Origin of the sequence: endosymbiont of unidentified scaly snail isolate Monju (genome assembly GCF_000801295.1) — a bacterium.
Lineage (GTDB): Bacteria > Pseudomonadota > Gammaproteobacteria > Chromatiales > Chromatiaceae > MONJU.
Genome location: NZ_AP012978.1, coordinates 2493963 through 2550916 on the forward strand (window position 1 = coordinate 2493963; position 56954 = coordinate 2550916).

A 56954-nucleotide genomic window follows, 5' to 3' on the forward strand; every position below is an offset into this window, starting at 1 on the left:
CAAGTCAACAGTTCAACGATCCTGATTTTGCCAGGCAACTCTTCTTGATGCTGACCGAACACAACCTCTCCGGAGACCGTATAGAAATCGAGCTGACCGAAAGTACGCTCTTGGAGCGGACCAGCGTCACCATCGAAAACCTGAATGCCGTCGCAAACATGGGTATCAGTATCGCTATCGACGACTTCGGCACTGGATATTCTTCGCTCAGTTACCTGAAGAGGTTTCCGATTCGCAGGATAAAGATCGACAAATCATTCGTCCACGATATCACAAGTTCGGAAGAATCGGCCTCTCTGACACGAGCGATCGTGGGACTGGGGAAGACCCTTAATATGGAAATAACCGCCGAGGGGATCGAAACCGATGAACAGCTAGATCTCTTGAGGCACTGGGGGTGCGATGCCGGCCAGGGATATTACTTCAGCAAGCCCATTGGACCAGACAAGATAGGTAAAATGAAAATATGAAACAGTCCCACCGGACTCAGACCGGGGGCCATAACACAGCACACCTGTACATCACGCTGCCGCTTGCATCAGGAAGTGCTTTTTGAGTCCTTACGACGCTTTACTGCACAATGTTCTTTGATGCAGCCAAGCAGCCGATGGGCCCTGTTATGTCCTTCAACTATCTCTTGGCATAATGTCGCCAATCTCATCCTCTGGGATCTCGCATAGGCCCTGATTTCCTCAAACGCCTGGTCTTCGCTCAGATGGTACTGAGCCATGTAAATCCCTATAGCCAAGCTGATCTTCTGATTCAACTTCTGGGCAGCGCTCAACCGCTCTCGACTAATCTCCAGATCTCGTAATTCATTAGCGAGATCGAGCGCAACGTGCACGGCTGCCACCAAGGCGAAAGGCTTCACGGGCTTAACCAAATAACCCAGCGCCCCCTCGTACCTGGCCTGATCAACCATCTCCTTGTGCGCCACACGCGACAGAAATATACTTGAAACGCCTAACGATTGTAGTTCCTGAGCCACATGAAGACCGGAGACATCAGGAAGATCGACAAATATAACCGCAAGGTCCGGGAGCGGCCCGAGAGCTGCCAACTCGAGGGCCTGCCTGCCACTCCTGACAGTGACTACATCAAACTCTTCCTCCTCAAAGGCCTCCTTATAGCCCTGCAAATCGTTCTCATCGATATCCGCAATCAGAATTTTCTTTGCCATGGAAATTTATAATAATATATCTGTCGACACCGACTCCATGTGCCGAACACCGAGATCAATCCGGCAACTTGGGTCTTGAGATGTGTTGGACGGGTCCTCCAGAGGCCGGGCATGCCTTACAATAAACGCAAAGCACTTGATCCTCCGGAACGTCAGAACGAAATTCCGGGCGGGGGTGAGGACCGGAAGAGTTAAGGTTGGCCCATGCTTTCTCGGGCCGTGCGTACCGGCACCTGTTCCAACGGGACCATTCTCAAGGGTACCTGAAACCCCATTTACCAGCAACCGCAAAGAAACACAAGCCTTCTGTCGCCCCTCTTCCGCCGCTCTGGCAACTCCAGATAGTGCTGTCCCCTTCCCCTCCGACCCAGCCAATTCGTCACCCTACGAGCTGGCTTCACTGACTCGAAAGCGCCCGACCTCTCCTTGAAGCTCGGCCGCGAGGAGGGCGAGCTGTTCGGCCGCACTCGTGAGCTCCGTTGTTGCACTTGCCGCATGACCGGTTTGGTCTTTGAGGTTCACGACATTTCGGGCAATCTCCCCTGCCACGGCACTTTGTTCTTCCGTTGCCGTAGCGATCTGTGCAGCCTGCTCATCCATCCTCTGTACTTGCCCGGCGATCTCTCCCAACACTTCATCCACCTGGCGAGCTTGAGCAACCACCTTCTCTGCTTGATCACGGCTCGCGTGCATGCGCTGCATCGCGGTCCCCACGCTATTACTGAGTTGTTCCACGGTCGAACGAATCTCTTCGGTGGACTCCCGGGTCCTTGCGGCCAAGGTCCGTACCTCATCAGCTACCACAGCGAAACCTCTTCCCTGCTCACCGGCCCTGGCGGCTTCGATCGCTGCATTCAAGGCCAACAGATTGGTCTGTTCTGCCAACCCATTTATGACGTCCACGACGGTGTCCACCGTCTCACTAGCCTTTCCAACGATATTCATGACCTCTTCGCTCTTAGCGATTTCCTCTCCCAACGAAGAAATCGCGCCAAGTGCCTCAGCCTCTACCGCCCTTCCCTGATCTGCGTCGGATCGGGCCCTGTCGGCCGCCAGAGCAGTCTGATGAACGTTCCGCGACACCTCGCCGAGCGTCACGGACATTTCCTCGATAGCGGTCGCCACCTGATCGGTCTCTTGCAACTGCTGTTGTACGATCTTGCTACTTTCGGCACTTACCAGACTCAGTTCTTCCGCCGAAGCGGCCAGTTGATGCGTAGTCGCCTGCACCGTTGAGATTATGTGACACAACTTCCTCACAAACCGATTGAAGGCATTCGCTACCTCGGCCAACTCGTCGCGCCCTTCAATATCCAATTGGTACGTGAGATCACCTTCCCCCTCTGCAATCTCACTCAACGCATTGCGCATAACTCCAAGTCGACTCACCACGCAATGCACAATGACATAGGCAATGGATACACTAAGCAGAACGCTAACGATCGAGACCATCAGAAACGTCATCATCTGCGAACGAGCCTCGTTCTGTAGAACTCGCGGCTCATTCATAAGCCTCGAGCTCACAAAATCTTCTATTTCCTTAAGGATCTCGATCCGGTCCGTCAATATGGAGAAAACCTTCTTAGACGCAATGCCGTCGAACGAACCAGCCTTGCCTCCGAACGCAAGCGCTCGCAAACAATCAACCTCCGCCTCTACTTTTGAGGATCTGGCGCGGCGATACAAATCCAATGCACCGCCTTCCGCGAGTGAATCAAATACATCCAGATAGGAGCTCTGCTCGGCAATGACTTCGGCGAGATGCTTTCTCTGACCGGGAGCCAACCCCCCTCTCGAGAACGCACTCGTAAGGATCGCCCTCTCCACGCCGGCCCGATCCTTCGCCTTCAGGAAGTTACTGTATGCAATCAACGCCCTAGAAACCTTACCTGTATCCGGGGTTCTGGCCATTGCCAAAACAAACTCCATGATCACGTCATCCACACCGGAATAGTAAGCTATTACATCCGATACACTCACGTTCTTGGAGTCGACCTTCGCACGAAACTCCTCGATATCACCTATCGCAGATTTTATATCGGAGTACATGCGAGACAACTCCTCTGTCAATCCGCTAAGCGAGGATTGATTTCTTATTTTTTCCAGCTTCTGGTCCGTCCTGGATCGTTGCATCAACAGATCTTCCAAGAATTCTCGTCCCGCGCTACCAAGATACCCAGCACTCAAACCACGCTCTTTCTGCAGTTCGTGTACCGCCGACGCCAGCTCCACGCTCAAACCGCTCAGGACCTGCAATTCGTCTGTACTTTTCGTCTGCTCAAGATGTTGCAGTATTCCGCCCGTCGAGAAATACGCCAGACCGATCATCGGGAACACCAACATGAGGATCAACTTATTTCTAATGGACATATTCATTATCAATTTCGACAGCATCATCATCGCACTCCAGACCGAATTTTCATGCCACTCGCGTGGTTACGCTCGTTGGGGTTACGCGCAGGACAAGGGGAGGCGCGAAAAGAGACTACGCTTGCGGAGGGAAGGCAAGAAGGAAGCTATATCCGAGATGAAGCAACGTTCGGCTTCGCTTCACGGGTTCTTTCGACCGCCAAGGGGAGAGCTTTAGGCTGTGGATGCACCCCGAGGAATCGACTCCACTCACGGCCCCGTCTGCTTGGTGCGCCAATGTACGTGCCAAGCGATAATTCAGGCGGATTCAGGCGAGGATGCAATGAAGCACGCCTTCCGTCGGTCTGGTATCACATGGGACAGCTCAGCCAACATTTCGATGCCCTGGTCGGAGCCCTGACACCGGAACTCTACCGCTACGCGTTGGGGCTGTGTCGCAACCCCGACGTGGCACAGGACCTGGTGCAGGAGACCTTTCTGCGGGCCTGGCGCTCGCAGCAGACGCTGCGCGACGTGCAGAGCGCGCGCGCCTGGCTCTACACCATCCTGCGCAACGAACACGCCCGATTGTACGAACGCCAGCGCCCCGACGTGCGCGACCCATACGAACTGCCCGAGGTTTCCGTCAGGGGTTACGACACCAGCACCGAGGCCTTCAGCCTGCGTCGCGCACTGGCCCGCCTGGCGCCGGAGTATCGCGAACCCCTGTTGTTGCAGATCATCGGAGGCTTCAGCTGCAAGGAGATCGGCCAGATGCTGGAGCTCAAGCCCAACACGGTACTCACCCGCCTGTTTCGCGCACGCAAGCAGTTGGCGGGCATGCTGAAGAACGAGGTGCAGGAGAAGTCACATGAACTGCCTTGAGTTCCGCCGCGAACTGCTGCAAGACCCTCATGCCGCGAGCGAGGCCCAGCTCGAGCACGAAGCAGCCTGCGAGGAATGCGCCCGTTTCTCACGGCGCACGCGCGCGCGCGAGGCTGCGCTGCGTGAACTGCTGAACAGCCCCGCTCCGCCTCCGGAGCTGGCCGAACGCATTCCTCTGGCCGCGCGCATGCAGCAACGCGCCGACCGCCGCCGCCCCTTGTGGCTGGCGGCAGCTGCCAGCGTCATGCTGGCGGTCACCCTGAGCATGGTCTCGCTGTACGCCAACCGGGTGGATCGCAGCCACATGGCGCTGACGCAGAGCGTGATCGACCACATCGAAGACGAGGCAAATCACCTGCGCATGGTGGCTGCAGCCCCGCAGGCCCGGGTACAGGAAGTGTTCTCGCGCTTCGGCGCCACGCTGAACGAGCGCATCGGCGAAGTGGTGTTCGTCGCCGAGTGCCTGATGCGCAACCGCACCGGTATCCACCTGATCCTCAAGGGCCAGCAGGGACCCGTCACGGTGTTCCTGATGCCAGAGGAACGTCCTGGCAGGGTGCTGCCGGTGCGCAATGCCCGCTTCGACGGCGAGATCCTGCCCACCGACTGGGGCGCCGTGGCGGTCGTCGGCGAGCCGGGAGAACGCATCGCACCGCTGGCCCTGCGCGTCACCCGGGCCGTGCGCTGGGGCAGCAACGCCCCGGCTTCCCGCCTGGAGCGCTCCGCACCGCTCCTGGCCAGCCGGATCGCGCTCTGATCACGGTTCGGCCCGGGGACGGGCCTCCTACAGGCAGGAGCAACATCCTCGCCGCGAAAGTTCGACCCGGGGACGAGCCGCCTGCATGTGGGAGCGGCGTCCCCACCGCGAACATTCAGAGATCGAAACCGAAGCTCTCGCGGAAACGCGCCGCGAACTCCTCGCCACTGAAGCCGTGGTTCTGCGGCCCACGCGACTCGATCTTGATCGCCCCCATCAGCGAAGCAACCCGCCCGGTCAGCTCCCAGTCCAGGCCATTCATCAAGCCATACAGCAGCCCTCCCCGGTAGGCATCGCCACAACCGGTGGGATCGACCACCTCGCGCGCCACGGCCAGTGGGATCTCGATGACACGCCCGCCAGTGTGGATCACAGAACCCTTGCCCCCCAGAGTGACGATCACCGCCTCGACCCGCTCGGCCAGGCGCTCGATCGACAACCCGGTGCGCTGTTCCATCAGGCGCGCCTCGTAATCATTTAAGGCCAGCCAGGTGGCCTGCTCGACGAAACGCAGCAGATCGTCGCCGTCGAACATCGGCATGCCCTGCCCCGGATCGAAGATGAAGGGGATACCGGCCTCAGCAAACTGCTCGGCGTGCTCGATCATGCCCTGGCGCCCGTTCGGCGAGACGATGCCGATGCTGACACCGGAGTGATCGCTCACTTTGCTGAGATGGGAATGATTCATTGCCCCGGGGTGGAAGGCGGTGATCTGGTTGTCGTCCTGGTCGGTGGTGATGAAGGCCTGGGCGGTGAACTCGCCCGGCACCTCGCGCAGACCGGCACGCGACAGGCCCTGCTCATCCATCCAGCGCGCATAGGGTGCGAAATCCTCGCCGACGGTGGCCATCGCCAGGCCCTCGCCGCCCAGCAGCTTGAGGTTGTAGGCGATGTTGCCGGCGCAACCACCGAAATTGCGGCGCATCTCCGGCACCAGGAAAGAGACATTCAGGATGTGCACCTGCTCGGGCAGGATGTGATTCTTGAAACGGTCATGGAACACCATGATGGTGTCGTAGGCCATGGAACCGCAGATCAGTGCCGACATGCTTTGACTCCCCGGGGAATGGTGAAAACAACGGCACGGGATGGTACCTTATAAGAACAACACCTGCCGATGCGGGTAGAAGAACAAACGGGCGCCTCAGCGCCCACGTGACCACCGGCCCTCCGGGCCATGCTCAACAGAGGAGCAAAGGAGAAGATGATGATGAAGACCCTCACCGCCGCCGCCATGGCTTTGATGCTGGCCGGCACCAGCTTCGCTGCTTCCCAGGCCGACTTCGACAAGGCCTATGCCGCCGCCGAGGCAGCACGCCAGGAGGCCGCCAAGATAAGGAACGAGTGGCGCGACACCGCCAAGATGCTCAAGAAGGCAAAGGAACTGGCCAAGGCCGGCAAGCTGGATGCCGCCATCAAGATGGCCAAGGCTGCCGAGTTCCAGGGCAAGATGGCCGTGGAGCAGGCCAGGGCCCAGGCCAATGCCGGCAACCCCGGCTACCTGTACAACTGACCCACACCCCGGTTGTCACCAGAACCCGCGACTGCCGTCGCGGGTTTTTTTGTGCCTTTGTGAGAACAGGGTTACCGAGGAAAACCGCATAGGACGCGAAGAACGCCAAGATTTTCGTGGCAAGGATATCTCGATGCCGTGCGCGGGTGATTCACCACAAAGAACGCAAAGGGCACAAAGATGTACTGAGGCAAGGATGTTTCAAACCTGGGCTCGGGGGGGCATCTAGTAGAACACGGAGGTGCGAGGTTGAACCGCAAAGAACACAAAGAACACGAAGCATTCGTGTTCTTTGTGGTCCCCCTTCAAACCGGCAGCAGGATCAGACCCCAGGTCAATATCGCAAGCAGGATGGTCAACAGCACAGCGGCCGACCCCTGGTCCTTGGCGCGCCCGGCCAGCTTGTGGTGCTCCGCTCCGATGCGGTCGACCACCGCTTCGATGGCCGAGTTGAGTAGCTCGACGATCAGCACCAATACCCAACTGCCGGCGAGCAGCGCCTTCTCCACCCAGCCCGACCCCAGCCACAGGCCCAGCGGGATCACGATCAGCGCAACAAACAGTTCCTGACGAAAGGCCGACTCATGCCGCCAGGCCGCACGCAGCCCGGCCAACGAATAGCTCAGGGCACGCCAGGCGCGCAGCAGGCCACGGTTGTCGAAGTATTCAGACATCCTCCCCTGCCGGGGTCCATTTCAGGTCCAGCTCGCGTGCCGCGCGCACGTCGTCGAGCCGGCGCACCGGCAAGGTGTGCGGCGCGCCCTTGACGGTATCCGGCTCGTTCTCGGCCTCCTGCTGGATGGCCTGCATGGCGGCGATGAAGCCGTCGAGTTCCTCGCGCGCCTCGGTCTCGGTCGGTTCGATCAGGAAACACTCGGGCACCAGCAGCGGGAAGTAGGTGGTGGGTGCGTGATAGCCGTAGTCGAGCAGGCGCTTGGCGAAGTCCATGGCATTCACCTTCAGTTCCTTGGCCTGGCGCCTGAAGGTAACGATGAACTCGTGGGTGGCGCGGCGCTCGGGATAGGCCAGCTCGAAGCCGGCCTCGCGCAGGCGCGTGGCCATGTAATTGGCATTGAGCGTCGCGTATTCGGCCACGCGGATCAGCCCGGCGCGCCCCAGCAGGCGGGCATAGACCCAGGCACGCAGCAGGACCCCCGCGTTGCCGGCGAAGGTCATCAGCTTGCCGATGCTCTGCGGGCGCTCCTTCTCGGTCAGCCAGTAGTAGTCGCCATAGCCGTCCTTCGCCACCATGGGCACCGGCAGGAAGGGCTGGAGTCGCTCGGACACGCCCACCGGGCCCGCGCCCGGCCCGCCACCGCCGTGCGGGGTGGAAAAGGTCTTGTGCAGGTTCATGTGGATGACATCGAAGCCCATGTCGCCCGGCCGGCACTTGCCGAGGATGGCATTGAGGTTGGCGCCATCGTAATAGAGCAGGCCACCGCCCTCGTGAACGATGCGCGCGATCTGCTCGATGTTGCGCTCGAACACGCCCACGGTGGACGGATTGGTGAGCATGATGCCCGCGGTCTGCGGACCGACGGCCGCGCGCAAGGCCTCGATGTCCACGTCGCCGTTGGCGTCGGTGGGGATCTCGCGCACCTTGTAGCCACACATCACCGCGGTAGCGGGGTTGGTGCCGTGCGCCGCGTCGGGCACCAGAATCTCGTTACGCGCGGTATCGCCTTGCGCATCGTGGTAGGCGCGGATCATGGCCACGCCGGCAAACTCGCCCTGGGCGCCGGCTGCCGGCACCAGCGAGACCGCGCTCATGCCGGTGACCTCGCGCAGGATCTCCTGCAGCTCGAACATGCAGGCCATGAAGCCCTGGCTGTGGCTCTCCGGCGCCAGGGGGTGGCGGCCGAGGAAGCCGGGCAGCATGGCCAGGCTGTTACAGGCGCGCGGGTTGTACTTCATGGTGCACGAACCCAGCGGATAGAAATGGGTGTCGATGGAGAAGTTCTTCTGTGACAGCCGGGTGTAGTGGCGCACCACCTGCATCTCCGAGACCTCGGGCAGCAGCGGCGGGTCCTTGCGCTGGAACTCCGGCGGGATGTCGTCGAGGGCGACGGTAGCGGCCGGCGCCTGGGAAAAGGCCCGGCGACCTGCGCGCGAGTGTTCGAATATCAGCATCGGTGGCGTCTCGTCTGTCATCGTCTGTCGCTTGATCGTTTCGCGCTCCCTCCCGGCCTCCCCCGCGGGCGGGGGAGGAGTGGGTTCGAGGAGGCTTGTTCCCCCTCCCCGCTCGCGGGGAGGGCCGGGGTGGGGCCCCTCAGCCCAGAGCGGCGATGGCCGCGTCGTAATCCGGCTCCTGCGCGATCTCGGGCACCAGCTGGGCGTGCAGTACACGGTCGTTCTCGTCGAGCACCAGCACCGCACGGGCGGTGATGCCGGCCAGCGGGCCGTCGCTGATGAGCACCCCGTAGTCCTTGGCAAAGTGCTTGTCGCGCATCATCGACAGGGTCTTCACCCGGTCGGTGCCCTCGGCCGAGCAGAAGCGCGCCTGGGCGAACGGCAGGTCGGCCGAGATGACCAGCACCACGACGTCGTCACGGCCGCCGAGGCGCTCGTTGAACACCTTGGTCGAGGTGGCGCACACCCCAGTGTCCAGGCTGGGCACGATACTCAGCACTTTCTTCTTGCCGGCAAAGTCTTTCAGGCTCACGTCGTTGAGCTCGCCATCCGTCAGCGAGAAGTCGGGCGCGGTGCTGCCGATCGCCGGCAGTTCGCCGCTGGTGTGGATGGGGTTGCCCTGCAGGGTGATCTCGGCCATGGCGCTCTCTCCTTTCCTATTTTGTTATCGAACTTCGGTTCGATCGGGCACTTCGCCCGACCCTGGGTGGTGACCACCCGCTCCAGGCGGGTGGCGTAGTGCTCGATGTCCTCGGCGGTACGCTGCTCAGTGGCGCACACCAGGATGGCATCGCCCAGCTCGGGGTAGTCCTCGGTGAGGTCGAAACCTCCGAGTACGTTGTGCGCGGCCAGGGTCTTGAGGGCATCCTGTGCCGGCAGCGGCAGACGCAGCACCCGCTCGTGAAAGAAAGGACCATCGAAGACCGGCTCGACCCCGGCGATGCTGCCCAGGCGCTCGACCAGGCTGCGGGTGTTGGCGTGGCTGGCTGCGGCCACCCGGCGCAGTCCCTCGGCACCGAGCAGGGCCATGTGGATGGTCGCGGCGGTCACCAGCAGGCCCTGGTTGGTGCAGATGTTGGAGGTCGCCTTGGAGCGACGGATGTGCTGCTCCCGGGCCTGCAGGGTGAGCGCGAAGCCGGGTTTGCCGTCGAGGTCCACGGTGCGACCGATCAGACGCCCGGGCATCTGGCGCACCAGTGCCTGGCGACAGCACAGGATGCCGAAATAGGGGCCGCCCGAGGACAGCGGTGCGCCCAGCGGCTGGCCCTCGCCGGTGACGATGTCCACGCCCTTCTCCCCCCAGCGACCGGGCGGCTCGAGCAGGGCCATGGCCAGCGGGTTAACCACCGCCACGGCGAGCATGCCGTTGGCGTGAGCAAAGTCGGTCAGCGCATCGACCGGCTCGAGCATGCCGAAGAAGTTGGGTTGGGGAATCAGCAGCGCGGCGAAGTCCTCCCCGGCATATGCCTCCAGCGCGCCCAGGTCGGTGGTGCCGGTGGCCGCGTCGAAGGGCAGCTCCACCAGCTCGATGCCCTGGTTGCGCACGATGCTGTGCGCCACCTTGCGATAGGCCGGATGCAGGCTGCGCGGTACCAGGATGCGCTTCGACTTCGACTTGCGGTTGGCGCGTACCGCCATCAGCACCGCCTCGGCCACCGCCGAGGCGCCGTCGTAGAGCGAGGTGTTGGACACGTCCATGGCCATCAGCGAGGCCATCATGCTCTGGTATTCGTAGAGCAGTTGCAGGGTGCCCTGACTGGCCTCGGCCTGATAGGGGGTGTAGGCGGTGTAGAACTCGCCGCGGGTGGCGATCTGCCACACCACTGCCGGCACATGGTGGTCGTAGGCACCGGCACCGATGAAGCACAGGGCCTGGCCATCGCGGCGCGCGCGCGAAGCGGCCAGCGCGGCCACTTTCATCTCGCTCATCCCCTCGGGGATGCCCGGCAGGTCGCCGGCGCGCAGGTGTTCGGGAATCTCGTCGAACAGCGCGTCGATGCTGTCCACGCCAATGGCCTGGAGCATCTGGCGCACGTCGTCCTCGGTGTGCGGTATGAAGGGCATGGCGCTACCTCGGCCGGTGCGGCAACCGGTCAGTGTTCCTCGTTCTCACAATGCTCGGCATAGGCCGAGGCATCCATCAGGCCTTCGGCCTCGCCCTGGTCGACCACCTTGAGCTTGAACATCCAGCCAGCGTCGTAAGGATCGCTGTTGATGGTCTCGGGGGCATCGACCAGCGCCTCGTTGATCTCCACCACCTCGCCGGAGACCGGGCAATAGACGTCGGAGGCGGCCTTCACCGACTCGACCACGGCGCACTCGTCACCGGCAGCCAGGTTGGCACCCACCTCAGGCAGCTCGACGAACACCAGGTCGCCCAGCAACTCCTGGGCATGATCCGAGATGCCCACGGCCACCACGCCGTCGCCCTCGTCGCGCAGCCATTCGTGGGTCTTGGTGTAACGGTAATCGCTGGGGATGTTGCTCATTTCTCGGTCCTCTGGTTGTCCCGCGCCCGGCGGGGTCAAATCTCGATCTGCGCCTGGCCATGGCGCACAAAGGGCAGCTTTACCACCCGCAAGGGTAGCCGTTTTCCGCGAATCTCGACGGTCAATGCCTCACCGGCGTCGCGCGCGATTCGCGCAAAGCCGATGGAGCGCTCCAGGGTGGGCGAGAAGCCACCGGAGGTGATCTCGCCGACCTCGCGCTCACCGTCGAACAGCTTCTGGTGGCCGCGCAGGACACCGCGTCCCTCCAGCAGCACGCCAACGAAGCGCGGGATGCCGCCGGCGGCCTTCTGCGCCTCCAGCGCGGAGCGACCGATGAAGTCACGATCGTCATCCATCGCCACCGTCCAGCCCAGGCCGGCGGCCAGCGGGCTGACGCTCTCGTCCATGTCCTGTCCGTAGAGGTTCATGCCCGCTTCCAGGCGCAAGGTGTCGCGCGCGCCCAGTCCGCAGGGCCGCACCCCGGCCTGGGCCAGCGCCCGCCACAGCGCCTCGGTCTGCGCCTCGGGCAGCACGATCTCGTAGCCGTCCTCGCCGGTGTAGCCTGTGCGCCCCACGAACCATTCGCCATCGATGGCGGCATGGAAAGGCTTGAGCGCGGCAGCGGCCTCGCGCAATCCCTCGGGCAACAGGGGGCCGGCCTTCTCGCGTGCGTTCGGGCCCTGCACCGCAATCATGCCCAGATCGAAACGCGGCTCGACCCGCACCCCGAAGGCCGGGGCTTGTTCGCGCAGCCAGGCGATATCCTTCTCGGTGGTGCCGGCATTGATCACCATGCGGAACCAGTCATCGGCCAGATAATAGGTGATCAGGTCGTCGATCACCCCGCCCTCGGGATTGAGCATGCAGGAATACAGCGCACGCCCGGGGGTCTTCAGCTTGTTCACATCGTTGGCCAGCAGGTAGCGCAGGAAATCGCGGACCCGCTCGCCGTGCAGGTCCACCACCGTCATGTGGCAAACGTCGAACATGCCCGCGTCGCGGCGCACCGCGTGGTGCTCCTCGATCTGCGAACCGTAGTGCACGGGCATGTCCCAGCCACCGAAGGGCACCATGCGCGCCCCCATTTCACGGTGCACGGCATTCAGCACGGTCTTCTTGTCAGCACCCATCGTTCTCTCCGGTCAACAAAAAAGGCGGATGGCCGTCACTACGACATCGGTAGTCACTGCCATCCGCCCCTCTGTCCGGTCACCTGAGAGTTTACCCCGTCGGTGGGCGCCGCTTGCGCGCGCCGCTCTCCAGAGCCCGGCCCGAGCACGTGGCTCCGCCTGTCGTGGTCCTTTTGCCTGAGCGATTCCGGGCGGAACTTGCGCCTTCGGCGCCGCCTTGCGGCGGTCTCTCCCACGCGACTTGAGGCCGGGAGCGGGACTATAGCAGCCGCGATACCGCCGTATCAATGCGGCACTGCGAACCTCACCGCCCCGACCGCCGCACCAGGAGGATCACCGGCACCAGGCCGGCGGCCACCAACGCCACCGCTGGGGCCGCAGCACGTTCCCATTCCCCTTCGGAGGTCAATTCGTAGATGCGCACCGCCAGGGTGTCCCAGCCGAAGGGGCGCAGCAGCAGGGTAGCGGGCATCTCCTTCATCACGTCCACCAGCACCAGCAGGGCGGCCGTCAACAAGCCGGGACGCAGCAACGGCACATAGATCCGTCGCACCACCTCGCGCGGGGTGGCGCCCAGGCAGCGCGCGGCCTCGCGCAGGCTGGGGCGGATGCGCGCCAGAGCGGCATTCACCGGGCCGAAGGCGACCGCCTGGAAACGCACGAAATAGGCGAGCAGCAGGCCGGGCAGCCCACCGGCAAGTACCCATTGCAGATTGCCGCCGGACAGCAGCGTCCACAGCCCGGCCAGGCGGTCGTCGATCCAGCTGAGCGACAACATCACCCCAACCGCCAGCACCGACCCCGGCAGGGCATAGCCCAGTGTCGCAATGCGTACGCCGATACGCGTGAAGCCATCGCCATGATGCCGCCGCGCATAGGCCAGGACGAAGGCCCCGGCCACGGTACACAGGGCTGCCAGCCCGCCCAGTATCAGGGTGTGCCGCAACAGGTCCAGATAGCGGCCGTCGAGCTGGGTCCGGGTCTCCCAGGCCCAGGCCGCCAACTGTGCCACGGGCATCGCAAAGGCCAGGGCGAACACACTGCCCGCAAACAGCGCCGCCGCCACGCCCCGCGCGCCACGCAGAGGGATACGGAGGCTGGCCGAACGGCTGCTTTCGACATGGCGCGCCCGCGAGCGCACCCGCTGTTCGGCCAGCAGGGCGGCGAACACCAGCAGCAACAGGACGGACGCCAGCTGTGCCGCACCGTGCAGGTCGAAGAAGCCGAACCAGGCCTTGTAGATGGCGGTGGTGAAGGTGTCGTAATTGAATACCGCGACCGCACCGAAATCCGCCAGGGTCTCCATCAATGCCAGACTCAGGCCGGCGACGATACCGGGGCGCGCCATCGGCAGCGACACTCGCCAGAAGGCCCGCCAGGGCCCCAGGCCCAGCACGCGGGCCGCCTCGTAGGCGCTGGCACCCTGCCCCAGGAAGGACACCCGCGCCAACATGTATACGTAGGGATAGAAGACCAGGGTCATCACCACCGCCACGCCAAAGCCGTTGCGCAGCTCGAGTGCCCAGGCCGGAGGGAGATCGAACAGCGCGCGCAGCGCCCCCTGCACCGGGCCAGCAAAATCGAGCAGGCCCAGGAACACGAAGGCCAGCACATAGGGCGGCAAGGCGAAGGGCAGCATCAGCGCCCAGTCCAGCCAGCGCCGCCCGGGAAACTCGCAGCGCGCAACCAGCCAGGCCAGGGGCACACCCAGCAGCAGGGTGCCGGCACTCACGCCCAGCACCAGCACTGCGGTATTGACAAGCAGCGCCGGCAGCACCGTCTGCCAGAGGTGGCGCCACAGGCGCCGGCTCCAGTTGCATCCAGCTGGAGAAGATCACCGCCAGCGGCACCAGCACCAGCAAGGCCAGCAAGCGCGCAGCCCAGCGCCAGGCTGCGCCTTCGCGGGCGTGCTCACCCGCGATCGGGGAAGTGGCGATGCGCTTCATGAGCAGCGGAGTCTCCGGTTTTCCCTGTCTCGTTTACCCCACCCCGGCCCTCCCCGCAAGCGGGGAGAGGCCAGGCGGGGAAGTCCAGGCAGGAGATCAGCGGTAGCCGGCCCGATCCATCAGGCGGATCGCCGCGGCCTGCAGGCGACCGTACTCAGCCACATCCAGACTGTCTTCCTTGAACGTCCCCCAGGCCTTCACCGCGTCGGCCGCTTCCACCCGGGGGTTGACCGGGTATTCGAGGTTGATGGCGGCAAAGTCGTGCTGCGCGGCCTCGGAGGCGAGCCATTCGAGCAGGCGCTGCGCGGCCTCGGGATGTTTGGCATGCGCCGTCACCCCTCCGCCAGAGACATTGACGTGCACCCCATTGCCCTGCTGGTTGGGCCAGGCCGGTGCCAGGGCGATATCCGGGTTCTTCTTTTGCAGGCGACCAAAGTAATAGGTGTTGACAATGGCCAGGTCACAACGCTCGGCGAGGATGGCCTGCATGGTCTTGGTGTCGTTGGAGAAGGGTGGCTGCCGCCAGATTGGCCACCCAGCCACGCACGATACGCTCCGCCTCGGCCTCGCCATGGTGCGCGATCAGGCTCGCGACCAGCGACTGGTTGTAGACCTTCTTGGATGTACGCAGGCACAGACGGCCTTTCCACTTGGGATCGGCCAGATCCTCGTAGGTGGTGATCTCCGAGGGCCGCACCCGCTCGGTGCTGTAAACGATGGTACGCGCACGCTTCGACAGCCCGAACCAGCGACCTTCCGGGTCGCGCAGGTGTGCCGGCACGTCACGTTCGAGCACCGGCGAGTCGATGGCGCGCAGCACACCCTGTTCGGCGGCGGCCCACAGATTACCGGCATCGACGGTGAGCAGCAGATCCGCGGGTGTACGCCGGCCTTCGGCCTTGAGACGCTGGATCAGGGGACCTGCCTTGTCAGTAAGCCAGGTGATCTTCACCCCGGTTTCACGCATGTAGCGGTCGAACAGGGGCTTGATCAGATGTTCCTTGCGAGACGAATAGACGACCACCTCGTCGGCTGGAGCCACCACCGGCGCCAGAAGAGAACAGTACGCTCAGAAGCAACTTGCGCATGACATACCTCGTGCTGATTGGTTATGGAAACTCGTGCTGATTGGTTATGGAAATAAGAATAAGTCGCAATTGTATTACCGTTCGCGGGCATGTCAAGCGATTCGAGAATGATTCTCGATAACCCCCTTCGGCCCGAGGACGGGCCTCTTACCAATTAGTAGCAGCGTCCCCGCCGCGAACCCGCCTCGTTACGGTCGAAAAAAGAATATTGACAGTTAAGAAAATGCTTATATACTGTTTCACATCGACAGCAGCACCGTCGAATCAGAACCCCGCTAAATCGATACGTTCAGGAGAACAACACCATGAAAAAGATCATCGCTATCGCTGCCATCATCGCTTCCGCCCAAGCTGCTGCCTTCTGGGATTCCAACAACGGTTCCACCAACGGTGCCTACAACGGTAACGGCGACTTCGTCGGCAACGGCAACGCCGAAGGCGAAGCCACCTTCTCCATGACCTTCAAGGGCCGTGGCAAGACCGCCGGCGACTTCAAGGGCAACGGCGACACCAACGGCAACTGGGCCGGCTACGGCTACGACCAGCCCTACTACGCCCCCTACGGCTACGGTGCTCCGGCTGCCCCGGTGGCTCCCGCCGCCCCCGCTGCTCCGGCCGCTCCCGCTGCCAAGTAATTCGGCTTCGGCCTGAATTCGCAGCAAAAGGCCCCGCCTCCGTGCGGGGCCTTTTGCCGTCTGGGCCAGGCTCCCGCTACACTGCGCCGATGCCCGACCTGATCCGCAAGTTCATTGGCTTTGCCGGCACCGGCGCCATCGCCACCGGCATCCAGTACCTCATCCTGATCAGCCTGCGCGAACTGGGCGGCCTGTCGCCGGTCCTCGCTTCGGCCATCGGCTACGGCCTGGCGGCGATCGCCAACTATCTGATGAAATACCACTGGGTGTTCGCCAGCGACCAGCGGCACCGTCACGCGGCACCAAAATACGCTCTGGTTTCGCTCTCGGGACTGGCACTGAACACCGCATTGATGCACCTGGGCACCAGCATCCTCGGGCTGTACTATCTTTTCTCCCAGGTGATCACCACCGGCCTGGTGCTGGTGTGGAATTTCACCGCCAACCACCTCTGGACCTTTCGCACCACCGGCCAACGCTGAGGAAGCCTCCCATGCAACTGTCGCGCGCCCGCGAGCTGATCGAACAGCAGATGGTCTTCACCAGCGGCTACAACCGCAACGCGGTACGTCTGATCCTCGGCGAGGTCGCCCGCGTGCATGGCGCGGAGGCCGTGGCACAGCTGTTCCGCGAATTCGACCTGGAAGGCCATTTCGAGCTCGACCCTGCCGCCGATTACAGCCGGGTCGGCCGCTGAAACCCGTCACTGCCCCTTGACAAATTCGCCAAGATCAGCAAATCACCTGATACCGGCATTCGAAACTTTTTCACATTTGAAGCAGGGTAATTCCTAAAATCGGGTGACCCTTCTACCGCTTTGCCCGTTGTACATGGCCACAACAAGACCATAAGCCCAGTCCGAGGAGACCCGATAATGAATACAGCCCTGCTCTTTGCACTCGTCAGCGCGGCGGTCGCCATCGCCTACGGGATGATGTCGGTCAAGTGGATCCTGTCACGGCCGGAAGGCAACGACCGCATGCGCGAGATCGCCCTGGCCGTCCAGGAAGGCGCCGCCGCCTACCTCAACCGCCAGTACACCACCATCGGCATCGTCGGCGTGGTGCTCGCCATCGTGCTGTTCGCCACCCTGGGAGCGCCCACCGCCATTGGATTCGTGATCGGTGCCACCCTCTCGGGCGCAGCCGGTTACATCGGCATGAACATCTCGGTGCGCGCCAACTCACGCACCGCCGAAGCCGCCAACCAGGGACTCAACGCCGCCTTGCAGGTCGCCTTCCGCGGCGGCGCCATCACCGGCCTGCTGGTCGTCGGCCTGGGCCTGCTGGGCGTGGCCGGCTACTACGCCATTCTCAGGGTCAGCGGGGTCGAGGACCCTCTGCACCCGCTGATCGGCCTGGCCTTCGGCGGCTCGCTGATCTCCATCTTCGCCCGTCTCGGCGGCGGCATCTTCACCAAAGGCGCCGACGTGGGTGCGGACATCGTGGGCAAGGTCGAGGCCGGCATCCCCGAGGACGACCCGCGCAACCCGGCGGTGATCGCCGACAACGTGGGCGACAACGTCGGCGACTGCGCCGGCATGGCCGCCGACCTGTTCGAGACCTACGCGGTGACCGTGGTCGCCACCATGCTGCTCGGGGGCCTGCTGATCGGCACCGACAGCGCCGTGCTCTACCCGCTGGTGCTCGGCGGCGTGTCCATCATCGCCTCGGTGATCGGCACCTTCTTCGTCAAGGCGAAAGCAGGCGACACCAAGATCATGTCCGCCCTCTACAAGGGCCTGATCGTCTCCGGCGTGATCGCCGCCATCGGCTTCTTCTTCGTCACCCGTTCCATGATGGGCGACATCGAGGGCATCTCGGCGATGAACCTCTACTACGCGACACTGATCGGCCTGGCGCTGACCGCCGCCATGGTGGTGATCACCGAGTACTACACCGGCACCGAGTTCAGCCCGGTGCGCCACATCGCCGAGGCCTCGACCACCGGCGACGGCACCAACGTGATCGCCGGCCTGGGCGTGTCCATGAAGTCCACCGCCCTGCCGGTGCTGGCAGTGTGTGCTTCCATCTGGGGTGCCTACGAGCTCGGCGGCCTGTACGGCATCGCCATCGCCGCCACCGCCATGCTGTCGATGACCGGCATCATCGTGGCCCTGGACGCCTACGGCCCCATCACCGACAACGCTGGCGGCATCGCCGAGATGGCCGAGCTGGACGAGAAGATCCGCAACATCACCGACCCGCTGGACGCGGTAGGCAACACCACCAAGGCGGTGACCAAGGGCTATGCCATCGGTTCGGCCGGCCTGGCGGCCCTGGTGCTGTTCGCCGACTACACCCACACCCTCGAGACCGCCGGCATGGACCTGCGTTTCGACCTGTCCGATCACATGGTGATCATCGGCCTGTTCATCGGTGGCCTGGTGCCCTACCTGTTCGCCTCCATGGCCATGGAGGCGGTGGGCCGTGCCGCCGGCGGCATCGTCAACGAGGTGCGCCGCCAGTTCCGCGAGATGCCCGGCATCATGGATTACACCCAGAAGCCGGACTATTCACGTGCAGTGGACATGCTCACCAAGGCCGCCATCAAGGAGATGATGATCCCCTCGCTGCTGCCCATCGCAGTGCCGGTGGCAGTCGGCCTGCTGCTCGGACCCAAGGCGCTGGGCGGCCTGCTGATCGGCACCATCATCACCGGCCTGTTCGTGGCCATCTCCATGACCACCGGCGGCGGCGCCTGGGACAACGCCAAGAAGTACATCGAGGACGGCCACTTCGGCGGCAAGGGCTCGGATGCACACAAGGCGGCGGTCACCGGCGATACCGTGGGCGACCCCTACAAGGACACCGCCGGTCCCGCGGTCAACCCGCTGATCAAGATCATCAACATCGTGGCGCTGCTGATCGTCCCCCTGCTCTGATCCGCGCCCGCCCGACACAACCCCGCCCCCGTGGCGGGGTTTTTTGTGCCGCCGGAGGTATACTGTCGCTCTTCGTCAACGCTCATTCGGCAAGAGGCCCCTCATGAACCTCGATCGCGTGCAACCCGGCGACAACGTTCCCAGCGAGATCAACGTCATCATCGAAATCCCGGCGCACCGGGACCCGGTCAAGTACGAACTGGACAAGGACACCGGCGCCATGTTCGTGGACCGCTTCCTCGGCACCGCCATGTTCTACCCCTGCAACTACGGCTACGTCCCGCACACCCTGTCACAAGACGGCGACCCGGTGGACGTGATGGTGGTCTCACCCCTGCCGATCCAGAGCGGCGCGGTGATCCGCTGTCGCCCCATCGGCATGCTGCGCATGGAAGACGACGGCGGCATCGACGCCAAGATCCTCGCGGTGCCCGTGGACAAACTCACCCCGCTGTACCGCAGCGTGCACTCCTACCGCGACATGCCGGAAGAAACGCTCGACCGCCTGGCGCACTTCTTCGCCCATTACAAGGACCTGGAAAAAGGCAAGTGGGTGAGAATCGACGGCTGGGTGGGCGTCGAGGAAGCCAAGCAGGAAATCCTCGACAGCGTCGAGCGTTACCGGAACTCACCGGATAGACCGGCCTTCTGAACATGAAGGTCTGCATCCTGTCCGACAGCCACGACCACATTCCGCTGCTCGACGCCGCGGTGGCCGATGCGCGCGCGGCCGGTGCCGAGGCGGTGCTGCACGCCGGCGACCTGGTCGCCCCCAGTACCCTGCGCTGCCTCGAGAAGCACGAACTGCCGGTGCACGTCATCCACGGCAATAACACCGGCGACCTGCACGCACTCACGCGGCTGGCGCACAAGCCCGGCAGTCTGGTGCGCTATCACGGCATGGACGCCGGCATCGAACTGGGCGGGCGCAGCGTCTTCATCGTCCACTATCCGCACTACGCCTACGCCATGGCCGCTACCGGCGACTGGGACCTGGTATGCTGTGGCCACAGCCACAAGGTTGAAATTCGTGACATCGTCAACTGCCAGGGCGGTGTCACCTGGGTAGTCAACCCCGGCACCATCGGTGGCGTGGGCACCGCGCCAGCCATCTGGGTGCTGGGCGATCTGGACACAATGACCTTCGAACCGCGCGAGGTACCCAAGAGCCTGGAGTACCGTGACCGCGTAACCGTTAACGCATGACTGACGAACTGACGCATTTCAACGCCCGCGGCCAGGCCCACATGGTGGATGTGGGCGACAAGGCCGAGACCCACCGCGTGGCCATCGCCTCGGGGCTGATCCGCATGCAGCCGACCACCCTGCGCCTGATCCTCGAGGGCGGGCACAAGAAGGGCGACGTACTCGGCATCGCGCGCATTGCCGGCATCATGGCCGCCAAAAAGACCGCCGAACTGATCCCCTTGTGCCACCCCCTGCCGCTCACCCACCTGAGCGTCGACTTCACCCCCGACGAGGCCGCGTCACTGATCCGCGCCGAGGCACGCGCCGAGACCCGCGGCCAGACCGGTGTCGAGATGGAGGCGCTGTGCGCGGTGCAGACCGCCCTGCTCACCATCTACGACATGTGCAAGGCGGTCGATCGCGGCATGCAGATCGATCAGGTACGGCTGGAACAGAAGTCCGGCGGCAAGTCGGGAGAGTGGAACCGGGCGTGAACCCCCGCTATCGCCAGACCCACTTCCTGACCAGCGCCGCGAAGCTGGCCCAGGCTCCGGCCGACGAGGGCTTCGAGGTCGCCTTCGCCGGCCGCTCCAACGCTGGCAAATCCAGCGCCATCAATACCCTGTGCGACCATCGCGGCCTGGCACGCACCAGCCGCACCCCGGGGCGCACCCAGTTGCTCAACTTCTTCGAGGTGCTGCCCGAACGTCGCCTGGTCGACCTGCCGGGCTATGGCTATGCCAAGGTCGCGCAGGATCTCAAGCACGACTGGCAGGGTGCACTGGCCGACTACCTGGAGCGACGCGCCTGCCTGCGCGGCCTGATGCTGGTGATGGACGCCCGCCACCCGCTCAAGCCCTACGACCTGCAGATGCTGGCCTGGGCCAATGCCATCCCGCTGCCGGTACACGTCCTGCTCACCAAGTGCGACAAGCTCAACCGGCAGCAGTCCGATGCCGCACTGGCGCAGGTGCGCGAGGCCCTGCGCGAGTTCGGCACCGACTTCAGCGTGCAGACCTTCTCCTCGCTCAAGCGCTGGGGTATCGACGAGGCCCACCAGCGTCTCGACGACTGGCTGGCCATGCCCTGCCGCTGAACGCCAGGACAGGCGCCTTCCAAACACGCCCGTGGCTAGCCCGAATATTTCACCGGCCGAACAACGCTCTCGCCCCAAAAGGCGGAATGATCGAACAAAAACGGCAAAAAGGGAGGCCAGTCGCCGGTTACAGTTTGTCCCCCGCGTTGTTCTATCCCGATTCTGGCGGTTTCTCGCTCGCTGTGGCTTGGTTTTCACTCAAGCGATAGCCGTGCTATCGCTTGAGTGAAAACCAAGCCACAGCGAGCGAGAAACCGCCGGAATCGGGATGCCGGTGAAAATCCGGGCTAGCGGCAAGTATCGCTCTCGTCGCGCGCCAGGCTGGGCAGTTCGATACCCTGACCCAGGGCGATGCGCTCGAACTGGCGACGCAGGGGCGGAATGCGATCGGCCAGGCCCAGACCGAGGTTGCGTGCCAGGTACAGGGCCGGGTTACGATTGGAGAACAGGTGCTTGAAAGCATCCATGGTCATCTGCACGGCCAGGTTGTGGCCCCTGCGCGCCCGCTCGTAACGGCGCAGCACACCCAAGGCCCCGAGCGGCTCCCCGCGCGAGCGCGCATCGCCCAGCACGTCGAGCAGGGCGCCGGCATCCAGCAGGCCGAGGTTCACACCCTGTCCCGCCGCCAGCGGGTGGATGACGTGTGCGGCGTCGCCGACCAGAGCGATGCCGGGGCGCACATAGGTGGTCGCTCGTTGCAGGCGCAGCGGAAAGGCCGCGCGCTGCGGATCGACCAGCGCCAGTTCGCCACAGCAGCGCTCCGAGGCCAGGGTGAGGCGCTGCGCGAAGTCCTCCGGCGTCGCTTCGACCAGTGCTGCCGCCTCGGCCGGGGTGATGGACCAGACGATGGAGAACAGGTCATCCCGCAACGGCAGTAGCACCAGCGGGCCCTCGGGCAGAAAGCGCTGCCAGGCGGTGGCTCGGTTGCCCGCCTCGGGGCGCACCGTGGCCACCACGGCATACTGATCGTAGTCACGGGCGCTCAAACCGATGCCGGCCAGCTCGCGCAGTTGCGCGCGCAACACCCGACCGTCGCCCAGGCGCAGGGCCGGGCCGTCTTCTTCCAGCGCCGCGATCTCCTGCCCGGTCACGACCTCGATCTCCGGCCGCTGCCTGATAGCGCGCCACAGGGCGGCGACGATCTCGCGGTTCTCGACGATGTGCCCCAGATTCGGCTCGCCGATATCCGCGGCATCGAAGGCGATCTCGCCGAAGCCGCGCGCATCCCAGACACGCATGCGTTCGTAGGCACAGACACGCATGCCAGCCCAGGCCCCCAGGTTGCGGAGCATCGTCTCCGAGGCGCGGGTGAGCGCGGAGACACGCAGGTCGTAGCTGTCGGCCGGCCAGTCGAGCGCCGGTTCGGTGCGCTCGAGCAGGGCCAGGCGTGGCAGCCGGCCGTGCAGACCCATGGCGGTGCGCGCCAGCGCATGGCGGGCGGGCGCGAACAGGTCCAGCGCCAGCATGCCGAGATTGCGCGCCAGGCGCAGCGGCGGCAGCGGGTTGGCGAACAGCCGCGCCAGGCCGTCTGTGGCCTGCCCCATCTTGCGCTGCTCGTCCAGCCGCCAGGCCTCGTAGCCGGCGAGCACGGCATTGCCGACCAGCGCCACGCGCCCGCGCACCGCCTCACGCACGCGCAGCAGTTTCAGCGGGTAGGCATCGCGCCGACCAACGCGCAGGAAACGCCCCAGGCGATGACCGAAACGTTCCTGGAAGGCGGCAAGGAACGCCGCGTCGTCCAGCGCCAGCACCGACTCCACTCGCTCGTCGGGCACCGTCCAGACCACCGCACAGCGCCCCCCGGTCATCGGCAGCAGGGCGATGGGGCCCTCCTCGGTGAAGCGCTCGAAGGCGACGTTGCGATGCGGCCGCTCCGGGGTGACATTGGTAACCACGGCCGACTGGCCGTAGTCACGTTTCACCACCGGCAGGCCCAGTGCCTCACGCACGAAGGAGCGCCCGCCGTCGGCAGCCACCAGCAGGGCGGCCTCGAGTTCGGTGCGCTTGCCGTCCTGTTCGACAGTGATGCACGCGCGATCGACATCGGCGCGCACCGCGACCACCTGCGCCGGGGCGATCCAGTCCACGCCCTCGGCCACGCGCAAGGCACCGAGCAGATCGTGGGCCGGGGTGTCGCTCATGCCATCAGCGCCTCGATCTCGTCTATGGTCTTGGGCGCATCGCGGCTGAGCACGTCCGGCCCGTCACGCGTCACCAGCACGTCGTCCTCGATGCGGATGCCGATACCCTGCCATTTCTTGGCCACGCCCTTCATACCCCTCGGGATATACAACCCGGGCTCCACGGTGAGCACCATGCCGGGCTCGAGCACCCGCCAGTGGCCATCCACCTTGTAGTCGCCCACGTCGTGCACATCAAGCCCCAGCCAGTGACCGGTGCGGTGCATGTAGAACTTGCGGTAGCTCTCCTTCTTGAGGTTCTGCGCCAGCGACCCCTTGAGCAACCCCAGGCGGATCAGCCCGCGGGTGAGCACACGTATCGCGGCGCGATGGGGGTCGCCCCAGTGGTTGCCGGGGCGTACCTTGTCGATGGCCGCAAGCTGAGCGTCGAGCACCAGCTGGTAGAGCTGACGCTGCGGCTCGCTGAAGCGGCCGTTGACCGGGAAGGTACGGGTGATGTCCGAGGCATAGCATTCCAGCTCGCAGCCAGCGTCGATGAGTACCAGGTCGCCGTCGTTCAGCGGGTCGGCGTTCTCCACGTAGTGCAGGATGCAACCGTTATCGCCGCCACCGACGATGCTGGGGTAGGCCAGCTCGGTGGCACCACGCTGCGCGCACTGGTAGGCAAACTCGGCGGCCAGGCGGTACTCGGGCAGGCCCGGGCGACAGGTCTTCATGAGCTGCCGGTGAGCAGCCGCCGAGATCTTTGCCGCGCGGCGCATCACCGCGATCTCGCTGCGGCTCTTGTACAGCCGCATGTCATGCAGGTAGTGATCCAGGGCGATGAATTCGGTCGGCACCCCCACCCCGGCACGCGAGCGCTCGCGCAACTGCTTGAGCCAGCCGGAGACGCGCTGATCGAAGTCACTGCTGGTACCCATGGCGTAGTACACCCGCTCGCGACCCTCGAGCAGGCCAGGGAGGATGTCATCCAGGTCGTCGATGGGAAAGGCGTCGTCGGCGCCATAGTCTGCCACTGCACCTTCGAGCCCGGCACGCCGTCCGTCCCATTGTTCACGCTCGGGATCGCGTTCGCGACAGAACAGCAGGTACTCGCCCTGGGGGCGGCCTGGCATCAGCACCGCCACCGCCTCGGGCTCGGAGAAGCCAGTCAGGTAGTAGAAGTCGCTGTCCGGGCGGAAGGGATAGTACACGTCACGGTTGCGCACCTGCTCGTGATTGGTGGGCAGGATGGCAATGGCATCCCTGCCGATCATGCGCATCAGCTGACGCCGGCGGCGTGCAAACTCAGTGGATCTCATGCGACACCTCAGCGGTGGGCTCGCGGCGATGCATGTCCGAGTGCAGGGTCATCACCGCCACACGGATGTATTCCTCGAGTTCAGCCAGCGCCTGCTGTTCTTCCTCATCGAGCGCGCCCTCGGGTACCGCCAGGCGACCGATCTCGTACAGGTCGTGCAGGGCCTCTCGCCCCTCGTCGCTCAGGCGCTCGCGGCTGGCCTGCTCGCCGGCCAGACCGAAGCCGTAGAGAAAACCCTGCACCCAGTCGCGCAGACCCTCGGTCACGTTGTAGCCCTCGGCCTCCACCGCCTCGCCGGGCAGCCACAGATCCAGCGCGAAACCGGCATCGGCCAGCTGCGCCTCGGTGGCCTGGTAGAGGCGATCGAGCAAGGCGCGCGCTTCCGCGGCCAGGGCGTCACCCTCGGTGAAATCGGCGTACAGGGCCTCGGCCCAGTGGCGTTCCGGCTCGCGCACGTCGCCGGCGAGCAAACCGGCGGCGATACCCTGCGCCTCGCTGGGCGAAAAGCTCAGACCCACGCGACGCATGGCATCGAAGGTGGCCAGGTAATCGGGGAGTTCAGTGGCTGACACGCTGCGACCCTGTTGCTTGCATCGAGGAAATGAATGTTAGCATGGGGCCAGTGCGAACCCCGGCAAGAACCCGCAAGCCGCAGGATGCGACCAGGCGCAAAGCCGTCTAGAATCGGGACCATGAGCGACAGCCCCATCCAGGAACAAGACCTGCGCGCCCTCGAGATACGGGTCGAGGAACTGATCCGTGCCTGCGCACACCTGAAGGACGAGAACAAGACCCTGCGCGCCGAGCTGGAACAGCTCTCCGCCGAGCGGGACCGGCTGATGCGCAATCATGCCGCGGCACGGGTGCGCGTCGAATCCCTGATCGAACGCCTGAAGACCATCGAGGCCACCTCATGAGCAGCAAGCGCAACGCCGTGGCCGTCACCATCCTTGGCAAGGAATACCGCATCGGCTGCGAACCCGAGGACGAAGAGGCCCTGCTCAAGGCGGCGCGCTTTCTCGACGCGAGCATGAAGGAGATCCGCGGCACCGGCAAGGTGATCGGCACCGACCGCATTGCGGTGATGGCCGCGCTGAACATCGCCCACGAACTGCTGGCGCGCGAACACAATGCCGACACCGCGGCCAGCACCGCCAACAAGCGCATCCGCGCCCTGCGTGAACGCATCGAGGTGGCGCTCAACGACAGCGCCCAGCTCGAGCTTTGATTCTTCGCCCCGCGCAGCGGGATGTTCGGGGCGGGGAGGCCGCCTACCCTGCCGGAGGCCCGGCCGAATATTCGCGACGAGGACGTCGTTCCTACCCGTAGGAGGTCCGTCCTCGGGCCGAACCGTTCGCCGCAGGGGCGCCGCTCCTGCGGGCAGGTGGTCCGCCCCCGGGCCGAATTCGTTCCCAGGCCGCAACGCACCCGGTCACCCCTTGTACTTTTACCGGGTCAGGTTTAGTCTGATCTATAGGCATCCCCTGCAGTGTACGACAGCAGGCCAGTTATTCCTTTGAGCCTATGCTTACGCACTTCGGGATCGTTGCACGGCGGCTGGTGTGTATGTCCGCCACCGAGCGGAAAGCCTGAGGCCCCGTTTCGGTCCCTCTTGAACCTCTCGGTTCAAGGATCACGGCCGGCATCGGCACAGGTGGGGGATGCCCCTCTTTCAACACGCCCGATCATGTCTCCATCCAGCCCTTCCAGCGAACTCCAGGAACTGCGCCGCCAGCTGAGGCTATGGCGCATCGGTTTGGACCCGGTTACCCGGCAACGTGCCTCGCTTGCCGTCAACTCCCGCGTCAGTCGTCTTGCCGCCTTTCGACGCGCCCGCCATGTCGCGGCCTATGTCGGCAGCAAGGGCGAGATCGACCCCATGCCGCTGTTGTACATGGCGCACCTGATGGGCAAGGCCTGTTACCTGCCCGTGCTGCATCCCTTTCTGCCTAGCCGCCTGTGGTTCATGCGCTGGACACCCGACATGCCCATGGTGGCGAATCGTTTTGGCATCCCCGAACCGCCTTGTGACATCGCACTGCGGCGCGGTGCACAATGGATGGACCTGATATTGATGCCGCTGCTCGGCTTCGATCGCCATTGCCATCGGCTCGGCATGGGCGGCGGATTCTACGATCGCACCCTGGCCTTCACCCGCGGGCGTCGGCTACTGCGCCGCCCCTTGCTGATCGGGCTGGCGCACGATGCTCAACGCTGCGAAGACCTGCCGGTTGCGCCCTGGGACGTATCACCACACATGATCGTGACACCGACAGCTTGTGTCGCTTGTCACACCTGATCCGATAGAAATCAAACCACTTTTGCTCGTTGGAGAATGCGGCGATCGCACGCCTGCACACACCAGGCGCCGACGGCGTCTGTCGTAAACGTCACTTGACAAGACGAGAAGTCTGGCATTTTCACTTTCGTTGTTTATACTCTTGCCAAGATCGAATCCAACTGTACCGCTGGAGGGGAGTGATGGCAGTCAAGAAAGTCGCCAAGAAGAAGGTTGCAAAGAAAACGGCAAAGAAGAAGGTCGCCAAGAAGACCACAAAGAAAAAGGTCAGCAAGAAGGTGACGCCCCGCCCGCGCAAGGTGACTCCACGCAAGAAGCGTTGACAGGCAGGCGCTGTCGCTCAAACCCCAAAGGCCCGGCCATGATGCCGGGCCTTTTTCGTGGATGGCTGCGACTCAACCGCCCGAGGCAAACAACCGGTAGGCGGGGTTGTCAGTCTCTTCCGTGTAGTCGTAGCCCAGTTCCTTCATGTACGACTCGAAGGCCTTGCGCTCGCCGACTGCCAGCTGGATACCAACCAGTACGCGACCATAGGCGGCTCCGTGGTTCCGATAGTGGAACAGACTGATGTTCCAGCCGCGCGACAAGCCCGACAGGAAGTCCAGCAGGGCGCCGGGACGTTCGGGAAACATGAAACGGTACACCCGTTCATCGACCGCCTGGGGCGCGTGCCCGCCCACCATGTAGCGGATATGCAGTTTGGCCGTCTCGTTGTCGGTCATGTCCACCACCGAGTACCCCTTGTCGCGCAGTTGGGCGAGCAGGCGCTCCTTTTCCTGCGCACCTTCGCGCAACTCCACACCGCAGAACACTTGCGCATCGTGGTCGTCGGCGTAGCGGTAGTTGAACTCGGTGATGGCACGCTTGCCGAGCACGCGGCAGAAACGCAGGAAGGCGCCGGGCTTCTCGGGAATCTGTACTGCCAGCAGGGCCTCGCGCTGCTCACCGATCTCGGTACGCTCGGCGACATGACGCAGCCGGTCGAAATTGATGTTCGCTCCGCTGAGCAGGGCCACCAGGGTCCGGTCCTTCATGCCGCTGTCGGCCACGTATTGCTTGATACCCGCCACCGCGAGCGCCCCGGCCGGCTCGGCCACTGAACGGGTGTCGTCGAAGATATCCTTGATCGCCGCGCAGATCTGGTCGGTACTCACCAGCACCACCTCGTCCACCAGCTTGCGCGCCACACGGAAGGTCTCCTTGCCGATCTGGCGTACGGCCACGCCATCGGCAAACAGGCCGACCTGCTTCAGGCTCACACGCCGACCGGCACGCATCGCCGCATGCAGGGTGGGGGCGTCCTCGGGCTCCACGCCGATGATGCGGATCTCGGGGCGCACATGCTTCACATAGGCCGCAATGCCGGCGATGAGACCACCACCACCGACCGGCACGAAGATCGCCTCGATGGGATCGGCATGCTGACGCAGGATCTCCATGCCGATGGTGCCTTGGCCAGCGATCACCTTGGGATCGTCGAAGGGATGAATGAAGCTCAACCCCTTCTCCTCGGCCAGCTTCAAGGCATGCGCATTGGCCTCGTCGTAGGAATCGCCATACAGTATCGCCTTGCCCCCCAGGCGGCGCACCGTATCGACCTTGATACCCGGCGTGGTGGTGGGCATGACGATGGTGGTCGGCACACCCAATTCGCGTCCCGCCAGCGCCACCCCCTGTGCATGATTACCGGCCGAGGCCGCGATCACTCCCTTGGCACGCGCCGCCTCGTCCAGGCTGTAGATCTTGTTGTAGGCGCCGCGCAGCTTGAACGAGAACACCTGTTGTGCATCCTCGCGCTTGAGCAGGATGTTGCAACCCAGGCGGTCACTCAGGCGACGCACCGGCTCCAGGGGGGTCTCACACGCCACGTCATAGACACGAGCGCGCAGGATCTCTTCGATGTAACAGCGGGGCATGAACAGTCTCTGTATTCTTTACGATCGAACGCCCATGATACGGCATAACCGCTTGTCGGAGTTCACCGACCGGGCCAACATGGCAGGTCGCCCCGTATAATGGTAAGTTTCCAGCCATCCCTTTCAGGCAGGACAAACACCATGAACCAGGACGAAATGAAGAAGCTTGCGGCGCAGGCCGCGCTGGAGTATCTGCCGGACGGCGGCATCATCGGCATCGGCACCGGCTCGACCGTGAACCACTTCATTGACGCGCTGGCACCCATCAAGGGCCGCTTCGAGGGCGCAGTATCCAGTTCCGAGGCCTCAACCGAACGGCTCAAGGCCATCGGCATCCCGGTGCTGGACCTCAACGCCGTCGGCGACCTGGAGATCTATGTCGATGGCGCCGACGAATCCAACCGCCACCTGCAACTGATCAAGGGCGGAGGTGGCGCACTCACCCGCGAGAAGATCATCGCCGCGGCCAGCAAGCGCTTCGTGTGCATCGCCGACGAGACCAAGCTGGTAGACGTGCTGGGCACCTTCCCGCTGCCGGTCGAGGTCATCCCCATGGCGCGCAGCTACGTGGCGCGCGAGCTGGTCAAGCTGGGCGGCGCCCCGGTGTGGCGCGAGAACTTCGTCACCGACAACGGCAACCTGATCCTCGACGTGCACAACCTCGAGATCATGGAGCCTGCCCACCTCGAGACCACCATCAACCAGATCGCGGGCGTGGTCACCGTGGGCCTGTTCGCCCATCGCGGCGCCGACGTGCTCATTCTCGGTACCCCGGAAGGCCCGAAGGTCATCGAGCCCTGACTACGGAAGGTTTTTCTTCACGACGAGGAAAACCCGCCCCCATCCCTGGGGGCGGGTATTACCGCCGGGAAACTCTCCGATCCCTGGAGACAGCCTCCTTGCCTCAGGCCTCCCTGCCCGAGCCACTCATCCCTGACGGCGCGACCATTGTCGTCCCGACATCTCCCGCAGTCATCGGAAAATTGCTGCTGCGCTTGTAGGAAAAATCTGATTTTCTTGCGGGCAGCATTCAGCGAAGACTCGGCCCGGGGATGGACCCCTGCGGCTGGAGCGGTGTTCTCGCCGCGAAGAATTCACCGGTAGGCGGCTGAACGACATCCCCAACAAAAAACGGGGCCCGAAGGCCCCGTCGAGAGTCACAGATTCCGATCGGATGATCAGAAGGTGTGGATCATGCCCAGTGCAAAGTTGCTGGTGTCCGGAGTCGCAACCGGATTGTTCTGGTTGGCGTAGGCAGCGTACACCTGGGTGCGCTTGCTGAACTTGTGGCCCACACCAATGCCGAAGCGCTTAACCTTGTTGGCAGCGCCACTGGGATCTTTTTCACCATAGTTAATCACGACAAAGTTGTTGCCGAAGTTGGCCTTACCGGCCAGGCCCCAGACAGTACGGTCGTCACCGGCAACACCGATGTCGCTCTTGTCTTCGTAGTTGGCACCGACAGTGAAGTCACCGAAGGTATAGCTTGCGCCAACCTGCCACATGGTCTGGTCTTTTGCCGCACCGCCTCCGTTGAAGTCGCCGGTAAAGACCTCATAACCAATACCGACCTTCAGGCCGCCGCCGCCATAAATCAGGGCGAGAGAGTAGGCATCGGCCAGATTGTTGGCGGAGTTGAAGTTGGTGTTGCGGTGGCGCGCGTTGGTGGTAGTCCCAATCGGGGAAAAGACGGTGGTGGTTGTCCGCACGCCGCTCTGCTCACCCGGCACGATGGCCGCGGCCACGGTGAAGCCGCTCATGTTGGGCGAGATGTAGGCGATGGCATTGTCGGCACGCACTTCGGTGAAGCCGATCTTGTTCATATCGATGACAGAGTCGCCCAGGAAATCGGTGCCCGAGGCATAGAAGGCCACCTTGGCCGGGGTGTCGTGACGGCCAGCCAGGAAGGTACCCCAGCTGCCGGACAGACCGACATAGGCACTACGCGCGCTGATCGGGGTGCTTGCAGCGCCACCGTCGGAGATGTTGTAGCCCATTTCGTACTTGAAGATGGCCTTCAGGCCGTCGCCCAGATCCTCGGAACCCTTAATGCCAACGCGCGAGGCGTTGCTGTTGACAGTGTAGTTGTCGCTCGGACTGTTGTCGTTGGACTGAATGGAGACGTGCGCCTTGCCGTACAGGGTGGTGTCAGCGGCGACAGCAGCCGGCGCGGCCACGACGGCGGCGATGGCAGCAGCGATAAGCTTCTTGTTCATTTCAGAACTCCCGCAAATGGTTGATGGGTTGATTTGCACGGGCAATGGTAGTGTGACGAGCCACACATTGCAAGCCCTTCTTTGCAAAAAAAACACGCCACCATACGAGCTGTGGCTTTTTTGCAACATCACGGGAATTCAAGGGCTTGGGACACATTGGCGATGCAGATAGCGAAGAATGCTGGGGCTTCGGGGCTCTTTCACGACGAGGCGACCTGCAATTCACCACAGAGAACAGAGCACACAGAGAGATTCTCTGCAGGGTGCCTCGCTTGCCCAAAGCTTGTGACAGCAAGCGCTCATGGCCGCCCGCTTCCGGTCCGGTGCTGACCGTTCCACATCGGGCCTTGACCATGGTTTCCACGTGACGCCGAGAATTGTGCTTCTGCCACCCTATGATCTCTGTGTGCTCTGTATCCTCTGTGGTGAGCCGCCCAAAATGCAAAAGGCCCCTCCACAAGGGGGGCCTTCTCTGCTCGGGCGATCGCGTGGCAGCGGATCAGCGCTTGGAGTACTGCGGACGCTTGCGCGCCTTGTGCAGACCCACCTTCTTGCGCTCGACCATGCGGGCATCGCGGGTCAGCAGACCGGCCTGACGCAGCGGGGCGCGCAGCGACTCGTCGTATTCCAGCAGGGCGCGGGCGATGCCGTGACGGATGGCACCGGCCTGACCGGTGTTGCCACCACCCTTGACGGTGACCTTGACGTCGAGCTTGTTGAGGTTGTCGGTGAGCACCAGCGGCTGGCGCACCACCATGCGCGCGGTCTCGCGGCCGAAAAACTCGTCGAGCGCGCGGCCGTTGACAGTGATCTTGCCGCTACCGGGCGACAGGAAGACGCGGGCAGTGGAGGTCTTGCGACGACCGGTTCTGTAGTTCGCTTGCATTGCCATGACGACTCTCTCAGATATCCAGCGGCTTGGGCTGTTGGGCCTGGTGGGGGTGCTCGGGGCCGGCGAAGATGCGCAGCTTCTTCATCATGGCGCGGCCCAGCGGGGTGCGCGGCAGCATACCGCGGACGGCGGTCTCGAGCACGCGCTCGGGCGCCTTCTGCAGGAGCTTTTCCAGGCTGATCGACTTGAGGTTGCCGATGTAACCGGTGTGATGATAGTACATCTTGTCCTTCATCTTGTTGCCGGTGACCCGGATCTTCTCGGCATTGACCACGACGATGTAGTCGCCGGTGTCCACGTGCGGCGTGAAGATGGGCTTGTGCTTGCCTTTCAGACGACGCGCGATCTCGGAGGCGAGACGGCCGAGGGTCTTGCCTTCGGCGTCCACGACGTACCAGTCGCGGCGGACTTCTGCGGGTTTGGCGCTGACCGTGGTTTTCATTTTCCTGCTCCAGCGGGGCCTGCACGCAGGCCACCAGGACTCGGGTTCAAGTGGTTTCACGAAAGGGCGCGAATATTAGCGTCCCCGGCGGCGCTTGACAAGCACTTTCGACCGCCTCGGCACTCTTCGGCCCGAGAACGTATCTCCGGCGTCCAGCAGCGGCACCCCCGCCGCGAACATGCCGCCAAAGGACCAGCCCCTCGCAGGAATGGCGTCCTCGCGGTGAACCCCCGCACAGGGATGTACGACGCAGGCAAAAAAAACGCGTGGCGGGGGGCGCCACGCGAAATGTAACCGCCAAAGGAGGATGGAGGAGTACTGACTCGATGAATCAGTATGTGAGAAGTTTCTGATATTCCTGTGCAGCTGTCAAGTGCACCAGTTCACATTGCGTGTTGGTCTTCAGCGACGTCCAGCAACCCGGAGGGGTGTCTCAGATGGCGTCTTCGCGGTTGATGAGCAGGCGCTCCACCCGCCGGCCGTGGCGTAGATGCTCCTCGATGATCTCGTCCAGGTCGCTCTGGTCGACGTAGGTGTACCAGGTCTCCTCGGGATAGATTACGATCACCGGCCCCTGCTCGCAGCGATCCAGGCAACCGGCGGTGTTGATGCGCACACGGCCCGCCCCGTGGATGCCCAGCGCCTTGCAGCGCTGCTTGACGTAGTCGCGCGCCTCGCGCGCACCACAGTCATTGCACGAGGGCCGGCCATCGTCACGCTGGTTGGTGCAGAAGAAAACATGGTACTGGTAGCGACCCATCGGCTGCCTCACTCTCGCTGTGGGATGACAGCCATTATACTGGTGCGCCCTGCAACCATCCCAGCACTATGAACGACCGCGACAACGCCCTGCAGGCCGCCGATCACTGCGTGAAATGCGGTCTCTGCCTGCCGCACTGCCCCACCTATCGGCTGTATGCCGACGAAGCCGATTCGCCGCGCGGCCGCATTGCCCTCGCCGAGGGCCTGCTGCGCGGCATGCTGGCACCCGACGCCACGCTGCGCGAACACCTGGACCGCTGCCTGTTATGCCGCGCCTGCGAGGTCCATTGCCCATCTGGCGTGAGATTCGGTCGCATCATGGATGCCGCACGCAACGAACTCGGGCCAGGCGAGGCTGCTCCCTCACTCGACCGCCCGCTGGCGCGCCTGGGGCTCGCCCTGGCCCGCCACCTGCCACTGCCTGGGCGTCGGGCCCGACTGGCGCGCGCCCTGCCGGGCAGCGGTTCGGCGCCTGCACCCGGCCACTATGCCCCGTCCGGGACCCCGCGCAGCCGCCTGGGCCTGCTCACCGGCTGCGTGACCGGGACCCAGCAGGCCGGCGCGCTGCATGCGGCGATCCGCCTGCTCAACGCCCTGGGCCACGAGGTGGTGATCCCGCCCGCGGCGGCCTGTTGCGGCGCCCTGGCCGCACACCACGGCGACCCGGCAACCGCCGTGCGCCAGACCGACGCACTGCACGGGGCCTTCACCGGACTCGACGGCGTGGTCGCCATCGCCAGCGGCTGCGCCCTGCAACTGCACGAAACCCTGCCCGAGCTCGGCCCCGAAGACATCGTCACACGCCTGGCCCGGGAGCTGCCGGACTCAGGCCTGCGCTTTGCCCCCGTGAACACCCGAGTGGCCCTGCACGTCCCCTGCACCCTGGCCAACGGCCTGCGCCGGGGAGACGATCTGCCGCGCCTGATCGATTGCCTGCCGGAGACCGACTGGCCCCCCCTGGGGCGGCCTGGCGGCTGCTGTGGCGCAGCCGGCATGCACCTGCTGACCCGGCACGCACAGGCCGAACGACTGCGCCAGCCGCTACTCGACCAGCTGCTGCGCGAACGCCCCGCGCTGCTGCTCACCAGTAACATCGGTTGTGCCCTGCACCTGGCCGAGGGCGCACGGGCGCACGGGCTGTCGATCGAGGTCTTGCACCCGGTGGAACTGCTGGCACGGCAACTCGAGGAGGCCTGAGCACGCGCCATTGCCCAGCCCGGATGCTTCACCGATTCTCGGGATACCGGCAAAAGATCCGGGTCAACCACCATTTCCGCTACAATCACCCGTATGAGCAATCGACACTACAGCACCGCCGACACCCTGCTGCTGGGCTTCGACCAGGCCCTGCGCACCCTGTTCGGCCAGCCGAAAGTCACCGGCCGCCCCAATCCGGCCGACAGCATCGAAGAGACCGAGCTGGACGAGCGCCAGCGCGACCACATCGCCCGCCTGCTGCGCATCGACCATACCGGCGAGGTGTGCGCCCAGGGGCTGTCCCAGGGACAGGCACTCACCGCGCGTGATCCAGAAGTGCGCGACGCCATGGAGCAGTCTGCCGACGAGGAGAACGACCATCTCGCCTGGTGCCAGCAACGCATCGAGGAACTGGGTGGACGCACCAGCCTGCTCAACCCCCTGTGGTATGCGGGCTCACTGGCCATCGGCGCGACGGCCGGGCTGGCCGGCGACCGCTGGAGCCTGGGCTTCGTCGGCGAGACCGAACGCCAGGTCGAGGCCCATCTGCGGTCTCACCTCGACGAGATCCCCCCCGAAGACCGCCGCTCGCGCGCCATCCTCGAGCAGATGAAGACCGACGAGATCGAACACGGCGAGAAGGCCATGCGCCATGGTGGCGCCGAGTTGCCCGCACCGGTGAAGCTGGCGATGAAGCTGACATCAAAGGTGATGACGAAATCGGTCTATTACCTCTGAGCCCCCCCCGAACAAGTTCCCCCGCTTGCGGGGACCAGGAAGGGGCGCCCTGCCAGCCCCCTTCCATGCCAGGGATCGTAGTCCTACATTTCGAACAGGCCGTACTCGTCCGGAATATCGTCCGGCTTGAATTCGCGTAACGCCTCGAACAGCGGCCTCAGATGCTTTTCGTAGGGTTTCCAACGCCCGATCGACGTTGAATAGAGCTTCTGACGAACCTGCCACTTACTCGCGGTCTGCACCTGGCGTTCCTGTTCGTAGAAGCGCTTCATGGCATCCTCGACCGTGATACCGAGGAATGCTGCCAGGCGGTGGATCATCCCTTCGAGGTCGGTGACCAGTTTCTCATAATCGAGCGTGAACACGGGGTTGGGAATGAGCGATTTCCAGTGACTCATGAGACGCTCCTGCTCCCAGTACTGGAACGCCAGGTTTTTCAGATCGTAGGCATAGGGGTGGTAGCCGCCAAAATCCTGGAAATAGATCGACAATAGGTTGTCGCGTGGATCGCGCCGGATATGGATCACCGGCGCGCACGGAAACTCCAGCGCAAACAGGCCCAACAGTTGAAAGTTGTGGGGCAGTTTGTTGGTCACGAAGGACTCGCCATGGCGTGCCTGCGCCTCGAGACGGGCCAGATGGTTCCGAGCCATCGCCTCACAATCGACGGCATCCACAGCCAGAATGCTCTCGGCCTCGTCGAGAATCCGGGGCACTTGAAGTCCGGGCCCGGCACTGAGGCCCGTCACGGCGCCAAATTCGCCCGCACCATGCACGGCGGAATGCGCCGAGACGATCTGTTCGGTAAGGGTCGTACCTGAACGGGGCATGCCCACGATAAGCACCGGCAAGCGACTGTCCAGCCCCCAGTCGGCGCGCTCTTCAAAGAACGAACGACTGTAGATCTTCAGGGTACGATCGACCCACCCCCGGTAAGCAAGCCGGTCCCAGCTGTATCCCTTGAGCTGGTTGCCGCGCTTGTAATAGCGAAAGGCCTTGTCATACTCCTTGATGTTGCGGTAATGGTTGCCCAGTGCGAAACCCATCGAGGTGCGCACTTTCGCATCGATGGCCGGATCATCGATTCGCTTTTCCATAAAGGCGACACCGGTGTCATCCAACTTGCGCTTGGGCACGAATGCCAGATGGACACGCGCAGCGACATTCTCCGGGTCTTTTTTCAGTATCCGCTGCAACAAGGCTTCCTGCAGATCGAAATCACCGATGAGCGAAAGCGTCTGCGCTGCCTCCAACAGGATATCGGGATCGTCGCCACCTTGTTCCACCGCCTCATCAAGAGCACCCCGCCCTGTTTCGATTTCGCCGGAAGTAACATACAAATCGGCTAACGCCAACGCGGTTTTCGGAATGGAGGCACCCAATTCACGCGCCTTCTTCAGAGCCTCTTCGGCATCGCCGTATTCACCTCGTTCGCCAAGTACCTTACCCAAGGCATAGAACAGGAGCGGATCTTCGGATGTCTTCTCGATGGCTCGCCGGAAATAACGTTCCGCCAATTCGTGACGACTGAGGCCGTAATAGATCTTGCCCACCTCGTGCAGGAAATCACCATCCTCGGCATCAGCCAGCTCTGCCGCCCGAGCTACGGCCTCGTCCACCTGCCTGGGCTTGCGTAATTCCATCCGGATCTTGGCCAGGTTCAGCCAGGCCCTGGGATCTTCGGGCGAGATTTTCACCGCCTGCTCGAACAGGACCTCCGCCTCCCGCAGGCGCTTCAACTCGTGCTGGACAATGGCCAGATTGTCAATGGCGTCACGTGACTTGGGGTCCAACCGAATGGTCGCTTGAAACGCGTCGCGGGCCTTTTCCAGTTCCCGCTTCATGAAATAGGCCATCCCAAGGTTGTAATGATAGAGCCCGACCTTGGGTGCCTTGCGGATCGCTTGCCTTATCAGTCCAATGGCATCGTCGGGTTTGCCCTCGACCAATTGGATGTACCCCGCCAAGTGAAGCGCGTCGGGGTGGCTGGGAAAATGCTTTCGTACCTCGTCGATAATCGCCTTCGCCCGCCCAAAATCTTGGCGATTCAGTGCATGCACCGCCGCGGCCAGTGCGTGCTTCAACTCGGCCTGCCGAGAATCCCCGTTTGAAGCTTGCGGCATCCTGGCACTTTTCCTGGATATCGGAGAGGAAGATTTACCAGCCATGTTGCTTTTCTCGACCGCTCGCCAAAGTAGGTATCATCGCGTGGCTCGCTCTCAAAACTCAGCCATGATACGCCCGACTCAACTCATGCACCGCCTCGACCATGGCGGCGGCGTGCTCGGGCGGGATCTCGGGGTGGATGCCATGGCCCAGGTTGAAGACGTGCCCCGAGCCCTGGCCATAGCTCTCCAGGATCTCGGCCACCGCGCGGCGGATGGCCTCGGGCGAGGCGTAGAGGGTACAGGGGTCGAGGTTGCCCTGCAGCGCCACGCGGTCGCCGACACGACGGCGTGCCTCGCCGATGTCGATGGTCCAGTCGAGCCCCAGGGCGTCGGCACCGGTGTCGGCCATCATCTCCAGCCAGCCCATGCCGCCCTTGGTGAACAGGATCACCGGCACGCGGCGGCCTTCGGCCTCGCGGGTCAGGCCATCGACGATGCGTTGCATATAGGCCAGGGAGAAGGCCGCGTAGTCGCGCGGGGTGAGGGTGCCGCCCCAGGTGTCGAAGATCATCACGGCCTGGGCACCGGCGGCGATCTGGGCGTTGAGATAGGCGGTCACTGCATCAGCCAGCTTGCCGAGCAGGGCGTGCATCAGTTCGGGGGCGTCGAACAGCATGCCCTTGGAGCGGGCAAAGTTCTTGGTGCTGCCCCCCTCGACCATGTAGGTGGCGAGCGTCCAGGGGCTGCCGGAGAAGCCGATCAGGGGCACCCGGCCGTCGAGCTCGCGGCGGATGGTGCGCACCGCGTCCATGACGTAGCCCAGGTCGTCCTCCATGTCGGGCACGCCCAGGGCCTCGATGGCGGCACGGTCGCGTACCGGGCGCTCGAACTTCGGCCCTTCACCCTCGCCGAAGTACAGCCCCAGGCCCATGGCGTCGGGAATGGTGAGGATGTCGGAAAACAGGATGGCTGCGTCCAGCGGGAAACGCTCCAGCGGCTGGATGGTCACTTCGCAGGCCAGTTCGGGGTTCTTGCACAGCTCGAGAAAGCTGCCCGCCTTGGCGCGGGTGGCGCGGTATTCGGGCAGGTAACGACCGGCCTGGCGCATCATCCACACTGGGGTCGTGTCCACGGGCTCGCGTAGCAGGGCGCGCAGGAAACGGTCGTTCTTCAGTTCAGTCATTTTGATTTTCAACCACAGAGGACACAGAGAGCACAGAGACTTCAAATTCGATAACGCCGGATACCATCGACCAAGCGAGGCACATTGAAATTGATGAGCAAACCAATGCCGACCTTCGCCAAACGCATATAGGTCAAAAGCTGCGCCTCATGGACAGACGCAATCTTTTCGACGCTCTTCAACTCCAACAATACCGTTTTTCCACCAGGATATCGATCCTGTAGCCACAATCGAGAGAACCCTCTTTGTACCGAACGGGGAGAGGCAGCTCTGCATCAAAATTCAGCCCTTGAGCACCGAGTTCGTGAACGAGACATCGCTGATAGGCCGATTCCAGCAGGCCTGGCCCCAGGGTGCGATGCACCTCGATCGCGCAACCTATGATTTTCCTTGTCAAAGGGTCTCCATCCATGGGGCTGTTACTTTTGGTTGTGGAAATAACCACAGAAAGCGCGGATATTACTGGGTAATCTGCATGGCCCCCTTGCCCCCCCACACTCTGTGTTCTCTGTGCCCTCTGTGGTAAATCAAGCTATCGCGGCAGATCGGTGCGCCCCATGAGGTATTCGTCGATGGCGGCAGCGGCCGGGCGGCCTTCGCGGATGGCCCAGACCACCAGCGACTGACCGCGGCGCATGTCGCCAGCAGCGAAGACACCGTCGATGGAGGTACGGTAGGCGTCGCGGCCCTCGGTACCGCCCCGCACGTTGCCGCGCGCATCCAGCGCCACGCCCAGTTCCTCGAGCATGCCCTCGTGCACCGGGTGGACGAAGCCCATGGCCAGCGTCACCAGGTCGGCCTTGAGTTCGAATTCGGAACCTTCGATCTCGTGCATCTGCATCCGGCCCTGCTCGTCACGCTCCCAACGCACCTTGACGCAGCGCAGGCCACGCACGTGTCCGTTGCCGTCGTCGAGGAATTCCTTGGTGAGCACGTTCCACATGCGCTCGCAGCCCTCTTCCTGCGAGGTGGAGGTACGCAGCTTGTGCGGCCAGTCGGGCCAGACCAGGTCCTTGTCTTCCTTTTCGGGCGGGCGATCCATGATCTCGATCTGGGTGATCGAGCGCGCGCCGTGACGCACCGAGGTGCCGATGCAGTCGGAGCCGGTATCCCCGCCGCCGATCACCACCACGTCCTTATCCTTGGCAGAGATCAGGTACTCCTCGGCACCGGGCACGCCCTGCACCACCTTGCTGTTGGCGCGCAGGAAGTCCATGGCGAAGTGCACACCTTCGAGATCACGGCCCGGCACCGGCAGGTCACGCGGCTGCTCGGAGCCCCCGGCGAGCAGCACGGCGTCGAACTCGTCGATGAGCTGGCGCGCCGGGATGTCCACGCCGATGTGACGGTTGATGTGGAACTCCACACCCTCGGCGCGCATCTGCGCGATACGCCGGTCGAGCAGCTTCTTGTTGAGCTTGAAGTCGGGAATGCCATAACGCAGCAGGCCGCCGATGCGGTCCTGGCGTTCGTAGACCACGACGTGATGACCGACCCGTGCCAGCTGCTGGGCAGCGGCCAGCCCGGCAGGGCCGGAGCCGACCACGGCGATCCGCTTGCCGGTCTTGTGTGCCGCGACCTGGGGCTTGATCCAGCCCATCTCCCAGCCCTTGTCGACGATGGCGCACTCGATGCTCTTGATGGTCACCGGCTCGTCGGTGATGTTGAGGGTGCACGACTCCTGGCAGGGCGCCGGGCAGATGCGGCCGGTGACTTCGGGGAAGTTGTTGGTCGAGTGCAGCATCTCGAGCGCCTCGCGCCAGTCGCCGGTATAGACCAGGTCATTCCAGTCGGGGATCAGGTTGTTGACCGGACAACCCTGGTGGCAAAACGGAATGCCACAGTCCATGCAACGCGCGCCCTGGGCGCTGAGCTGTTCGTCGCTGAGCGGGATGACGAACTCGTCGAAGTGCCGGATGCGGTCGGCCACGGGCGCATAACTGCGCTCCTGGCGCGGGATCTCTTTAAAACCGGTTGGCTTGCCCATTGTTTGTTACCTGAATACTGTGTTTTCACCACAGAGGACACAGAGACTTTTCCGTCGACGTATTTGTGTCCCGCTCGAATCACCAGCCCATGCCTCCATGGGCATATTCCCTGGTTGTTTCGATGCATCGATGGTCAAGCTGTCGCCCGTACCATCGAAGACCGAAGTGCGAGTAAAAACTCTGTGCCCTCTGTGTCCTCTGTGGTTAATCCATCAATCAAGCCGCCGACTGGCGCTGCTGTTCCTGCATCTCGCGGAGTGCGCGGCGGTATTCCACCGGCATCACCTTGATGAACTTCGACAGGCTGTTCTCCCAGTCGTCGAGGATGCGCCTGGCCACTGCCGAGCCGGTATACGCAAGGTGATCCTCGATGAGCTGGCGCAGCCGAATGGCGTCGAAGCGGGTCATGTCGTGCGAGACGTCCACCCGACCGTGAGTCTCGAGGTCGCCACCCTGATGGCCCAGCGCTTCGAGCGCATCGTCTTCCTCGGACACGGGCTCGAGCTCGACCTGCGCCAGATTGCAGCGGGTCTCGAAGTCTCCGGCCTCGTCGAACACGTAGGCGATGCCGCCGGACATGCCGGCCGCGAAGTTGCGCCCGGTCGGGCCCAGCACCACCACGATGCCGCCGGTCATGTATTCACAGCAGTGATCACCGGCACCTTCGACCACCGCGGTGGCCCCGGAGTTGCGTACCGCGAAGCGCTCGCCGGCCACGCCGCGGAAATAACACTCCCCGCTGATGGCGCCGAACAGCACGGTGTTGCCGACGATGATGTTGTCCTCGGCACGCTCGATGCCGCACTCCTCGGGCGGAGCGATGATCAGCTTGCCGCCGGACAGGCCCTTGCCGACATAGTCGTTGCCCTCGCCGGCGAGACGGATGGTCACCCCGTGCGCCAGCCAGGCGCCGAAGGACTGGCCGGCGGTGCCGCGCGCGTTGATGACGATGGTGTCATCCGGCAGGCCGGCATGGCCATAGCGCTCGGCCAGCCGACCCGAGAGCATGGCACCGAAGGTGCGGTTGGTGTTCTCGATGTCGATGTCGATCTCGACGCGCTTGCCCTCCTCGAGCGCCGGCCTCGCCAGTTCGATGAGGCGATTGTCCAGCGCCGCGGCCAGACCGTGGTCCTGCTCCTCGGAACAGTAGTAGGTGTCACCCTCGGCCAGCTCCGGCTTGCGCAGCAGGCGGCTGTAGTCGAGGCCGCGTGCCTTCCAATGGTCGATGCAGCGGCGCATGTCCAGGCGATCCATCTGGCCGACCATCTCGTTGAAGGTGCGGAAGCCCAGCTTCGACATCAGCTGGCGCACCTCCTCGGCGACGAAGAAGAAGTAGTTGATGACGTGCTCCGGCTTGCCGCTGAAGCGCTTGCGCAGCTCCGGATCCTGCGTGGCCACGCCCACCGGACAGGTGTTGAGGTGACACTTGCGCATCATGATGCAGCCTTCGGCGATCAGCGGCGCGGTGGCAAAGCCGATCTCGTCGGCGCCGAGCAGGGCGGCGATCACCACGTCGCGCCCGGTGCGCATGCCGCCATCGGCCTGCACCACGATGCGCGAACGCAGGCGGTTGAGCACCAGGGTCTGCTGGGTCTCGGCCAGGCCGATCTCCCAGGGGCTGCCCGCGTGCTTGATGGAGGTGAGCGGGCTGGCGCCGGTACCGCCGTCGTAACCGGCGATGGTGACGTGATCGGCATGCGCCTTGGACACACCGGCCGCCACGGTACCCACGCCCACCTCGGAGACCAGCTTGACGCTGATCCGCGCCTTCGGGTTGACGTTCTTCAGGTCGTGGATCAGCTGTGCCAGGTCCTCGATGGAGTAGATGTCGTGGTGCGGCGGCGGCGAGATCAGGCCAACGCCGGGGGTGGAATGACGCACCCGCGCGATCTGCTGGTTGACCTTGTGGCCAGGCAGCTGACCGCCCTCGCCGGGCTTGGCACCCTGCGCCATCTTGATCTGGATGTCGTCGGCATTCACCAGGTACTCGGTGGTCACCCCGAAACGGCCCGAGGCGACCTGCTTGATGGCCGAACGCTCAGGGTTGGGGGAGCCGTCGGGCAACGGATTGAAGCGCTCGGGCTCCTCGCCGCCCTCGCCGGTATTGGACTTGCCGCCGATGGCATTCATGGCGCGCGCCAGCGTGGAGTGCGCCTCGTAGGAAATGGAACCGAAGGACATGGCCCCGGTGGCGAAGCGCTTTACGATCTCGGAAGCGGGTTCGACCTCGTCGAGCGGCACCGGCTCGTCGGCGAACTTGAACTCCATCAGGCCGCGCAGGGTGAGCAGACGCTCGTTCTGCTCGTTGACCAGGCGCGAGTACTCCTCGTAGGTACGGGCGTCGCCCGCGCGCACTGCGTGTTGCAGCTTGGCGATGGTCTCGGGCGTCCAGACGTGGTCCTCGCCGCGGATGCGGAAGGCGTAATCGCCACCCACATCGAGATGTCGGCGGTAGATCAGCGCATTGCCATAGGCGTTACGATGCCAGCGCACGGCCTCGGCGGCCACTTCGGACAGGCCAATGCCCTCGATGGTGGTCGCCGTGCCCGTGAAGTACTTGTCCACGAACTCGCTGGACAGGCCCACCGCGTCGAAGATCTGCGCGCCGCAGTACGACTGGTAGGTGGAGATGCCCATCTTGGACATCACCTTGAACAGGCCCTTGCCCACCGCCTTGATGTAGCGCGCGCAGGCCTCTTCGGGGTTGGGCGCGCCGTCGATCCCGGGCAACACCGCGTGGATGGTCTCGAAGGCCAAGTAGGGGTTGATCGCCTCGGCACCGTAACCGGCCAGGGTGGCGAAATGGTGGACCTCCAGCGCGGCGCCGGTCTCGACCACCAGGCCGGATTCGGTGCGCAGGCCCTGCTCAATCAGGTAATGATGCACCGCCGAGGTAGCCAGCAGCGCCGGGATGGCGATGTGGTCGGCGTCCACCGCGCGGTCGGACAGGATCAGGATGTTGTGGCCGCCTCTGACGGCCTTTTCGGCGGCGCGGCACAAGGCGGTGAGCGCCTTCTCCATGCCCTGCTCGCCCTGTTCGGCCGGATAGGTGATGTCCAGGGTGCAGGTACGGAAGGCCCCCTTGGTGGTGTCCTCGAGGTTGCGGATACGCTCCAGGTCCACGTTGGTGAGCACCGGCTGGCGGCACTCCAGGCGCATGCTCTCGCCACCGGAGGTCTGGTCCAGCAGGTTGGGCCGCGGGCCGACCAGCGACACCAGTGACATCACGATCTCTTCGCGGATCGGGTCGATCGGCGGGTTGGTGACCTGCGCGAACAGCTGTTTGAAATAGTGCGACAAGTGCTTGGGCTTGCTCGACAGCACCGCGGGCGGATTGTCCGCACCCATCGACCCCACCGCCTCCATGCCGGTCATGAACATGGGGGTGAGCAGGAACTTGATGTCTTCCTGGGTGTAGCCGAAGGCCTGCTGGCGGTCGAGCAGGGTGTCCTCGTCGGGGGGCATCACGCCGACGGCCTCGGGCAGCTCGTCGACCCGAATCTGGGTTCGCTGCAGCCACTCGCGATAGGGACGCGCGGCGGCCAGCTCGGCCTTGATCTCGGCGTCGTCGATGATGCGGCCCTGCTCCATGTCGATCAGCAGCATCTTGCCCGGTTGCAGGCGCCACTTCTTGACAATCTTCTCCTCGGGAATGGGCAGCACGCCCATCTCCGAGCCCATGACCACCAGATCGTCGTCGGTGATGAGGTAGCGCGCCGGACGCAGGCCGTTACGGTCGAGGGTGGCGCCGATCTGGCGACCATCGGTGAAGGCCACCGCCGCCGGGCCGTCCCAGGGCTCCATCAGCGCTGCGTGGTACTCGTAGAAGTCGCGCCGCGCCGGGTCCATCTGCGGGTTGCCCGACCAGGCCTCGGGGATCAGCATCATCATGGCGTGCGCCATGGAATAGCCGCCCATCACCAGCAACTCCAGCGCATTGTCGAAACAGGCGGTGTCCGACTGCCCTTCGGGGATCAGGGGCCAGATCTTGTCCAGGTCGTCACCCAGAATGTCCGAGGCCATGGAGTGCCGGCGCGCGGCCATCCAGTTGACGTTGCCGCGCACGGTATTGATCTCGCCGTTGTGCGCGATCATGCGGAAGGGATGGGCCAGGTCCCAGGTGGGGAAGGTGTTGGTCGAGAACCGCTGGTGCACCAGCGCCAGCGCCGAGACCATGCGCTCGTCGTTCAGATCCTGGTAGTACTCGCCCACCTGGCCGGCCAGCAGCATGCCCTTGTAGACCAGGGTGCGCGAGGAGAAGGAGGTGAAATAGAAGGCGTCGCCGCCCTCGAGATTCAGCGCGCACACCCGGTTCTCGATCTGCTTGCGGATCACGAACAGCTTGCGCTCGAAGGCATCCTGGTCGCCGCAGTTGTCGCCGCGGCCCACGAACACCTGGCGGATCACCGGCTCGGTGGGCAGCACGCTGTAGCCCAGGCCGCTGTTGTCCACCGGCACCTCACGCCAGCCCAGCAGGCGCTGACCCTCGGCGGCGATGTACTCCTCGACGATCTGCTCGGCGCGCGCGCGCGAGGCGTCCTCGCGGGGCAGGAACAGCATGCCCACCGCGTACTCGCCCTCGGGCGGCAGCTCGAAGTCCACCACCGCGCGGAAGAAGGCGTCGGGGATCTGCATCAACAGGCCGGCACCATCGCCGGCGCGCGGGTCGGCACCCACCGCGCCGCGGTGATGCAGCCGTTCCAGCAGGATGGTCAGACCCTGGCGGATGATCTCGTGGCTCTTCTTGCCCTTGATGTGCGCGACAAAGCCGACACCGCAGGCATCGTGTTCGTTTGCAGGGTCATACAAGCCCTGTTGTGGCGGCAGGGTGCTGTAACTCATCGCCAACCTCTATCGTTGCATGCTGACAGCGGGCCGCCTCTGTCGGCGACCCGGGCGGAATCCTTGTCCGGGAAGGACGGACTGGCCGACCGGACTGGCCGGCGGCACGGGCGGACTGGCCCGCGAACCCGCTAGGATAATCGATTCCTTATATTGGGACCAGCCCCCCCAGAGACCTTCCTTCGGCCCGGGGCGGACCTCCTGCCGATCATCGAGGAATCCCTTGGGAACCTCTGAACAAGTCTGGGCCGAAGAGATTGGCGTCAGAACGTGTCAGTTCAAAGCGCGAATCGCACGTAATAGCCCGCTATTGCGAAGATTCACAACGCAGAAATAGCGCATTCTGGCGTCAAGATCCCGGTTCACGACTTGTTCAGAGGTTCCCTTGCATCTGTTTGCGGATCGAGGCGAAGGTGCGCGGCCAGACACCACCACGGGCAATGGCGGCAGGCAGGTGCGAGCGCGCGGCCACCGCGGCATCACGGGAGGGATAGCTGCCGGCGACCAGCGAATACCAGGGGCGACCATCGAGTTCGCGCTCGAACACCGCATAGGGCGGTGCGATGTGATGCCGCCGCAGGAAGGCATCGATGGAGGCGCGTTCGCGCGAGCCCACCAGTTGCAGGGTCCAATGGCCTGGCGGCTGGGCCAGCAGCCAGGCCCGTCCCTTTTGCGGGGACTTGCGGGATTCGTGCGCTGGAGAAGCCTTCGATTTGCCGCCAGCCGCTGCTGGCGGCTTCGCGGCGCGGGATGCGGGCCGGGGCGGCGGCGGGACAACTGGCTGCACCGCCGGCGCCGTTGTATCCGTCGTGGTTTGCGCCGCCTTGGCGGCCAGGTCGTCCCCCGGGGGGGGCTCGGCACGGGCAGGTGATGTCGTCGGCGGGGGGTCAGTCTTCGACGGCTCCCCCGCCCCGTTGGAAGCACGGGTGCCGGGCGTGGCCTGCTCGGCGGCACTCGCCGTCAACTGCGGGATCGCGGTCGCCTCGCCCGGTGGCTGCGCCGCGGCTCGGATGGCCTCGTCGATGATGGCATCGAGCACGGGATCACTTTCCGCCGGCCCGGCCTCCGGTGCATCGTTGGCGGCCGGGGTTTCGGGTGCCTTGGCGGTGACGACCGGTTCGGGGACCCCAGCCTGGTCACCGGCCACGGCAGCCGGCGCCGTTGCGGCAGCGGGAGTCCCCGCTTGCGCGCCATCGCCAGGCGGCTCGTCATCGATCTGCCGGTTGGCTGGCAGCACGGCCGCTTCCCCGCGGGTTTCTTCTCGCGATGCGGTCGGGCCCGGCAACGATTCGCCCCCGGGCTCGAACCAGGCATTGATGCGCTCCTGATAGATCCAGGCCAGACCGAGCAGCAGCAGGGCAGCCAACCCGCCCAGGATCCACGGCCAGGGCCGGCCGCGACGCGCGGTCACGGTGGCCCCGCCCGCCGGCCCCGACAGGCCGTCCAGGGCATCGAGCAGGGGGCCGGGTTGCCCCCCCGCGGCGCGGTGCAGAGCGCGAACCACCGAGTCCTCGAGGGTCGTGCCTGCCCGCTCCTGGAGAAAGGCCCGGGTCTCGTCCTCGCTGAAGGGGGGCAGATCAACGAACTGGATCTCCCAGTCGCTGGCCGATTGTGCCAGCTCGCCCGAGCCCGCCAGCAGCAGGTGCACACCGACGCTGGCAAGATCGAGCAGGTCGGCGATGTCACCCAGCCCCAGGGCCTGGGCATCGTCCACCAGAAGCAACAGCGGACGGTCGTCCTGCCGATCCGTGACAACCGCCGGCCAGCCGGCATCCACGGCATCGAGCCCCAGCGCCTCGGCGAGCTGGTCACGTAGTGCGAAGGCGCCACCGGCAACCAGCGGCACCACCTGGTACTCCGTTACCAGGCGCTTTCCCAGCTCGGTCAGGAAGCGGGTCTTGCCGGCCCCGGCCGGGGCACGCAGGTAGGGTGTCGCTTCGGCATTGGCGACCAGGTGCACGAGCAACTGCATACGCTCGCGCCGCAGAGGGGTGTCGAAATAGTCGCCGACCTCAGTCATGGGCGAAGGAGGCCAGGGTGGCGTCGAGCACTTCCGGCGGGAAATCAGCAGAGACCAGGGCTCCCCCTATGCCCTTGAGCAGGATCAGGCGCAACTTTCCGCCGAGCACCTTCTTGTCCACCGCCATCAACTCGCGGAAGCGGTCCGGCCCCAGGGCGTCGGGGGGCCGATTCGGCAGGCCTGCCTGTTCGAGCACGCGGTCGACGCGCTCGCGGTCGTGCTCGTCCAGCCAACCGAGGCGGCGCGACATCTCGGCGGCCATGGCCATGCCAGCGCCGACCGCCTCGCCATGCAGCCACTCGCCATAGCCCATGCCGGTCTCGATGGCGTGCCCGAAGGTATGGCCCAGGTTGAGCAGGGCGCGCTGCCCGGCCTCGCGCTCGTCGGCGGCGACGATCACCGCCTTGTCGGCACAGGAGCGTTCGATGGCCTCAGCGAGCAGCGCCTTGTCGCGCGCCATGAGCGCCGGCAGGTTTCGCTCGAGCCAGGCGAAGAAATCGGCATCGTTGATCAGCCCGTACTTGATGACCTCGGCCATGCCGGCGGACAGCTCGCGGTCGGGCAGGGTATCGAGCGTCGCGGTATCGGCGATCACCGCGCGCGGCTGGTGGAAGGCGCCGATCATGTTCTTGCCCAGCGGGTGATTGACGCCGGTCTTGCCGCCGACCGATGAATCGACCTGCGAGAGCAAGGTGGTGGGTACCTGGATGAAGTCCACGCCGCGCTGGTAGGTGGCCGCGGCGAAGCCGGTCATGTCGCCCACCACGCCGCCACCGAGGGCGACCAGGGTGCAGCTGCGGTCGAACCGGGCCTCGAGCAGGGCGGTATAGATGCGATCGAGGATATCGAGGTTCTTGTACTGCTCGCCGTCGGGCAGGATGACCGTGGCCGTCTGGAAACCTGCGAGCGCCGGCATCAGGCGCTCCAGGTAGAAGGGCGCAACCGTCTCGTTGCTGACCACCATGACCTGGCGCCCACGAACATGGGGCGCCAGGTAGCGCGGATCGCCGATCAGGCCCTCACCGATATGGATGGGGTAGGCGCGCTCGCCCAGATCGACTTGCAGGTTGCGTACGGCCGACATGCTCGTCAAGGCTCTCCTCGGTGAAGCCACCTGGCGGCTCAGGTCACCAGATCGATGATCTCACGGGCGACCGCCCCCGCCGAACGGCCCTCGGTGGACACCGTATAGTCGGCGGTCTCCCGGTACAGGGGTTCGCGTTCGGCCATCAGTTCGCGCAAGCGACCCAGCGGATCCTCGGTCTGGATCAGGGGGCGCTTGCGATCACGATAGGTACGGTCGTACTGCTGTTCGGGCGAGCAGGCCAGATAGACCACGATGCCCCGCGCCGACAGGCGGTCGCGGTTGGCGGGCCGCAGCACTGCGCCGCCACCCGTGGCCAGCACCTGCTGGTCGATACGGGTGAGATCATCGATCACCCGTTGTTCGCGGTCGCGAAAACCTTCCTCGCCCTCGTATTCGAAGATGGTCGGGATATCCACGCCGGTACGGCGCTGGATCTCCTGATCGGTGTCCACGAAGTTCAGACCGAGCTGCGAGGCCAGGGTCTTGCCAACGGTGGTCTTGCCCGCCCCCATGGGGCCGATGAGAAAGATACGGTTCGGTTTTGCCATCCGACAGATATGCCAGAAACGGGCCGCGCAGGCAAGCGGCAAGCCGCCTGCCCGGCCCATCGAAAGGTGGGAATCAACGCAATGAAAGCGTGTCCTTGAGAATGCGCGGGGTGACAAAGATCAGCAGTTCGTTGTTCTGATCCTTCACCTGCTCCTGCTTGAAAGCCCAACCCACGTAGGGCAGGTCGCCGAAGAAGGGCACCCGGCCGATGTTGCGCGACTTGGTACGTTCGAACACGCCGCCGAGTACCACGGTCTCGCCGTTGTCGACCAGCACCGAGGTCTCCAGGGCCCGGGTGTCCACCGGCGGTACGCCCAGTACCGAGCGGGTGAAGTCCGGGTTGTCCTTGTTGACCTTGAGATCCATGATCACCCGGTCGTCCGGGGTAATGTGCGGGGTGACCTCGAGCTGCAACACGGCTTCCTTGAACGCCACGGCGGTCGCGCCGCTGGAAGTCGCCTGCTGGTAAGGGATCTCGACACCCTGCTTGATGACTGCCTTGTTCTGATCGGAGGTGATCACCCGCGGGCTGGAGATGATCTCACCCTTGCCCTCCTGCTGCATGGCGTTGAGCTCCAGGCGCAACAGGTGCGAACCGATCTTGCCCAGCACGAAGTTGATGGCGCCGCCGCTGCCCGCCGCCAGGGTCTGCGGCAGATTGACCAGCAGGTTCTCGTTGGTTCCGCCGGTCGAAATGATCGGCGTCCCTGTGATCGCCGTGGCGTCCAGGTCGCCCGCCAGGCCACCGCCAATCACCAGGGTGTTGTCGGTGGTACTGAGTTGGTTACGTCCGCTCAGGCCCAGCTTGACCCCCAGGTCCTTGGCGAAGTCGTTGTTGGCGATGACGATACGCGACTCGATCAACACCTGGCGCACCGGCACGTCGAGGTTGCCGATGAGCTCGCGGATCTCGCTGATCTTGGCCGCGGTGTCCTGCACCAGCAGCGAGTTGGTGCGCTCGTCGATGGTGACGTTGCCCCGCTCGGAGAGCAGCTTGTTTTCCTTGGACTTGAGCAGTGCGGCCAGGTCGGCGGCCTTGGCGTAGTTGATCTGGATGAGCTCGGAGCGCAGGGGAGCGAGCTCCTCGATCTGCTTCTGCGATTCGAGTTCCAGCTTCTCGCGCGCCGCGATCTCCTCGGTGGGTGCGACCAGGATGACGTTGTCGTTGCGGCGCATGGACAAACCCTTGGTCTTGAGGATGATGTCCATGGCCTGGTCCCAGGGCACGTTCTTCAGGCGCAGGGTGATACGACCGCCGACGCTGTCGCTGACCACCATGTTCAGGCCGGTGAAGTCGGCCAGCAGTTGCAGCACCGAACGCACCTCGATGTCCTGGAAGTTGAGCGACAGGCGCTCTCCCTCGTACACCTTGTGGCGCGCGCGACGCTCCTCGACCTCGGCCCGGGTCAACGCGCGGAACTCGACCGTGTAGGTGTCTTCAGCCTGGTAGGCCAGGTGTTCGAACTCACCCTGGGTGGCAATCACCAGCCGGGTGTTCTTGCCCTGCGGGCGGGCCACCACCTCGGTGACCGGGGTGGCGAAATCCCTCACGTCGAACACCCGGGCCAGTTCGGCCGGCAGGCGGGTACCCAGCAGGTCGAGCACGATCTTCTGGCCCTCCTGGCGCATGTCCACCACGATGGAGGGGTCGCTCAGCTTGATCTGGACCTTGCCCTCGCCCTCGGGGCCGCGTCGGAAATCGATGTTGAGAACCTGGGCGCCCCCGGCGGCCCTGGCTTGGCCGGCTGCGCTCGCAGTACCGTGATCCGTGGCCTTCATGGTGGCCACACCGCCGGAACCGCCGATATCGACCAGCAGGCGGTTGCCCTCGGAACGGATCTGGTGCGGTACCGACTCGACCAGGTTGACCACCACCCGGGTGCGATCGGCGGCCTCGATGGCAGCCACACTGCGTGCGACTCCGACGCCGATGGGCATCACCTTGCGCTTGAGCAGACTCCTGGTATTGGGCAGGTCGATGGCGATGCGCGCCGGGTTGTCGGTGGCAAAGGAAGGCGGTGCGGCAATGGGCTCGGCCAGGGTCATGACCACCTGGACCCGATTGCCCGGCAGGGTCACGAAACTGATGTCGCGGAGCTCGTTGGCCCAGAGTGCGCCCGACCAGCCTGCCAAGACGATGGTCAGCATACGACGTGTCTGTTGCGTGATGGATGGCATGAAACTCTCCTGATTACCCGCCTTCGACGACGAGGCTGACCGCAGCCTCGCGCTCCTGATATCCGGAACCGCTCTTTATCAGTTCCACCAGCTTTATCTTGTCTTCCGTGATCTCGACGATACGACCGTAGTTCTTGGCCATGTGATTGCCCGTGGTCACCCGGTGGATGGTTCCGTCGCTGGTCTTGACCAGTGCCCAGGTACGCCCCTCCTTTTCGAGGGTGCCCACCATGCGCAGACTGTCGAGCGGATAGGCCTCCAGCTCTTCCTTGCGCCGATTGAAGTCGGGGCGAATGCCGCTGTCGGCCACCGCCTCGGCCTCTTCCTCGGGATTGGTGTCCGGGGTGAAGGGGTCACGACGATCACCCGCGACGTAGAGATAGGTCTCGACCTCGGCCGGTTGCGGCGGCGGACTGATGCCGCTCGGCGGCCGCGCCTTGACCTCGGCCACATAGGCCTCGAGATCGGACAAGTCCCGGTTCGTGCAACCGGCGAGCAGACCTACCGAGATGAAAATTGCCAGCCAGCGCATCAACTGCCCTCCTCTTCATCCAGGTAGCGGTAGGTCTTGGCGGTGGCCTCGAGGATCAGCGGCTGCTTGCCCGGCTCTCCCTTCTTGTTGCCCGCACGGCGGATACTGAAGTTGTGCAAGGTCACGATGCGCGGCAGGGACACCAGGCCGCTGACGAAATCGCCAAACTCGTGATAACGGCCGCGCACCCGCAGCTTGATCGGCAGCTCGGCGTAGAACTCCTTGGGGATCTCGTTTTGCGGCTGGAACAACTCGAATTCGAGGCCGGCCGCCAACCCGGTCTGCGAGACATCGACCAGCAGGCCGGCAACCTCGGTCTTGTTGGGCAACTGGCGCAGCATGGCACCGAAGGATTCCTGCATCTCGGCCAGCTGGGCCTTGTAGGCATCCAGGTTGACGGCCTTGGCCTGCTTGATCTCGAACTGCTGGCGCAGTTCCTGCTCGGTCTGCTTGTGCCGGTCGAGTTGCAGGTACTGGTCCTCGATGTCGAAGAAATACCAGCCGAACGCGATCAGCGCACACAGCAGCAGGATCGTGATCGCCTTGACCAGGAGCGGCCACTCGCCGATGTTGCTGAAATCCAGTTCGTTGAGCTCGTCGAGCGTGATGACTTGTCGCCCTCCGCCTTGGGCACCACCTGCTGCATGGTCAGCGAGAATTCCGCCGCGCCCTGCTTACCGCCCTTCTGCTGAATGATGCGCAGCACCGGCTTGTCCAGCCAGGGGCTGGCCTCGATGTTGCGCATGTAGGCCGAGATCCGGGCATTGGATTCGGCCTTGCCCTGCACCGTGATGATCTTGCCGCGCTGCACCACGGAATCGAGATAGACGCCGTCGGGCAGCGTCGTGACCAGCTCGTCGAACAGGTGGACCACCAGCGGGCGCTGGCTCTGCAGACTGGCCACCACCTTCATGCGGGCGATCAGCTGCTTGCGGGTCTTCTCGAGATCACGGATCTCCCGGATCTGCTTGTTGACCCGGGCGATCTCCTGGCGCAGGTAGTTGTTGCGCTGTTCCTGGTATTCGATCAGCCCCTCGTTGTAACGATGCCAGAAGAACAGGCCGGCAGCGGTGACCAGGACGGCCAGCAATACGGCCATGCCGAACTCGCGCTTGCGCTGGGCCCGCAGTTTCTCGCGCCAGGGGAGCAGGTTGATATTCGCCATCAGTCGAAGCTCCTCAGGGCAAGGCCACAGGCGATCATCATCGCGGGGGCATCGTTACTGAGGGCCTGCGGCTTGACCCGGGGGCCCACCGACATGTTGGCCAGGGGATTGGCAATCATGGTCTCTATGCCCAGTCGTTCCTGCACCAGGTCCTCGATGCCGGCCACCGAGGCACAGCCACCTGCCAGCACGATCAGGTCCACGGCATTGTGGTTGCTGGCCGAATAGAAGAACTGGATGGAACGATTGACCTGCTGCACCATGGCCTCGCGGAAGGGTTCGAGTACCTCCGGGATGTAGTTGTCGGGCAGGCCGCCCTGGCGCTTGGCCATGCCAGCTTCTTCCATCGACAGGCCGTAGCGGCGCTGGATCTCCTCGGTGAGCTGACGTCCACCGAAGTTCTGTTCACGGGTGTAGATGACGCGATTGTCGTAGAGCACATCGAGGGTGGTCGTGGTGGCGCCGATGTCCGCCACCGCCACCACCAGGTCTTCGCCACCGTTGGGCCACTGGTCGGCGAGCTGGCCGCAGGCCCGCTCCATGGCATAGGCCTCGACGTCCACCACTTCGCAGATCAGCCCGGCCAGGTCCAGCGCCTCGACCCGGGCATCGACGTTCTCGCTGCGCGAGGCGGCCAGCAGCACATCGACCATCTCGGGGCTCTTCTCCGAGGGCCCGAGGATCTGGAAGTCGATGTTCACTTCCTCGAGCGGGTAGGGGATGTGCTGATCGGCCTCGAGTTCGATCTGGGTCTCCATCTCGCGCTCGGACATGGAGGCCGGCAGGGTGATGACCTTGGTGATGACCGCCGAACCGGAAACCGCGACCGCCGCATGCCGGGTGCGAGTGCCGGCCCGCTTGAGCGTCTTGCGGATGGTTTCGCCCACGGCCTCGACATCCGCGATGTTCTTTTCCACCACGGCGGAGGGGGGTAGCGGCTCCACGGCATAGCTCTCGACGCGGTAACGCACACCTCCACGCCCGCTGTGCTGACTGAGTTCCAGCAACTTGACGGCCGTGGAGCTGATATCCAGCCCCAGCATGAGAGGCTTCTTTCTGGAGAACAGTCCCATCAGTAGTTGTTCCAGCGTCCTTTGGATGACCCGCCGGGCCTATGTGGGCCAGTGTAGCGGCTCTTCGGAGGATTTTCTTTAAAAATTTGGCTTAAGCTTAAGTATATAGCTTAAAGCCAGTTTTTTGTGAAATGGTGCCGGCTTTTCACTTTCAGCAACCAACGTTGCGCTTGTCTCCCGCTCACGACAACGCCTGGCAACGAGGCAATGTTAATATACCGCCCCCATCCTGCCCGGCTTTCATCCTGATCTGTGACCAAACGCATGTCCTGGCTGAAGAAACTGCTCAAGTACGGCCTTGTCCTGTCGCTCGTCGGTGCCATTACCGGCGCGATCGCCGTGTTCGCGGCCTACCGCTATATCGAGCCGGACCTTCCGGACATCGAGGCACTGCGCGAGGTCAGGCTGCAGGTGCCGCTGCGCGTGTACAGCGCCGACGGCCAGCTGATTGCCGAGTTCGGCGAGAAGCGACGCACCCCGGTGCGCTACGAGCAACTGCCCACGCGGCTGGTGCAGGCGATCACCGCCGCCGAGGACGCTGCCTTCTTCAGCCACCCTGGCGTGGATCCACGCGGCCTGCTGCGCGCCGGCATCAAGCTGATCCTCACCGGCAAGCGCGCCCAGGGCGGCAGTACCATCACCATGCAGGTGGCGCGCAACTTCTACCTGTCGCGCAAGAAGACCTATCTGCGCAAGCTCTACGAGATCTTCCTCGCCCTGCGTATCGAGCAGGAGCTGAGCAAGGAAGAGATTCTCGAGCTGTATCTCAACAAGATCTATCTCGGCCACCGCGCCTACGGGGTGGCCGCCGCCGCCCAGGTGTACTACGGCAAGCACCTCGACGAGCTGACCCTGCCCGAGATCGCCATGATCGCCGGACTGCCCAAGGCTCCCTCGGCCTACAACCCGTTGTCCAACCCACCGCGTGCACTGACCCGCCGCAACTATGTACTCGGCCGCATGCGCGAACTGGGCTACATCACCGAGCAGGAATACACCGAAGCGGTGAACGCACCGATCACCGCCCGGCGCTATGCCCCGGACATCCAGGTCGAGACTCCCTACGTGGCCGAACTGGTCCGCGCACGCATGGTCGAGCGCTTCGGCGATGCCGCCTACACCAGCGGCATCGAAGTCCACACCACCCTGTCCGCCAAGGCCCAGGCCGCCGCCAACCGCGCCCTGCGGCGCGCCCTGCACGCCTATACCGAACGCCACGGCTACCGTGGCCCGCTGGCGCACGTCGATGCGGTTCCCGATGAACCCGAGGCACGCGATGTCCTGCTCGCCGAGCAGCCGCATGTCGGCGAGGCCCGGCCGGCACTGGTGGTGGCCGTGGAGAAGCGCCACGCCGCCCTGTACCTGGAAGGCGGCGAGGAGATCGAACTGCCCTGGCAGGGCATGGACTGGGCACGCCGCAAGCTCGGGAAACAGCGCCTCGGCAAGCCCCCGCGCAAGGCGGCCGAGGTCGTTACAGCCGGTGACATCGTGCTGGTGCGCCCGGCGCGCGACCGCAAGGGCAAGCCCTACTGGCGCCTGACCCAGTTCCCCAAGGTCTCCGGCGCACTGATCTCGCTGCGTGCCCGTGATGGCGCCATGCTCGCCCTGGTCGGCGGCTACGACTACTACCGCAGCAAGTTCAATCGCGTCACCCAGGCGAAGCGACAGCCCGGCTCCGGCTTCAAGCCCTTCATCTATTCAGCGGCACTGGAGAAGGGCTTCACCCCGGCAACGCTCATCAACGACGCCCCGGTGGTGTTCGACGACCCGGCCCTGGAGGGTGCCTGGCGACCCGAGAACTACTCCGGAAAGTTCTTCGGACCGACCCGCCTGCGCTGGGCACTGACCAAGTCCCGCAACCTGGTCTCCATCCGCATCCTGCGCAGCATCGGCGTGGACTATGCCCTGCGTTACAGCCGCCGCTTCGGCTTCGACCCCGACCGACTGCCGCACAACCTGTCGCTGGCCCTGGGCAGCGCCAGCGTAACCCCGTTGCAGATGGCGCGCGGCTACGCGGTGCTGGCCAATGGCGGCTTCCTGGTGCAGCCCTACCTGGTGGCGCGCATCGTGCGCAACGGCGAGACGGTGTTCGAGGCACAGCCGCTCGAGGCCTGCCCCGACTGCCCCTACAAGGAGCTGCCCGAACCACTCGACGGCGAGGGCCTGGACCATGCCCCGCGCACCATCACCCCGCAGAACCGTTACCTGATGTACTCCATGATGCAGGACGTGATCCGGCAGGGCACGGCCGTGCGCGCGCGGGTGCTGGGCCGCGAGGACATCGCCGGCAAGACCGGCACCACCAACGACCAGCGTGATGCCTGGTTCAACGGCTACAACCAGTCGATCGTGGCCAATGTCTGGGTCGGTTTCGATGACAATCGCAAGCTCGGTCGCGGCGAGGTAGGCGGCCGCGCGGCCCTGCCGGCCTGGATCGACTACATGCGTGAGGTACTGGCCAACACCCCGGACCGGTCACCCGAGATGCCCGAGGACATGGTGGTGGTACGCATCGACCCCAAGACCGGGCAGCGCGCCCCGGCAGACACGCCGGATGCCATCTTCGAAACCTTCCGCAAGGGCAACGAACCGGAGGAAGCCTCGGCAGACGGCCCGCTAGTGCCGGGAGGCGCCGGCGACCCGGCGGGCAACACCCAGCCACTGGACCTGTTCTGATTCCGGGTCGTGCCGCGACGACTAGCTCAGTCGCGGCGCTCCTCCAGCGGCACGTAGTCGCGCCGGTCCGCGCCGACGTAGAGTTGGCGGGGTCGGCCGATGCGGTGCTTGGGATCGTCCCACATCTCCATCCAGTGACTCACCCAGCCGGCGGTGCGCGCGATGGCGAACATCACGGTGAACATGCTCTCGGGGATGCCCAGCGCGCGGTAGATGATGCCGGAGTAGAAATCCACGTTGGGATACAGGCCGCGCTCCAGGAAGTACTCGTCGTGCAGGGCGCGCTCTTCCAGGCGCCGCGCCAGTTCGAACAGCGGGTTGTTGCTGTCGGCCAGTTTCTCGAGTACCTGCAGGCAGACCTCGCGGATGATTCGCGCGCG

The 56954-nt window shown here is 64.2% G+C and carries 50 protein-coding genes, 1 other RNA gene, 3 pseudogenes and 2 riboswitches (2 of these 56 cut by a window edge); of the genes and pseudogenes, 21 read left to right on the forward strand and 33 right to left on the reverse strand.

Features of this window, described 5'->3' with window-relative positions:
* Positions 1 to 470: the end of a putative bifunctional diguanylate cyclase/phosphodiesterase gene (locus tag EBS_RS13205; RefSeq protein ID WP_052199574.1), read on the forward strand. The gene continues 1696 nt to the left of window position 1, outside the view; only the last 470 of its 2166 coding nucleotides appear in the window; the start codon falls outside the window, past its left edge; it ends in the stop codon at positions 468 to 470.
* A 68-nt stretch (positions 471 to 538) separates the two neighbouring features.
* On the opposite strand, the gene EBS_RS13210 is transcribed toward EBS_RS13205, so the two are convergent.
* Together EBS_RS13210 and EBS_RS12090 are read right to left on the reverse strand one after the other, a co-directional pair.
* Complete coding sequence (locus EBS_RS13210; protein WP_052199575.1) at positions 539 to 1180, reverse strand: ANTAR domain-containing response regulator; 642 nt, start codon at positions 1178 to 1180, stop codon at positions 539 to 541.
* Positions 1181 to 1564: 384 nt separating this feature from the next.
* Positions 1565 to 3577 carry a methyl-accepting chemotaxis protein gene (locus tag EBS_RS12090; protein WP_171816252.1) on the reverse strand — a complete coding sequence of 671 codons (2013 nt, stop codon included), beginning with the start codon at positions 3575 to 3577 and terminating at the stop codon, positions 1565 to 1567.
* A 327-nt stretch (positions 3578 to 3904) separates the two neighbouring features.
* Here EBS_RS12090 and EBS_RS12095 point away from each other — a divergent pair, with 327 nt between their 5' ends.
* Both EBS_RS12095 and EBS_RS13215 read left to right on the forward strand, forming a co-directional pair.
* Entirely contained in the window at positions 3905 to 4414 is a 510-nt protein-coding gene (locus EBS_RS12095; RefSeq protein ID WP_043108909.1) for a sigma-70 family RNA polymerase sigma factor, read from the forward strand.
* On the forward strand, positions 4401 to 5171 hold the full coding sequence (locus EBS_RS13215; RefSeq protein WP_052199576.1) for a DUF3379 family protein: 771 nt from the start codon (positions 4401 to 4403) through the stop codon (positions 5169 to 5171). The genes EBS_RS12095 and EBS_RS13215 overlap by 14 nt, the downstream gene beginning before the upstream one ends.
* A gap of 115 nt (positions 5172 to 5286) precedes the next feature.
* Here EBS_RS13215 and EBS_RS12105 read toward each other — a convergent pair whose 3' ends face one another.
* Positions 5287 to 6219, reverse strand: a complete 933-nt coding sequence (locus EBS_RS12105) for a carbohydrate kinase family protein (RefSeq protein ID WP_043108910.1) — start codon at positions 6217 to 6219, stop codon at positions 5287 to 5289.
* A gap of 156 nt (positions 6220 to 6375) precedes the next feature.
* Here EBS_RS12105 and EBS_RS12110 point away from each other — a divergent pair, with 156 nt between their 5' ends.
* Entirely contained in the window at positions 6376 to 6684 is a 309-nt protein-coding gene (locus EBS_RS12110) for a hypothetical protein (RefSeq protein WP_043108911.1), read from the forward strand.
* Positions 6685 to 6989: 305 nt separating this feature from the next.
* Here EBS_RS12110 and EBS_RS12115 read toward each other — a convergent pair whose 3' ends face one another.
* The 8 genes and pseudogenes from EBS_RS12115 to EBS_RS12150 all read right to left on the reverse strand — a co-directional run bounded on the left by EBS_RS12115 (position 6990) and on the right by EBS_RS12150 (position 15433).
* Complete coding sequence (locus tag EBS_RS12115) at positions 6990 to 7358, reverse strand: diacylglycerol kinase (RefSeq protein ID WP_043108912.1); 369 nt, start codon at positions 7356 to 7358, stop codon at positions 6990 to 6992.
* Positions 7351 to 8814, reverse strand: coding sequence for an aminomethyl-transferring glycine dehydrogenase subunit GcvPB (gene gcvPB / locus EBS_RS12120; protein ID WP_043108913.1), 1464 nt, complete (start codon positions 8812 to 8814; stop codon positions 7351 to 7353). The genes EBS_RS12115 and gcvPB overlap by 8 nt, the downstream gene beginning before the upstream one ends.
* 139 nt (positions 8815 to 8953) lie before the next feature.
* The gene (tpx, locus tag EBS_RS12125) at positions 8954 to 9454 is read right to left on the reverse strand and encodes a thiol peroxidase (protein WP_043108914.1); all 501 of its coding nucleotides are present in this window, start codon (positions 9452 to 9454) and stop codon (positions 8954 to 8956) included.
* Entirely contained in the window at positions 9367 to 10878 is a 1512-nt protein-coding gene (gcvPA, locus tag EBS_RS12130) for an aminomethyl-transferring glycine dehydrogenase subunit GcvPA (RefSeq protein WP_081999962.1), read from the reverse strand. Before gcvPA ends, tpx begins: the two co-directional genes overlap by 88 nt.
* A gap of 29 nt (positions 10879 to 10907) precedes the next feature.
* On the reverse strand, positions 10908 to 11303 hold the full coding sequence (gene gcvH / locus EBS_RS12135) for a glycine cleavage system protein GcvH (RefSeq protein ID WP_043108915.1): 396 nt from the start codon (positions 11301 to 11303) through the stop codon (positions 10908 to 10910).
* Positions 11304 to 11338: 35 nt separating this feature from the next.
* Entirely contained in the window at positions 11339 to 12433 is a 1095-nt protein-coding gene (gcvT, locus tag EBS_RS12140) for a glycine cleavage system aminomethyltransferase GcvT (protein WP_043108916.1), read from the reverse strand.
* A gap of 61 nt (positions 12434 to 12494) precedes the next feature.
* A riboswitch (glycine riboswitch) is annotated at positions 12495 to 12576 on the reverse strand.
* A gap of 12 nt (positions 12577 to 12588) precedes the next feature.
* A riboswitch (glycine riboswitch) is annotated at positions 12589 to 12678 on the reverse strand.
* 59 nt (positions 12679 to 12737) lie between these two features.
* Positions 12738 to 14379, reverse strand: a pseudogene (locus EBS_RS12145) (ABC transporter permease).
* Between the two features lie 96 nt (positions 14380 to 14475).
* Positions 14476 to 15433, reverse strand: a pseudogene (locus EBS_RS12150) (extracellular solute-binding protein).
* A 339-nt stretch (positions 15434 to 15772) separates the two neighbouring features.
* Between EBS_RS12150 and EBS_RS12155 the strand changes: the two are divergent.
* From EBS_RS12155 to yihA, 8 genes are all read left to right on the forward strand, one after another.
* A complete protein-coding gene (locus EBS_RS12155) occupies positions 15773 to 16102 on the forward strand; it encodes a sulfur globule family protein (protein WP_043108669.1) in 330 nt (109 codons plus the stop codon).
* Positions 16103 to 16191: 89 nt separating this feature from the next.
* Complete coding sequence (locus EBS_RS12160; protein ID WP_043108917.1) at positions 16192 to 16584, forward strand: GtrA family protein; 393 nt, start codon at positions 16192 to 16194, stop codon at positions 16582 to 16584.
* A gap of 11 nt (positions 16585 to 16595) precedes the next feature.
* Positions 16596 to 16799 carry a hypothetical protein gene (locus tag EBS_RS12165; protein ID WP_043108918.1) on the forward strand — a complete coding sequence of 68 codons (204 nt, stop codon included), beginning with the start codon at positions 16596 to 16598 and terminating at the stop codon, positions 16797 to 16799.
* A 177-nt stretch (positions 16800 to 16976) separates the two neighbouring features.
* A complete protein-coding gene (locus EBS_RS12170; RefSeq protein WP_043108919.1) occupies positions 16977 to 18986 on the forward strand; it encodes a sodium-translocating pyrophosphatase in 2010 nt (669 codons plus the stop codon).
* A 103-nt stretch (positions 18987 to 19089) separates the two neighbouring features.
* On the forward strand, positions 19090 to 19638 hold the full coding sequence (gene ppa / locus EBS_RS12175) for an inorganic diphosphatase (protein WP_043108920.1): 549 nt from the start codon (positions 19090 to 19092) through the stop codon (positions 19636 to 19638).
* A gap of 2 nt (positions 19639 to 19640) precedes the next feature.
* Positions 19641 to 20192: a metallophosphoesterase family protein gene (locus tag EBS_RS12180; RefSeq protein WP_043108921.1), complete on the forward strand. Its 552-nt coding sequence runs from the start codon at positions 19641 to 19643 to the stop codon at positions 20190 to 20192.
* On the forward strand, positions 20189 to 20668 hold the full coding sequence (gene moaC, locus EBS_RS12185; protein ID WP_043108922.1) for a cyclic pyranopterin monophosphate synthase MoaC: 480 nt from the start codon (positions 20189 to 20191) through the stop codon (positions 20666 to 20668). The genes EBS_RS12180 and moaC overlap by 4 nt, the downstream gene beginning before the upstream one ends.
* Positions 20665 to 21270 (forward strand): ribosome biogenesis GTP-binding protein YihA/YsxC, encoded by a 606-nt coding sequence (gene yihA / locus EBS_RS12190; protein WP_043109829.1) that lies wholly within the window; start codon positions 20665 to 20667, stop codon positions 21268 to 21270. Before moaC ends, yihA begins: the two co-directional genes overlap by 4 nt.
* 287 nt (positions 21271 to 21557) lie before the next feature.
* Here yihA and EBS_RS13770 read toward each other — a convergent pair whose 3' ends face one another.
* Genes EBS_RS13770 through EBS_RS12205 form a run of 3 tightly spaced genes read right to left on the reverse strand, consistent with a single transcriptional unit; the run spans position 21558 to position 25283 of the window.
* On the reverse strand, positions 21558 to 23411 hold the full coding sequence (locus EBS_RS13770) for an FAD-dependent monooxygenase (RefSeq protein ID WP_081999963.1): 1854 nt from the start codon (positions 23409 to 23411) through the stop codon (positions 21558 to 21560).
* Positions 23408 to 24712: an aminopeptidase P N-terminal domain-containing protein gene (locus EBS_RS12200; protein WP_043108923.1), complete on the reverse strand. Its 1305-nt coding sequence runs from the start codon at positions 24710 to 24712 to the stop codon at positions 23408 to 23410. The genes EBS_RS13770 and EBS_RS12200 overlap by 4 nt, the downstream gene beginning before the upstream one ends.
* A complete protein-coding gene (locus EBS_RS12205; RefSeq protein WP_052199577.1) occupies positions 24699 to 25283 on the reverse strand; it encodes a UPF0149 family protein in 585 nt (194 codons plus the stop codon). Before EBS_RS12205 ends, EBS_RS12200 begins: the two co-directional genes overlap by 14 nt.
* 120 nt (positions 25284 to 25403) lie before the next feature.
* Here EBS_RS12205 and EBS_RS12210 point away from each other — a divergent pair, with 120 nt between their 5' ends.
* From EBS_RS12210 to EBS_RS14375, 5 genes are all read left to right on the forward strand, one after another.
* On the forward strand, positions 25404 to 25628 hold the full coding sequence (locus EBS_RS12210) for a TIGR02449 family protein (RefSeq protein WP_043108924.1): 225 nt from the start codon (positions 25404 to 25406) through the stop codon (positions 25626 to 25628).
* A complete protein-coding gene (locus tag EBS_RS12215; protein WP_043108925.1) occupies positions 25625 to 25939 on the forward strand; it encodes a cell division protein ZapA in 315 nt (104 codons plus the stop codon). Before EBS_RS12210 ends, EBS_RS12215 begins: the two co-directional genes overlap by 4 nt.
* Before the next feature lie 250 nt (positions 25940 to 26189).
* Positions 26190 to 26376: non-coding RNA, 6S RNA (gene ssrS / locus EBS_RS13330), on the forward strand.
* A 22-nt stretch (positions 26377 to 26398) separates the two neighbouring features.
* A complete protein-coding gene (locus EBS_RS12220) occupies positions 26399 to 27010 on the forward strand; it encodes a 5-formyltetrahydrofolate cyclo-ligase (RefSeq protein WP_043108926.1) in 612 nt (203 codons plus the stop codon).
* 182 nt (positions 27011 to 27192) lie between these two features.
* Positions 27193 to 27333, forward strand: a complete 141-nt coding sequence (locus EBS_RS14375) for a hypothetical protein (protein ID WP_171816253.1) — start codon at positions 27193 to 27195, stop codon at positions 27331 to 27333.
* Positions 27334 to 27405: 72 nt separating this feature from the next.
* Here the strand turns inward: EBS_RS14375 and ilvA are convergent, their stop codons facing one another.
* A complete protein-coding gene (ilvA, locus tag EBS_RS12225) occupies positions 27406 to 28926 on the reverse strand; it encodes a threonine ammonia-lyase, biosynthetic (RefSeq protein WP_043108927.1) in 1521 nt (506 codons plus the stop codon).
* A gap of 141 nt (positions 28927 to 29067) precedes the next feature.
* Here ilvA and rpiA point away from each other — a divergent pair, with 141 nt between their 5' ends.
* Entirely contained in the window at positions 29068 to 29727 is a 660-nt protein-coding gene (gene rpiA, locus EBS_RS12230) for a ribose-5-phosphate isomerase RpiA (RefSeq protein WP_043108928.1), read from the forward strand.
* Between the two features lie 377 nt (positions 29728 to 30104).
* Here rpiA and EBS_RS12235 read toward each other — a convergent pair whose 3' ends face one another.
* The 4 genes from EBS_RS12235 to EBS_RS12250 form a co-directional block, all read right to left on the reverse strand.
* Entirely contained in the window at positions 30105 to 31142 is a 1038-nt protein-coding gene (locus tag EBS_RS12235; protein ID WP_052199578.1) for a porin, read from the reverse strand.
* 499 nt (positions 31143 to 31641) lie between these two features.
* Positions 31642 to 32034, reverse strand: a complete 393-nt coding sequence (rpsI, locus tag EBS_RS12240) for a 30S ribosomal protein S9 (protein ID WP_043108929.1) — start codon at positions 32032 to 32034, stop codon at positions 31642 to 31644.
* A 10-nt stretch (positions 32035 to 32044) separates the two neighbouring features.
* Positions 32045 to 32476 carry a 50S ribosomal protein L13 gene (rplM, locus tag EBS_RS12245; RefSeq protein ID WP_043108930.1) on the reverse strand — a complete coding sequence of 144 codons (432 nt, stop codon included), beginning with the start codon at positions 32474 to 32476 and terminating at the stop codon, positions 32045 to 32047.
* A 433-nt stretch (positions 32477 to 32909) separates the two neighbouring features.
* Positions 32910 to 33236: a (2Fe-2S) ferredoxin domain-containing protein gene (locus EBS_RS12250; protein ID WP_043108931.1), complete on the reverse strand. Its 327-nt coding sequence runs from the start codon at positions 33234 to 33236 to the stop codon at positions 32910 to 32912.
* Between the two features lie 68 nt (positions 33237 to 33304).
* On the opposite strand from EBS_RS12250, the gene EBS_RS13220 reads away from it, so the two are divergent.
* Together EBS_RS13220 and coq7 are read left to right on the forward strand one after the other, a co-directional pair.
* The gene (locus EBS_RS13220; RefSeq protein ID WP_052199579.1) at positions 33305 to 34435 is read left to right on the forward strand and encodes a (Fe-S)-binding protein; all 1131 of its coding nucleotides are present in this window, start codon (positions 33305 to 33307) and stop codon (positions 34433 to 34435) included.
* A 93-nt stretch (positions 34436 to 34528) separates the two neighbouring features.
* Positions 34529 to 35173: a 2-polyprenyl-3-methyl-6-methoxy-1,4-benzoquinone monooxygenase gene (coq7, locus tag EBS_RS12260; protein ID WP_043108932.1), complete on the forward strand. Its 645-nt coding sequence runs from the start codon at positions 34529 to 34531 to the stop codon at positions 35171 to 35173.
* A gap of 83 nt (positions 35174 to 35256) precedes the next feature.
* Here coq7 and EBS_RS12265 read toward each other — a convergent pair whose 3' ends face one another.
* The 13 genes and pseudogenes from EBS_RS12265 to EBS_RS12325 all read right to left on the reverse strand — a co-directional run bounded on the left by EBS_RS12265 (position 35257) and on the right by EBS_RS12325 (position 53901).
* Entirely contained in the window at positions 35257 to 37257 is a 2001-nt protein-coding gene (locus EBS_RS12265) for a tetratricopeptide repeat-containing sulfotransferase family protein (protein WP_043108933.1), read from the reverse strand.
* A 142-nt stretch (positions 37258 to 37399) separates the two neighbouring features.
* The gene (gene hemE / locus EBS_RS12270) at positions 37400 to 38464 is read right to left on the reverse strand and encodes a uroporphyrinogen decarboxylase (protein ID WP_043108934.1); all 1065 of its coding nucleotides are present in this window, start codon (positions 38462 to 38464) and stop codon (positions 37400 to 37402) included.
* A gap of 41 nt (positions 38465 to 38505) precedes the next feature.
* Positions 38506 to 38876: pseudogene (locus EBS_RS12275) on the reverse strand (GxxExxY protein).
* 120 nt (positions 38877 to 38996) lie between these two features.
* A complete protein-coding gene (locus EBS_RS12280) occupies positions 38997 to 40451 on the reverse strand; it encodes a glutamate synthase subunit beta (protein WP_043108935.1) in 1455 nt (484 codons plus the stop codon).
* Between the two features lie 217 nt (positions 40452 to 40668).
* Positions 40669 to 45294, reverse strand: coding sequence for a glutamate synthase large subunit (gene gltB / locus EBS_RS12285; RefSeq protein ID WP_043108936.1), 4626 nt, complete (start codon positions 45292 to 45294; stop codon positions 40669 to 40671).
* Positions 45295 to 45667: 373 nt separating this feature from the next.
* Complete coding sequence (locus EBS_RS12290; protein WP_043108937.1) at positions 45668 to 47314, reverse strand: SPOR domain-containing protein; 1647 nt, start codon at positions 47312 to 47314, stop codon at positions 45668 to 45670.
* Positions 47307 to 48398, reverse strand: a complete 1092-nt coding sequence (gene aroB, locus EBS_RS12295; protein WP_043108938.1) for a 3-dehydroquinate synthase — start codon at positions 48396 to 48398, stop codon at positions 47307 to 47309. Before aroB ends, EBS_RS12290 begins: the two co-directional genes overlap by 8 nt.
* Before the next feature lie 38 nt (positions 48399 to 48436).
* Entirely contained in the window at positions 48437 to 48949 is a 513-nt protein-coding gene (gene aroK, locus EBS_RS12300) for a shikimate kinase AroK (protein WP_043108939.1), read from the reverse strand.
* A 73-nt stretch (positions 48950 to 49022) separates the two neighbouring features.
* Positions 49023 to 51128: a type IV pilus secretin PilQ gene (pilQ, locus tag EBS_RS12305; RefSeq protein ID WP_052199580.1), complete on the reverse strand. Its 2106-nt coding sequence runs from the start codon at positions 51126 to 51128 to the stop codon at positions 49023 to 49025.
* 13 nt (positions 51129 to 51141) lie between these two features.
* Entirely contained in the window at positions 51142 to 51660 is a 519-nt protein-coding gene (locus EBS_RS12310) for a pilus assembly protein PilP (protein WP_043108941.1), read from the reverse strand.
* Positions 51660 to 52268 (reverse strand): type IV pilus inner membrane component PilO, encoded by a 609-nt coding sequence (locus tag EBS_RS12315; protein ID WP_043108942.1) that lies wholly within the window; start codon positions 52266 to 52268, stop codon positions 51660 to 51662. Before EBS_RS12315 ends, EBS_RS12310 begins: the two co-directional genes overlap by 1 nt.
* On the reverse strand, positions 52172 to 52825 hold the full coding sequence (locus tag EBS_RS12320; protein WP_070104741.1) for a PilN domain-containing protein: 654 nt from the start codon (positions 52823 to 52825) through the stop codon (positions 52172 to 52174). Before EBS_RS12320 ends, EBS_RS12315 begins: the two co-directional genes overlap by 97 nt.
* Positions 52825 to 53901 (reverse strand): pilus assembly protein PilM, encoded by a 1077-nt coding sequence (locus EBS_RS12325; RefSeq protein ID WP_148307762.1) that lies wholly within the window; start codon positions 53899 to 53901, stop codon positions 52825 to 52827. The genes EBS_RS12320 and EBS_RS12325 overlap by 1 nt, the downstream gene beginning before the upstream one ends.
* Positions 53902 to 54162: 261 nt before the next feature.
* Between EBS_RS12325 and EBS_RS12330 the strand changes: the two genes are divergently transcribed.
* Positions 54163 to 56574, forward strand: a complete 2412-nt coding sequence (locus EBS_RS12330; RefSeq protein WP_148307763.1) for a penicillin-binding protein 1A — start codon at positions 54163 to 54165, stop codon at positions 56572 to 56574.
* A gap of 26 nt (positions 56575 to 56600) precedes the next feature.
* Here EBS_RS12330 and EBS_RS12335 read toward each other — a convergent pair whose 3' ends face one another.
* Positions 56601 to 56954, reverse strand: partial view of a citrate synthase gene (locus EBS_RS12335; RefSeq protein ID WP_043108944.1) — the final stretch only. The gene runs 948 nt beyond the window's last position; only the last 354 of its 1302 coding nucleotides appear in the window; its start codon lies off the right edge, out of view; its stop codon occupies positions 56601 to 56603.

Excerpts from the sequence above, each read along its gene's own strand:
- EBS_RS13210 (WP_052199575.1), bottom strand. The coding sequence starts at position 1,180 with ATGGCAAAGAAAATTCTGATTGCGGATATCGATGAGAACGATTTGCAG.
- EBS_RS12090 (WP_171816252.1), bottom strand. The coding sequence starts at position 3,577 with ATGATGCTGTCGAAATTGATAATGAATATGTCCATTAGAAATAAGTTG.
- EBS_RS12095 (WP_043108909.1), top strand. The coding sequence starts at position 3,905 with ATGGGACAGCTCAGCCAACATTTCGATGCCCTGGTCGGAGCCCTGACA.
- EBS_RS13215 (WP_052199576.1), top strand. The coding sequence starts at position 4,401 with ATGAACTGCCTTGAGTTCCGCCGCGAACTGCTGCAAGACCCTCATGCC.
- EBS_RS12105 (WP_043108910.1), bottom strand. The coding sequence starts at position 6,219 with ATGTCGGCACTGATCTGCGGTTCCATGGCCTACGACACCATCATGGTG.
- EBS_RS12110 (WP_043108911.1), top strand. The coding sequence starts at position 6,376 with ATGATGATGAAGACCCTCACCGCCGCCGCCATGGCTTTGATGCTGGCC.
- EBS_RS12115 (WP_043108912.1), bottom strand. The coding sequence starts at position 7,358 with ATGTCTGAATACTTCGACAACCGTGGCCTGCTGCGCGCCTGGCGTGCC.
- gcvPB (WP_043108913.1), bottom strand. The coding sequence starts at position 8,814 with ATGCTGATATTCGAACACTCGCGCGCAGGTCGCCGGGCCTTTTCCCAG.
- tpx (WP_043108914.1), bottom strand. The coding sequence starts at position 9,454 with ATGGCCGAGATCACCCTGCAGGGCAACCCCATCCACACCAGCGGCGAA.
- gcvPA (WP_081999962.1), bottom strand. The coding sequence starts at position 10,878 with ATGCCCTTCATACCGCACACCGAGGACGACGTGCGCCAGATGCTCCAG.
- gcvH (WP_043108915.1), bottom strand. The coding sequence starts at position 11,303 with ATGAGCAACATCCCCAGCGATTACCGTTACACCAAGACCCACGAATGG.
- gcvT (WP_043108916.1), bottom strand. The coding sequence starts at position 12,433 with ATGGGTGCTGACAAGAAGACCGTGCTGAATGCCGTGCACCGTGAAATG.
- EBS_RS12155 (WP_043108669.1), top strand. The coding sequence starts at position 15,773 with ATGAAAAAGATCATCGCTATCGCTGCCATCATCGCTTCCGCCCAAGCT.
- EBS_RS12160 (WP_043108917.1), top strand. The coding sequence starts at position 16,192 with ATGCCCGACCTGATCCGCAAGTTCATTGGCTTTGCCGGCACCGGCGCC.
- EBS_RS12165 (WP_043108918.1), top strand. The coding sequence starts at position 16,596 with ATGCAACTGTCGCGCGCCCGCGAGCTGATCGAACAGCAGATGGTCTTC.
- EBS_RS12170 (WP_043108919.1), top strand. The coding sequence starts at position 16,977 with ATGAATACAGCCCTGCTCTTTGCACTCGTCAGCGCGGCGGTCGCCATC.
- ppa (WP_043108920.1), top strand. The coding sequence starts at position 19,090 with ATGAACCTCGATCGCGTGCAACCCGGCGACAACGTTCCCAGCGAGATC.
- EBS_RS12180 (WP_043108921.1), top strand. The coding sequence starts at position 19,641 with ATGAAGGTCTGCATCCTGTCCGACAGCCACGACCACATTCCGCTGCTC.
- moaC (WP_043108922.1), top strand. The coding sequence starts at position 20,189 with ATGACTGACGAACTGACGCATTTCAACGCCCGCGGCCAGGCCCACATG.
- EBS_RS13770 (WP_081999963.1), bottom strand. The coding sequence starts at position 23,411 with ATGAGCGACACCCCGGCCCACGATCTGCTCGGTGCCTTGCGCGTGGCC.
- EBS_RS12200 (WP_043108923.1), bottom strand. The coding sequence starts at position 24,712 with ATGAGATCCACTGAGTTTGCACGCCGCCGGCGTCAGCTGATGCGCATG.
- EBS_RS12210 (WP_043108924.1), top strand. The coding sequence starts at position 25,404 with ATGAGCGACAGCCCCATCCAGGAACAAGACCTGCGCGCCCTCGAGATA.
- EBS_RS12215 (WP_043108925.1), top strand. The coding sequence starts at position 25,625 with ATGAGCAGCAAGCGCAACGCCGTGGCCGTCACCATCCTTGGCAAGGAA.
- EBS_RS12220 (WP_043108926.1), top strand. The coding sequence starts at position 26,399 with ATGTCTCCATCCAGCCCTTCCAGCGAACTCCAGGAACTGCGCCGCCAG.
- EBS_RS14375 (WP_171816253.1), top strand. The coding sequence starts at position 27,193 with ATGGCAGTCAAGAAAGTCGCCAAGAAGAAGGTTGCAAAGAAAACGGCA.
- ilvA (WP_043108927.1), bottom strand. The coding sequence starts at position 28,926 with ATGCCCCGCTGTTACATCGAAGAGATCCTGCGCGCTCGTGTCTATGAC.
- rpiA (WP_043108928.1), top strand. The coding sequence starts at position 29,068 with ATGAACCAGGACGAAATGAAGAAGCTTGCGGCGCAGGCCGCGCTGGAG.
- EBS_RS12235 (WP_052199578.1), bottom strand. The coding sequence starts at position 31,142 with ATGAACAAGAAGCTTATCGCTGCTGCCATCGCCGCCGTCGTGGCCGCG.
- rpsI (WP_043108929.1), bottom strand. The coding sequence starts at position 32,034 with ATGGCAATGCAAGCGAACTACAGAACCGGTCGTCGCAAGACCTCCACT.
- rplM (WP_043108930.1), bottom strand. The coding sequence starts at position 32,476 with ATGAAAACCACGGTCAGCGCCAAACCCGCAGAAGTCCGCCGCGACTGG.
- EBS_RS12250 (WP_043108931.1), bottom strand. The coding sequence starts at position 33,236 with ATGGGTCGCTACCAGTACCATGTTTTCTTCTGCACCAACCAGCGTGAC.
- EBS_RS13220 (WP_052199579.1), top strand. The coding sequence starts at position 33,305 with ATGAACGACCGCGACAACGCCCTGCAGGCCGCCGATCACTGCGTGAAA.
- coq7 (WP_043108932.1), top strand. The coding sequence starts at position 34,529 with ATGAGCAATCGACACTACAGCACCGCCGACACCCTGCTGCTGGGCTTC.
- hemE (WP_043108934.1), bottom strand. The coding sequence starts at position 38,464 with ATGACTGAACTGAAGAACGACCGTTTCCTGCGCGCCCTGCTACGCGAG.
- EBS_RS12280 (WP_043108935.1), bottom strand. The coding sequence starts at position 40,451 with ATGGGCAAGCCAACCGGTTTTAAAGAGATCCCGCGCCAGGAGCGCAGT.
- gltB (WP_043108936.1), bottom strand. The coding sequence starts at position 45,294 with ATGAGTTACAGCACCCTGCCGCCACAACAGGGCTTGTATGACCCTGCA.
- EBS_RS12290 (WP_043108937.1), bottom strand. The coding sequence starts at position 47,314 with ATGACTGAGGTCGGCGACTATTTCGACACCCCTCTGCGGCGCGAGCGT.
- aroB (WP_043108938.1), bottom strand. The coding sequence starts at position 48,398 with ATGTCGGCCGTACGCAACCTGCAAGTCGATCTGGGCGAGCGCGCCTAC.
- aroK (WP_043108939.1), bottom strand. The coding sequence starts at position 48,949 with ATGGCAAAACCGAACCGTATCTTTCTCATCGGCCCCATGGGGGCGGGC.
- pilQ (WP_052199580.1), bottom strand. The coding sequence starts at position 51,128 with ATGCCATCCATCACGCAACAGACACGTCGTATGCTGACCATCGTCTTG.
- EBS_RS12310 (WP_043108941.1), bottom strand. The coding sequence starts at position 51,660 with ATGCGCTGGCTGGCAATTTTCATCTCGGTAGGTCTGCTCGCCGGTTGC.
- EBS_RS12320 (WP_070104741.1), bottom strand. The coding sequence starts at position 52,825 with ATGGCGAATATCAACCTGCTCCCCTGGCGCGAGAAACTGCGGGCCCAG.
- EBS_RS12330 (WP_148307763.1), top strand. The coding sequence starts at position 54,163 with ATGTCCTGGCTGAAGAAACTGCTCAAGTACGGCCTTGTCCTGTCGCTC.